This window comes from Ramlibacter sp. AN1133 (assembly GCF_037890035.1).
GTDB lineage: Bacteria > Pseudomonadota > Gammaproteobacteria > Burkholderiales > Burkholderiaceae_C > Ramlibacter.
This window is the reverse complement of record NZ_JBBKTQ010000021.1, coordinates 1-56,622: the sequence shown is the minus strand read 5'-3', so window position 1 is coordinate 56,622 and position 56,622 is coordinate 1. Positions and strand designations below refer to the sequence as shown.

General features: G+C 67.5%; 50 protein-coding genes, 1 tRNA gene and 3 pseudogenes (1 of these 54 only partly in view). 21 read left to right on the top strand and 33 right to left on the bottom strand.

The features are described from left to right. Window positions 1–38, bottom strand: partial view of a group II intron maturase-specific domain-containing protein gene (locus WG923_RS23330; RefSeq protein WP_340353404.1) — the beginning only. Its footprint begins 238 nt before the window's first position; the window shows 38 of its 276 coding nt (coding positions 1–38); it begins with the start codon at window positions 36–38; its stop codon lies beyond the left edge, outside the window. Between WG923_RS23330 and WG923_RS23325 the strand changes: the two genes are divergently transcribed. Then, the gene (locus WG923_RS23325; protein ID WP_340353403.1) at window positions 22–960 is read left to right on the top strand and encodes an MFS transporter; all 939 of its coding nucleotides are present in this window, start codon (window positions 22–24) and stop codon (window positions 958–960) included. The two genes, WG923_RS23330 and WG923_RS23325, sit on opposite strands and share 17 nt — an antisense overlap. Beyond that, on the top strand, window positions 954–1,244 hold the full coding sequence (locus WG923_RS23320) for a hypothetical protein (RefSeq protein WP_340353402.1): 291 nt from the start codon (window positions 954–956) through the stop codon (window positions 1,242–1,244). The genes WG923_RS23325 and WG923_RS23320 overlap by 7 nt, the downstream gene beginning before the upstream one ends. Window positions 1,245–1,316: 72 nt before the next feature. On the opposite strand, the gene WG923_RS23315 is transcribed toward WG923_RS23320, so the two are convergent. The 5 genes from WG923_RS23315 to WG923_RS23290 all read right to left on the bottom strand — a co-directional run bounded on the left by WG923_RS23315 (window position 1,317) and on the right by WG923_RS23290 (window position 6,790). Beyond that, a complete protein-coding gene (locus tag WG923_RS23315) occupies window positions 1,317–1,763 on the bottom strand; it encodes a PACE efflux transporter (protein ID WP_340353401.1) in 447 nt (148 codons plus the stop codon). 528 nt (window positions 1,764–2,291) lie between these two features. Then, window positions 2,292–2,624, bottom strand: a complete 333-nt coding sequence (locus WG923_RS23310) for a hypothetical protein (RefSeq protein ID WP_340353400.1) — start codon at window positions 2,622–2,624, stop codon at window positions 2,292–2,294. Window positions 2,625–3,032: 408 nt separating this feature from the next. Beyond that, the gene (locus WG923_RS23305) at window positions 3,033–3,911 is read right to left on the bottom strand and encodes an NYN domain-containing protein (protein WP_340353399.1); all 879 of its coding nucleotides are present in this window, start codon (window positions 3,909–3,911) and stop codon (window positions 3,033–3,035) included. Between the two features lie 952 nt (window positions 3,912–4,863). Then, window positions 4,864–5,250 (bottom strand): hypothetical protein, encoded by a 387-nt coding sequence (locus tag WG923_RS23295; protein ID WP_340353398.1) that lies wholly within the window; start codon window positions 5,248–5,250, stop codon window positions 4,864–4,866. Between the two features lie 493 nt (window positions 5,251–5,743). Next, window positions 5,744–6,790 carry a hypothetical protein gene (locus WG923_RS23290; protein ID WP_340353397.1) on the bottom strand — a complete coding sequence of 349 codons (1,047 nt, stop codon included), beginning with the start codon at window positions 6,788–6,790 and terminating at the stop codon, window positions 5,744–5,746. Window positions 6,791–7,890: 1,100 nt separating this feature from the next. On the opposite strand from WG923_RS23290, the pseudogene WG923_RS23285 reads away from it, so the two are divergent. Continuing rightward, window positions 7,891–8,166 (top strand): annotated as a pseudogene (locus tag WG923_RS23285) (hypothetical protein); the annotation flags it as partial. 91 nt (window positions 8,167–8,257) lie between these two features. Then, complete coding sequence (locus WG923_RS23280) at window positions 8,258–8,590, top strand: hypothetical protein (RefSeq protein ID WP_340353396.1); 333 nt, start codon at window positions 8,258–8,260, stop codon at window positions 8,588–8,590. Between the two features lie 2 nt (window positions 8,591–8,592). Here the strand turns inward: WG923_RS23280 and WG923_RS23275 are convergent, their stop codons facing one another. Together WG923_RS23275 and WG923_RS23270 are read right to left on the bottom strand one after the other, a co-directional pair. Continuing rightward, window positions 8,593–8,994 (bottom strand): phage holin family protein, encoded by a 402-nt coding sequence (locus tag WG923_RS23275; protein WP_340353395.1) that lies wholly within the window; start codon window positions 8,992–8,994, stop codon window positions 8,593–8,595. 173 nt (window positions 8,995–9,167) lie between these two features. After that, window positions 9,168–10,013 (bottom strand): annotated as a pseudogene (locus tag WG923_RS23270) (IS5 family transposase); the annotation flags it as partial. Window positions 10,014–10,018: 5 nt separating this feature from the next. On the opposite strand from WG923_RS23270, the gene WG923_RS23265 reads away from it, so the two are divergent. After that, complete coding sequence (locus WG923_RS23265) at window positions 10,019–10,399, top strand: DUF2726 domain-containing protein (RefSeq protein WP_340353394.1); 381 nt, start codon at window positions 10,019–10,021, stop codon at window positions 10,397–10,399. Between the two features lie 173 nt (window positions 10,400–10,572). Here WG923_RS23265 and WG923_RS23260 read toward each other — a convergent pair whose 3' ends face one another. Then, window positions 10,573–10,746, bottom strand: a complete 174-nt coding sequence (locus WG923_RS23260) for a hypothetical protein (RefSeq protein WP_340353393.1) — start codon at window positions 10,744–10,746, stop codon at window positions 10,573–10,575. A 317-nt stretch (window positions 10,747–11,063) separates the two neighbouring features. Here WG923_RS23260 and WG923_RS23255 point away from each other — a divergent pair, with 317 nt between their 5' ends. Then, window positions 11,064–11,549: a hypothetical protein gene (locus tag WG923_RS23255; RefSeq protein ID WP_340353392.1), complete on the top strand. Its 486-nt coding sequence runs from the start codon at window positions 11,064–11,066 to the stop codon at window positions 11,547–11,549. Between the two features lie 170 nt (window positions 11,550–11,719). Here WG923_RS23255 and WG923_RS23250 read toward each other — a convergent pair whose 3' ends face one another. From WG923_RS23250 to WG923_RS23235, 4 genes are read right to left on the bottom strand one after another with little or no spacing between them, the layout of a single operon-like run. Beyond that, window positions 11,720–12,064: a hypothetical protein gene (locus tag WG923_RS23250; RefSeq protein ID WP_340353391.1), complete on the bottom strand. Its 345-nt coding sequence runs from the start codon at window positions 12,062–12,064 to the stop codon at window positions 11,720–11,722. Between the two features lie 23 nt (window positions 12,065–12,087). After that, window positions 12,088–12,687, bottom strand: a complete 600-nt coding sequence (locus tag WG923_RS23245; protein ID WP_340353390.1) for a GAF domain-containing protein — start codon at window positions 12,685–12,687, stop codon at window positions 12,088–12,090. Between the two features lie 2 nt (window positions 12,688–12,689). Beyond that, the gene (locus tag WG923_RS23240; protein WP_340353389.1) at window positions 12,690–13,655 is read right to left on the bottom strand and encodes a Bug family tripartite tricarboxylate transporter substrate binding protein; all 966 of its coding nucleotides are present in this window, start codon (window positions 13,653–13,655) and stop codon (window positions 12,690–12,692) included. 41 nt (window positions 13,656–13,696) lie between these two features. Beyond that, window positions 13,697–15,532 (bottom strand): gamma-glutamyltransferase family protein, encoded by a 1,836-nt coding sequence (locus WG923_RS23235; RefSeq protein WP_340353388.1) that lies wholly within the window; start codon window positions 15,530–15,532, stop codon window positions 13,697–13,699. 90 nt (window positions 15,533–15,622) lie between these two features. On the opposite strand from WG923_RS23235, the gene WG923_RS23230 reads away from it, so the two are divergent. Next, entirely contained in the window at window positions 15,623–16,561 is a 939-nt protein-coding gene (locus tag WG923_RS23230) for a LysR family transcriptional regulator (RefSeq protein ID WP_340353387.1), read from the top strand. 405 nt (window positions 16,562–16,966) lie between these two features. On the opposite strand, the gene WG923_RS23225 is transcribed toward WG923_RS23230, so the two are convergent. The 9 genes from WG923_RS23225 to WG923_RS23185 form a co-directional block, all read right to left on the bottom strand. Next, complete coding sequence (locus WG923_RS23225) at window positions 16,967–17,560, bottom strand: hypothetical protein (RefSeq protein ID WP_340353386.1); 594 nt, start codon at window positions 17,558–17,560, stop codon at window positions 16,967–16,969. An 83-nt stretch (window positions 17,561–17,643) separates the two neighbouring features. Next, on the bottom strand, window positions 17,644–18,027 hold the full coding sequence (locus WG923_RS23220) for a hypothetical protein (RefSeq protein ID WP_340353385.1): 384 nt from the start codon (window positions 18,025–18,027) through the stop codon (window positions 17,644–17,646). Window positions 18,028–18,039: 12 nt separating this feature from the next. Further along, window positions 18,040–18,630, bottom strand: coding sequence for a hypothetical protein (locus tag WG923_RS23215; protein ID WP_340353384.1), 591 nt, complete (start codon window positions 18,628–18,630; stop codon window positions 18,040–18,042). Then, window positions 18,627–20,195: a hypothetical protein gene (locus WG923_RS23210; protein WP_340353383.1), complete on the bottom strand. Its 1,569-nt coding sequence runs from the start codon at window positions 20,193–20,195 to the stop codon at window positions 18,627–18,629. The genes WG923_RS23215 and WG923_RS23210 overlap by 4 nt, the downstream gene beginning before the upstream one ends. A 61-nt stretch (window positions 20,196–20,256) precedes the next feature. Then, complete coding sequence (locus WG923_RS23205) at window positions 20,257–21,588, bottom strand: S8 family peptidase (protein WP_340353382.1); 1,332 nt, start codon at window positions 21,586–21,588, stop codon at window positions 20,257–20,259. 11 nt (window positions 21,589–21,599) lie between these two features. Then, window positions 21,600–21,845, bottom strand: a complete 246-nt coding sequence (locus WG923_RS23200) for a hypothetical protein (protein WP_340353381.1) — start codon at window positions 21,843–21,845, stop codon at window positions 21,600–21,602. Between the two features lie 125 nt (window positions 21,846–21,970). Beyond that, the gene (locus WG923_RS23195) at window positions 21,971–22,654 is read right to left on the bottom strand and encodes a hypothetical protein (protein ID WP_340353380.1); all 684 of its coding nucleotides are present in this window, start codon (window positions 22,652–22,654) and stop codon (window positions 21,971–21,973) included. Continuing rightward, window positions 22,651–25,047 (bottom strand): patatin-like phospholipase family protein, encoded by a 2,397-nt coding sequence (locus tag WG923_RS23190; protein ID WP_340353379.1) that lies wholly within the window; start codon window positions 25,045–25,047, stop codon window positions 22,651–22,653. The genes WG923_RS23195 and WG923_RS23190 overlap by 4 nt, the downstream gene beginning before the upstream one ends. A 684-nt stretch (window positions 25,048–25,731) precedes the next feature. Beyond that, a complete protein-coding gene (locus WG923_RS23185; RefSeq protein WP_340353378.1) occupies window positions 25,732–27,234 on the bottom strand; it encodes a phage integrase N-terminal domain-containing protein in 1,503 nt (500 codons plus the stop codon). Between the two features lie 1,153 nt (window positions 27,235–28,387). On the opposite strand from WG923_RS23185, the gene WG923_RS23180 reads away from it, so the two are divergent. The 4 genes and pseudogenes from WG923_RS23180 to WG923_RS30445 form a co-directional block, all read left to right on the top strand. Then, on the top strand, window positions 28,388–29,455 hold the full coding sequence (locus WG923_RS23180; protein ID WP_340353377.1) for a ParM/StbA family protein: 1,068 nt from the start codon (window positions 28,388–28,390) through the stop codon (window positions 29,453–29,455). Window positions 29,456–30,159: 704 nt separating this feature from the next. Next, a complete protein-coding gene (locus WG923_RS23175; protein WP_340353376.1) occupies window positions 30,160–30,402 on the top strand; it encodes a hypothetical protein in 243 nt (80 codons plus the stop codon). 488 nt (window positions 30,403–30,890) lie between these two features. Continuing rightward, entirely contained in the window at window positions 30,891–31,055 is a 165-nt protein-coding gene (locus WG923_RS23170; RefSeq protein ID WP_340353375.1) for an excisionase, read from the top strand. Between the two features lie 6 nt (window positions 31,056–31,061). Then, window positions 31,062–32,090: pseudogene (locus WG923_RS30445) on the top strand (Arm DNA-binding domain-containing protein); the annotation flags it as partial. 188 nt (window positions 32,091–32,278) lie between these two features. Here WG923_RS30445 and WG923_RS23160 read toward each other — a convergent pair. From WG923_RS23160 to WG923_RS23145, 4 genes are all read right to left on the bottom strand, one after another. Beyond that, window positions 32,279–32,355 (bottom strand) — tRNA-Val (locus WG923_RS23160). Next, window positions 32,346–33,569 (bottom strand): amidohydrolase family protein, encoded by a 1,224-nt coding sequence (locus WG923_RS23155; RefSeq protein WP_340353373.1) that lies wholly within the window; start codon window positions 33,567–33,569, stop codon window positions 32,346–32,348. Before WG923_RS23155 ends, WG923_RS23160 begins: the two co-directional genes overlap by 10 nt. A gap of 1 nt (window position 33,570) precedes the next feature. Next, the gene (locus tag WG923_RS23150; protein ID WP_340353372.1) at window positions 33,571–35,766 is read right to left on the bottom strand and encodes a RelA/SpoT family protein; all 2,196 of its coding nucleotides are present in this window, start codon (window positions 35,764–35,766) and stop codon (window positions 33,571–33,573) included. Beyond that, window positions 35,738–36,682 (bottom strand): alpha/beta fold hydrolase, encoded by a 945-nt coding sequence (locus WG923_RS23145; RefSeq protein ID WP_340353371.1) that lies wholly within the window; start codon window positions 36,680–36,682, stop codon window positions 35,738–35,740. The genes WG923_RS23150 and WG923_RS23145 overlap by 29 nt, the downstream gene beginning before the upstream one ends. Window positions 36,683–36,765: 83 nt before the next feature. Between WG923_RS23145 and WG923_RS23140 the strand changes: the two genes are divergently transcribed. Then, window positions 36,766–37,536, top strand: coding sequence for a 3-hydroxybutyrate dehydrogenase (locus WG923_RS23140; RefSeq protein ID WP_340353370.1), 771 nt, complete (start codon window positions 36,766–36,768; stop codon window positions 37,534–37,536). Window positions 37,537–37,672: 136 nt separating this feature from the next. On the opposite strand, the gene WG923_RS23135 is transcribed toward WG923_RS23140, so the two are convergent. The 3 genes from WG923_RS23135 to WG923_RS23125 form a co-directional block, all read right to left on the bottom strand. After that, window positions 37,673–38,488 carry a metallophosphoesterase family protein gene (locus WG923_RS23135; RefSeq protein ID WP_340353369.1) on the bottom strand — a complete coding sequence of 272 codons (816 nt, stop codon included), beginning with the start codon at window positions 38,486–38,488 and terminating at the stop codon, window positions 37,673–37,675. Next, window positions 38,485–39,477: a diacylglycerol/lipid kinase family protein gene (locus WG923_RS23130; RefSeq protein WP_340353368.1), complete on the bottom strand. Its 993-nt coding sequence runs from the start codon at window positions 39,475–39,477 to the stop codon at window positions 38,485–38,487. Before WG923_RS23130 ends, WG923_RS23135 begins: the two co-directional genes overlap by 4 nt. 80 nt (window positions 39,478–39,557) lie before the next feature. After that, complete coding sequence (locus WG923_RS23125; RefSeq protein WP_340353367.1) at window positions 39,558–40,262, bottom strand: SIMPL domain-containing protein; 705 nt, start codon at window positions 40,260–40,262, stop codon at window positions 39,558–39,560. A gap of 209 nt (window positions 40,263–40,471) precedes the next feature. On the opposite strand from WG923_RS23125, the gene ompR reads away from it, so the two are divergent. Both ompR and WG923_RS23115 read left to right on the top strand, forming a co-directional pair. Then, window positions 40,472–41,203 carry an osmolarity response regulator transcription factor OmpR gene (gene ompR, locus WG923_RS23120; RefSeq protein WP_169419489.1) on the top strand — a complete coding sequence of 244 codons (732 nt, stop codon included), beginning with the start codon at window positions 40,472–40,474 and terminating at the stop codon, window positions 41,201–41,203. 151 nt (window positions 41,204–41,354) lie between these two features. Beyond that, complete coding sequence (locus tag WG923_RS23115; RefSeq protein ID WP_340353366.1) at window positions 41,355–42,809, top strand: sensor histidine kinase; 1,455 nt, start codon at window positions 41,355–41,357, stop codon at window positions 42,807–42,809. A gap of 3 nt (window positions 42,810–42,812) precedes the next feature. Here WG923_RS23115 and ispF read toward each other — a convergent pair whose 3' ends face one another. Together ispF and ispD are read right to left on the bottom strand one after the other, a co-directional pair. Next, window positions 42,813–43,289, bottom strand: a complete 477-nt coding sequence (gene ispF / locus WG923_RS23110; protein ID WP_340353365.1) for a 2-C-methyl-D-erythritol 2,4-cyclodiphosphate synthase — start codon at window positions 43,287–43,289, stop codon at window positions 42,813–42,815. Between the two features lies 1 nt (window position 43,290). Continuing rightward, window positions 43,291–43,989, bottom strand: a complete 699-nt coding sequence (ispD, locus tag WG923_RS23105; protein ID WP_340353364.1) for a 2-C-methyl-D-erythritol 4-phosphate cytidylyltransferase — start codon at window positions 43,987–43,989, stop codon at window positions 43,291–43,293. 106 nt (window positions 43,990–44,095) lie between these two features. On the opposite strand from ispD, the gene mfd reads away from it, so the two are divergent. The 5 genes from mfd to serB all read left to right on the top strand — a co-directional run bounded on the left by mfd (window position 44,096) and on the right by serB (window position 51,309). Beyond that, a complete protein-coding gene (gene mfd, locus WG923_RS23100; RefSeq protein WP_340353363.1) occupies window positions 44,096–47,539 on the top strand; it encodes a transcription-repair coupling factor in 3,444 nt (1,147 codons plus the stop codon). Between the two features lie 183 nt (window positions 47,540–47,722). After that, window positions 47,723–49,084, top strand: a complete 1,362-nt coding sequence (locus WG923_RS23095; RefSeq protein ID WP_445322966.1) for an NfeD family protein — start codon at window positions 47,723–47,725, stop codon at window positions 49,082–49,084. A gap of 29 nt (window positions 49,085–49,113) precedes the next feature. Continuing rightward, window positions 49,114–49,881 carry a slipin family protein gene (locus WG923_RS23090; RefSeq protein WP_340353362.1) on the top strand — a complete coding sequence of 256 codons (768 nt, stop codon included), beginning with the start codon at window positions 49,114–49,116 and terminating at the stop codon, window positions 49,879–49,881. Window positions 49,882–49,930: 49 nt separating this feature from the next. Further along, window positions 49,931–50,551 (top strand): hypothetical protein, encoded by a 621-nt coding sequence (locus tag WG923_RS23085; RefSeq protein WP_445322968.1) that lies wholly within the window; start codon window positions 49,931–49,933, stop codon window positions 50,549–50,551. A 35-nt stretch (window positions 50,552–50,586) separates the two neighbouring features. Beyond that, window positions 50,587–51,309, top strand: coding sequence for a phosphoserine phosphatase SerB (gene serB, locus WG923_RS23080; RefSeq protein WP_340353360.1), 723 nt, complete (start codon window positions 50,587–50,589; stop codon window positions 51,307–51,309). Window positions 51,310–51,582: 273 nt separating this feature from the next. Here the strand turns inward: serB and WG923_RS23075 are convergent, their stop codons facing one another. Both WG923_RS23075 and WG923_RS23070 read right to left on the bottom strand, forming a co-directional pair. Beyond that, entirely contained in the window at window positions 51,583–53,145 is a 1,563-nt protein-coding gene (locus WG923_RS23075; protein WP_340353359.1) for an alkaline phosphatase D family protein, read from the bottom strand. Further along, on the bottom strand, window positions 53,145–54,410 hold the full coding sequence (locus WG923_RS23070) for an MFS transporter (protein WP_340353358.1): 1,266 nt from the start codon (window positions 54,408–54,410) through the stop codon (window positions 53,145–53,147). Before WG923_RS23070 ends, WG923_RS23075 begins: the two co-directional genes overlap by 1 nt. 97 nt (window positions 54,411–54,507) lie before the next feature. Here WG923_RS23070 and WG923_RS23065 point away from each other — a divergent pair, with 97 nt between their 5' ends. After that, window positions 54,508–55,638 carry an ABC transporter substrate-binding protein gene (locus WG923_RS23065; RefSeq protein ID WP_340353357.1) on the top strand — a complete coding sequence of 377 codons (1,131 nt, stop codon included), beginning with the start codon at window positions 54,508–54,510 and terminating at the stop codon, window positions 55,636–55,638. A gap of 123 nt (window positions 55,639–55,761) precedes the next feature. After that, window positions 55,762–56,397: a CDP-alcohol phosphatidyltransferase family protein gene (locus WG923_RS23060; RefSeq protein WP_340353356.1), complete on the top strand. Its 636-nt coding sequence runs from the start codon at window positions 55,762–55,764 to the stop codon at window positions 56,395–56,397. Window positions 56,398–56,622 lie beyond the last annotated feature (225 nt).

Sequence of the window (56,622 nt, the reverse complement as noted above, 5' to 3'; positions counted from 1 at the left end):
ACCCGCAACTTCCGCTGGCTGATGGCCGGCAGCGCCATTTCCCTGCTGGGCGACCAGTTCACCCTGCTCGCCCTGCCCTGGCTGGTGCTGCGCCTGACCGGCGACACCGTGGCGCTGGGCACCGTGCTGGCGCTCGTCGGCATCCCGCGCGCCGTCTTCATCCTTGTGGGCGGCGCGGTGGTCGACCGCTTCTCGCCGCAGCGCGTGCTGATGCTCACCAAGTACGTCAACACCGTGCTGCTCGCGGCGCTGGCGCTGGGAGTGTGGCAGGCGGCCCTGACGCTGCCGGTGATCTATGCCTTGTCGCTGGCCCTGGGCATCAGCAGCGCGTTCAGCATCCCCTCGGGCACGTCCATCCTGCCGCACGCCCTGCCGCCGGCTCGGCTGGCTGCCGCCAATGGCGTGATGATGGGCCTGCGGCAACTGAGCATGTTCCTCGGCCCGCTCGCGGCCGGCGTGCTGATCGCCCTGTTCGGCGACGGCTCGGGCGGGGTGCAGGATGCGGGAGGCATCGCGCTGGCCTTCGGGCTCGACGCGTTCAGCTTCGCGCTCTCCGCCTGGACGCTCTCACGCGTCGTGACGCGCCTGCTGCCGGCCAACCCGGTGCAGCATGCGCCCCTCTGGGCCTCGGTGGCCGGGGGCCTGAAGCACGTGGGGGGCGACGCGCAACTGCGCACGCTCTACCTGTACTGGGGCGCCGTCGCCGTGCTGGTGCTCGGGCCCCTGCACATTGCCCTGCCGGTGCTGGCCCAGAGCACGCCGGGGCTGGGCGCTTCGGCGCTCGGCTTGATGCTGGGAGCGCACGGTGCCGGCACGTTGATCGGCATGGTGGCTTCGGGCCTGCGCCCCGGCATGCGCATTGGAACGCTGGGCACCAGCGTGCTGCTGGCGGACATCGCCATCGGCTGCTGTTCGTGCCGCTGGGTGGCATCACCGCCGGCGTGGCAGGCGCCGTGCTGATGGTCCTGGTGGGCACTCTCGGCGGCTTCATGCTGGTGGCGGTGTTCACCTGGGTGCAGAAGCACGTGCCCCCCGCCATGATCGGCCGGGCCATGAGCCTGTTCATGTTCATCTTCATGGGGCTGGTGCCGGTGGCATCGGCGGGCGCGGGGTGGTTGCTGCGGGTGGTGACGTTGCCGCAGCTGTTCGCGGGGTCGGGGTTGCTGCTGGTGGCAGCGGCGCTGCTGGCGTGGGTGGGGACGCCGATTCGGGCTGTCAACGATGCGGTGGCCAAGACGGCGTGAGGAATTCCGCGATACGCCAAGTCCGCTCTCGACCCACGACGGCCGTTCCTAGCAACATGCACGGCCCCCCTGCTAGCGTACGAACGCCTCCGGATCCCGCTTCGCCGCCGACGCAGGCAGTCCGAAGACACGATCGAAGGCCCACGTGGATTCGATCGCGTAAAGGAAGAAGAACACGAGCAGCGCGAGATTGGCCATGAATGCAGCGGCCACCGAGATGTCCAGCCACGAGGACATGACGGGAAGAAGGATTACGACCAGGCCACCTTCGAAGCCGGCGCCGTGTGCAAGCCGCCTCGCGAAGGAGCGCCCGCGCACGGCTTGCCGCGACTCCCAACGCTCGAAAACCCAGTTGAAGGCGTAGTTCCAGGCCAGCGCAATGGTGGATAGCACTACAGCCAGTCCGAAAGTGGATGCCTGCGGCTTGTCGAAGGCAAGACTCAGCAGGGGCCCGACGGCTGCGATGGCGATCACCTCGTACAGGACGGCTTGAAGAACACGGCGGGCGGTGGGTGACACCTTGAATTGTTGTCGCCGACCGAAAATTGAGCCAGTGGCTCAGTTTTCGGTCGGCGACAACACACAGTGCTTTCCTGCGGCCGGTGCAATCGACTGAAAGGCACCAATTGGGGCCGATCCTTCGCCCTGAGCGCGGCCGTCCGGAGATTGGTGGCCGATCGAGCGCGCCTTACCAAAATGCGCAGAGGCTTAGCAGCATGGAGACGCCATCGCGGCCTACGACCTCTAGGCAAATTGCTTCCTCTCTGGCGCCCACTCACATCGGACTAGCTAGTCTCGACTGGGTTGATGCTATGGGTGCGGAATACCGCTGCTTGGCCGACGTCTGCTCCATTTGCTGCTCTCCCCAACGACAGCTGTCAGCGAAACGACCGAGTTTCAGCCGTCTATGTCATCGCGCCTCGACTTCATAGGAACACTACAGTGAGGTAGTCGGCACGAGCGTCTCTTCCGCCGGAGGAACGGGCAGCGACGCTGCCGGGAGCACCGCTAAGCAGTTGCTCCCGCCGCTGCGAAGCGCCAGCTCTCCTACGCGCGCTTACGGGCTGGAACCGGGAGCGGAACTGCCTTCACGGAGGCGACGCGCTTCTTCTTTGCACGGGTCTTTGCTGCCTTCTTGGCCTTGTCCGAGAGCATTTCTTCCTTGGCTTTCGAATCGGGCACCCACGTCTGCCTACCGCCAGCGAGCAAGTGCTTGGCCAATTGAGCCCAGGTATACCGACGGACGTAGTTCTTTCCGTCCTTCGGCATGAAGTCGACACGACCCTTGCTCATGATCATCGTGCCACCGCCCTTAAGATCAATCTCGACGGGCGCAACGCCAAAATCTAACGCCGGTAGCTTTACCCTTGCAGTCGCCACTTGGTGCTTCTCCTCTATGCGGACCCGCAGAAGGTACCACGACAGCAGTTCCGTCTCCAGAATTCAGTGGGCCGGAATGACCAACCCGAACGCGAGATCTTCCAGGCATGAGCGCAATGCCTCCGGTGTCAGCGGGTGCTAGCGATCCGAAATCGCGCCGAAGGGGTTCATGGCGCCCAAGGCCGCTTCTGGCCGATTCTGTGGAAAAACTCGCCTCTCGGCCAGATCGCCACTGCTGCAGGGGTACTCAAACCCCTAGCCACTCTGTGATCGCGCGGTCTACGCGGTTCTAGACGGTACGTTTGTGCAAATGCTTCATCGCAACACGGGCGATCGGAGTTTTTCAACACAATCGGCCGGGAGCAGCCATGGCGTACGCCGACCGGCTCTTGATGGAAATCGCAGATCTCAGCGAAGTTTCACGTGCTCGGTCGTATTCACCCTCCGGATCTCAAGCATCTCCTCAAAAGCCTTCAGCATCGCAGAGAAGGACGCATATCCATGCTCCCCAAGATCAAAAGTGGAATCCAACCTCTGGATCATGGGCCCGATCTCCGCCTTATTAACCCACGGCTCCTTCTTCTTGTCTGCCAGCAGCCGCAACGCGCGTCTCAGAAGATCCCTGGGCGCTTCGGGGGCAGCAATTACCAACGGCCCCCGCGAATCGGCAGTCAACGGCGCCTTTTCTTCGGCTGAAACCGGGTCAGCGGCACTGGCGGCGGCCACGGACTGTTCAGAGGTCGGGGGAGCGACTTCGGCGACTTCGACCAGCGTCTCGTAATAGCGAAATTCATGGCAGCTCTTCGCCCAGTGCCGGTTCGTCGATGGCCGTGTGCCCACTCCAATGAGAACTCTTCCCGCGGCCTTGATCTTCTGCGAGAGCGGCATGAAGTCGCTGTCGCCACCGACGATGATCACTGTGCCAATGTGCGCAAAGCGACTGATGTCTTCTGTGGCGTCCAGGCACAACTTGATGTCAGCTCCATTCTTCGCCGCTCCGCCGGGCGGGAACAGCTGGATCAGTTCCACCGCGTTCTGCAGTAGTTGGTCTCGGTATCGGCCAAAGAACTGCCAATTGCAGTAAGCGCGATTTATGGCGATCGGCCCGAACGACGCGGCCAGGTCGACTACGGCCTGCACGTTTACCAGTGGATCCTGAGGCCGGAACCGAAGGTCTCCGCGGGCATATGCCCCAGGCTCCTTCTGCTCACACAGCCCCGCGTGAATGTTTTCGAAATCCCAGTAAAGGGCCACGGTGTGCCCTTCCGGTCCGAGCTCACTCGACATCGCTTCCTCCCCACATTTGCCTTATGTTATCTGTTGCGGCGGGTGCACAGGTCGCGGCGGCAGCCATGCGGGGTTTGGCGACGGAGTAGACACACGGCCTCGACAGCGCACGGCCTTGGCAAGGTCGACAGAGGGTGAGGTGTACCGTAGGGCAGCTTCCGGCCCAAAAGGTAGACGACACGAGCCGAAGAGATCCTGATGCTTGTAGCGGCACGAGGGACAGTTGGGAGTCCTTTGAGCCCTTTCCGGCCGGTACACGCCACGTTTTCAACCGATGGGGCGTTGACTCAGATGCTCAGGGAGGTCTCCTCGAAATGCGGTCATCACGACTTCAGCCTGAGTGTCGCGAGAACGAGCCGCCCCTTGTTCTTTCGGCCAGCAATGTGGCAAATGCGAAATACCGCGCCGCGGCGTACAGGAACGCGCCGGCCACGATGTCGACAACAATTCAAGAACCCACGCGGACGATGCCGCTAGCGTGACGTGTTCCGGCACGTGGTCGAAGCAGTCTTGCAGCGGTGCATGCTGGAAGGCCTGGTTTGCGGCGAGGCTTTGCGATCGACGGACGCAGAGAAGCTGGCCGAGCGCGAAGGCGGATCGTCTAGTGCGGTGCACTAGTATCTCGAGACACGAGGCCAACAACCCTGGCCCGGTGGAAAGCGACTCGGACGAGCCGCCCAATGGCGATTCAGCCCCGCCGAAGAACATCTCGCCCACCGATCCTGCAGTGCGCTGGACGGCCGCGCCAGGCGGACCGGCCTTCTTCGCGAATTCGACCAACTACTTGATCGACCTGGATGCACGGATCGTCGATGTGGAAGCCAGGCCCGCCCACCGCACCGAAGAAGTCGACGCAACACGGTCGATATTTGAACGCCTGGAGCAGAGGTTTGCTGTACTGCCGAACCGGACCAAGTCCAGTCGCAGAGCGGGTTGCAAGTCGGCGCTTGAGCTACTTCCTCAGCGTTAAAACTCGATCTCTCTTCTCGCGGACCCACGAATCGCTATTCAAGATCTCCCGGTAGCCACCAGAGCCATCTGCATTCAGAACGAAACGAATCTTCTCGCACCCGCCCATGCGCGGAGTTGGCGTGATCGTAATGGTTGACTCAGTACGTTCGACGGTTGCCTTCAGAGCCGACCTATAGCAACTGTCCAAGGCGACCGCCTGCATTCGAAACTCGGCTTCGCCCCCGCGTTCTTCGAGAGAAATCTGCCCCATGCTCCCGGGCCCACTAGCGTCATAGGTCAGATAATTCCATTTTTGGGCGTAAGCATTCCCGGAGGCCAGGATCGTCAGTGAGGCGAGGACCAGTCCCGTTCTGCGATAGTGCTTCATGTGAGCCTTCTTGGTTCCTGGGAAGGATGGTACGGGACGCATGTTGCAAGAGTGAATCCTTGTCGACGACTCGGAAGCACCTCGACGACGTCTCCTTGCGGGTGCTGGATCAAGTGTGGCAGTGGAACGAGGCGATGCCGTGACATAGAACAATGTTGGTCAATGTTGGCCCTCCACCATTTGGACGATATGGGCCGCCGCCGCGCCTCGAACCCACGGGCACGGCCGGTGCTGAATACCAGCATCGCTCATCGTCGCTGCTTCCGCGATGCCCCCGACAGTACATCGAAAGAGCCAAGGGAAGTACCGATGAATTGCCCCAGAAGAATCAGCGCGGGCTGCTTCTGGCCGGGGCAGATGAAAGACTGAATGTCTTTTGGCACGGAGCAGACGCGGACAGCCGAGCGCCTCCTCGAGAGACTGATTCCTACCTCACTGCAGCGTATTCCAGCACAGTTGCGTGCGTCGCCGTAACCGATTCGCACGTGGCTGCTCACGATTTCGCCAGCGCCTTGTATGTCACCGCGCCAACCGGCAACAGCGCGATCACGTTCTTCGCCGCCTCCTCGGTGCGGTTGCCCCACTGATTGCTCATCGCGTAGGTCGCCCCATTCGAATGGAACAGTTCCTCGTCGTCGACGAAGTAGCGGCCACTGTCGCGATCCGGGAATTGGTCCATCAACTGGCCACCTGAAAGCGTTCCAGCGGCCCTAAGGAAGATCGAGTCCCGGCGCCATGGGATCGCTTCTGCGATCTGCTCCGGCGTTCTCCCCTGCTTGACCGCTTCGCGTACCACCTCGAACAGGAAGCGTCGCTTGGGCAGCCCGGTGAACGTCCCGAATGAGCTGGTCACCTCGAACTTGGTGAAGTCCCTCCCGCTCGCTTCGGCCTTCGCCTGCTGATTTGCTTTCTCACGGATCGCGACTTGGTACTCCTGCGCCTCAGGCAGCGGCAGCACCTGCTGGATGTCTAGCAGGATCCTGTCGCTGCTCTTGTGGGGTCGCATCCGCACGCAGGTGATGTCCAACCCTTGGGCGTTCAGCCAGAGAACTGCGGTGGTGATCTCCCGGTCGAAATCACCCGAAGCCAGCACGATGCGCACAGCTGTGCTCAGGGTGACCGGTCCTTCGGGTATATCGAGGAACTGCCTGATTCGGACCTCAGCATCGTCGCTGTGCTGGTTGCGCTTGGCCAGGAACGCCGCGTGTGCGTCCACGGCTTGCTGAAACGTCATGGCTGAAACCATCGCGGCGTACCGCAGCGCCTGCAGTTCCATGTGTCCGCCGTCTTCCGACCGCTTGAGTTCCACCACGACCAGCCGCCGATCCTCGTCGAGGCACAGAAGGTCAATGCGTCGCCTGGAGTCTTCCCAGTGACCGAACTCCTCGGTCAGCACCATCGTGCCGGGCGCGATGGCTTCTATCTTGTCCAGCAGCGCGCGCTGCAGGTGCTTGCGCTCCTGCACGTCCAGGGTGGCAAAGGGAGAAGTGGGAACCGCCTCGAGGGCGGTCTTGTGGAGATCGAGCGAGTAGATGGCCATGGGCGCTCCTGCAAATGCTGCGCCGGATTGTGCCGCTGCTGGCATTGCGTTCCGTCGCAATCTGAGGTCTTGGGTTGCGGCCATCATTTACGCGCGCGAGCCGTGCGCAACCCGGGTGTAGCGCATTCGGGGGGAAGATCCGCGCACCCGACGAAGCAGCGGATAGCTCTCCAGCGGCGAGTGAATACCACAAGACTCATCAGAAAGGACGACTGCTCTTGGCCGAACTCGGCCCTCGCGTTACGGACCCTTCTGCCCCAGCTTCCGGCAGATATCCGTCCGCGCGCTCAGCCCGCGATCACGCCCACCACGCATCACGGCCCCCTTTGTCTTCAGGTACCATGAAGGTCCATTGGCAGCTACGAAAGGAGGTGATATGTCTTCATTCTCTTGGTCCGAGAGGGACCTTCCCTACGTGATGTAGCCAGGTCTCGACCAGACCCGCGGGCGCTCCCACTATTTGTGGGCAGCGCCCGCGTCATTTTGGAGCGCCCTTTCGCCCTCACTGCTGCTTCCGACCCGAACCGGCCGTCGCCGAGGACCTGTGGTTTCCCCTGAGCGGGTCCACAGCCAGCCTCACTTCATTTCTGGCGCAAGTAGCCGGCGGTTAGAAGAGACGCTGCTCGTGCTTCTGACAGGAGCCTCTTGCCGCCTCTACGAACTGATCTCGCCGGTTTTGGTACCGGGTAAGCACGAGGATCTGACCGGTGAATCGGTCGACTAGCATGCGAACGCCGCTCGTGGTGTACCAAGCTATGCGCGCGGAGGTGATCTCCGCGCGCTGCTTATCGACAACTTGCGCGCCAGGATGCACGCTGTATGTGGCATCCGACGTTTGGCCGCCTTTATAGAAAATCTCGCACCGAAGAACAAAGTCGTCATCCGCTGCGTGTGCGCTCGCGCCGCCGAGAATGGCGAGCCCGACTCCGATCCAAAATCGCATACTCTGCTTTCTAGTGCCTGCTCAGCAGTATAGTTTCGCAAAAGTAGACTGAGTCGGGCAAGTTTGTCAAAGCGCGACGATCGCACAGGTTGACGCAGCGGCGGCACGACATCGTGGTGAGCTGGACGCGTAGGGCTTCCTGGTTGCTCCGACTGTTGTGCCGGACAATGCCTGCTTCTGGGCCGACAACGGCCGCCAAGGGCAAGAAGCGGTCCTGCTCGGCGTGGCGACGTCGGTAATCGCCAGCTACCTGTGGGAGATCACGGGTGCAAACCGTGAGCTCACCGAAGGCATCTCCGCCCGGCTGGCCGCCGCCATGCTGCTGTACGTCGGTTTCTGGCTGCACAGGCGCTCGTACGCGCAGGCCTGGCAGGCCTTCATCCGCGAGCATGTGACCGCGGCCCTGGGCAAGCAGACGCTGTGGGCGATGGCCGGCATCTCCTTCCTCGCCGTGTATCACGAACTGTTCGAGATGGTCCTGTTCTACCAGCCCTTGTGGGGACAGGCCGGGCCCGACGGGCACAGTGCCGTGCTGGGGCATCGCCGCCGCGGCGGGCCTGCTGGCGCTACTCGCCTGGGTCATCCTCAAATACAGCGCACGGCTGCCAATCGGCACCTTCTTCACGGCAACCTCGGGCCTGCTGGTGCTGATGGCGGTGGTGTTCGTGCGCAACGGCATCGCCGCATTGCAGGAGGCCGGGCTGCTGCAATCCACGCCGACAGCCTTCGTCTCCCTGCCGATCCTCGGCATCCATCCCAATGCGCAGGGGCTCGGCGCGCAGGCGCTCGTGCTGCTACTCATCGCAGCGGCGGTGTTCGCCGGCCGCCGCGGTGCCCCGCACGCGCGGCCGCAATAAGCTCAGAGCCAGACGGTTCCGCTGGGCATCTGGATCTCGGCGCCCGGGTCGCCAATACTGGCGACCGCGCCGATCACGATGCTCAGCACGCCCACGAAGATGCTGGCGAGGAAGGCGGTGCCGAAGCCCGCGATGGTGAAGCCACGCACCAGGCGCGCGACCAGCAGCAGCATCAGCGCGTTGATCACCAGCAGGAACAGGCCGAAGGTGACGAGCGTGAGAGGGAATGTCAGCACCACCAGGACGGGCCGCACGATCGCATTGGCGAGGCCCAGCAGCAGGGCGGAGATCAACAGGGCGCGGCCGCTGTCGAAGCGCAGTCCCTTGAACAGACGGCTCGCCAGCCAGAGCGACAAGGCGGTGATGCCCCAGTGGACGAGAAAGGGCAGGAGGTGCGAAATCATGCGCGTCGAGCATACCTGCCACTGCGCAGGACTTCCCGTCATCTTGCACGCTAGGGAAGGTCTGAACAACTCGAAATCGCGAGCCGCTGGTACTGGCGCATTCCGCCGAATCGCGTTGATTTCATGATTTCGTGATCGCCCCCCAGGGTGATTTTCGAGGGCTTACCGCCCCCTCATGCTGCTTTCGGACGCACCTCTCCCGTCATTGCCATCAACTGCTTTCGCACCATCCACAGGTTCGACAGCGCGAACAGCGTCACGACGTGCGCGGTGTTCTTGACCAGACCGCGGAAGCGCACCTTGACCAATCCGAACTGGCGCTTGATGACGCGGAAGGGATGCTCCACCTTGGCGCGAATGCTGGCCTTGCCGTGCTCCTGCTTCTGCACCCGCCTCTCCGCTCTGCCCTCGGGCATCTTGGCAACGTCGCTGGGCCGCGCAGCGATGTTCCATTGCAGCTCTTCGCGATCCACGCGGCTGGGCGCTCCTCGATAGCCGGAGTCGGCCCAGACCTGTTCTTCCTTGCCGTGCAGCAGGTCGGCGACCTGTTCGACATCGGATTCGTTGGCCGCGGTGGTCGTGACGGTGTGCACCAGGCCGCTATCAGCGTCCACGCCGATGTGCGCCTTCATTCCGAAGAACCACTGCTCGCCCTTCTTCGTCTGGTGCATGACCGGGTCGCGTTCCCCCTCGGCGTTCTTCGTGGAGCTGGGCGCGGCGATGATGGTCGCGTTCACGATGCTGCCTCGCTTGAGCAGCAGCCCCTTGCGCGCCAGCAGCGCGTTGACCGCCTTGAAGATGTCGTCGGCCAAGTCGTTGGCCTCGAGCAGGTGCCGGAAGTTCAAGATGGTGGATTCGTCCGGAATCGGCTCGTTCAGGCTCAGACGCGCGAAGCTGCGAAGCGAGGCGATCTCGTACAGAGCCTCCTCCATCGCCGGGTCGCTCAGAGCAAACCAGTTCTGCATCAGGTGCACCCGCAGCATCGAATCCCGAATTGGAGTTCCTCTCACGGCTGGAGGGCGCCGTGCCGGAACTGCGCTTTTGTCCGCAGGTCGCTATGGGAGCCCTGATCGATCCGGCGGTTCCGCGCGCCAACGGCAAGACATACTTTCGGCTGCGCGGCATGTTCTCTCAAAAGATCGTCGACTTCGTGGCGCAGCGGCGCTCCGATGGCAAAGTCGTCGCGGTGATCGAGCTTGATGACCGCACGCACCGCGCCGAGAAGGATGCGCGGCGAGACGAGATGCTCACTTCAGCCGGCTACCAAATCGTGCGCTGGAACTCCAGATCCAAGCCGGACGCCGTTGCGATCCGGGCAGCGTTGGTGCCGCCGCCGCAACAGTCGGCCGATGCCTATCACGCGGGTCCGACGGCCCGACCAGCAAACGCTGCGCGGTCGGCTTGAATGGCTTGGCTGCCAAGGCTGCGCGTGCATGGCGCATGAAGGCAAGCACCCCACGCGAGCGCCGTCGAGGACGGCGCCGACTCAGAGTCCTTCAACGGGTGTCGGCCGACAACTGCATGGCCCAGCCGACCAGCGTGGGATTGAGGCGGAAGACGCGGAAGGCCTCGTAGCCTTTACGCGGCATGAAGATCGGCTCGCGGGGCTTGTTCTCCTCCGGCGCCCAACGGTGCCCAACGGTGCCCCAGGTCGTAGTCCACCAGCCAGGTCGCCCACACCACTTCGCCAATGGTGCCGCGCGCGGGCAGGGTCCCAGCGACGCCAGAGATGACATTCAGGGCCGGCTCCACTGCTGTGCGTGTCCACGGCTTGGGCACCGAGTCCCACGCATGGCGGTCGGTGCGCGCAGCAAGCGCGTCACCGCGTCCTGCACCACCTGGTCCAGCCGCACCGGCGCGAGCCAAAACATGTTTGAGCCAACTCCTTGAAGCGACTCTGGCACCCGTACGGGTGCAGCTTCAAGACGATAGTGCAGGTAAAGGCCCGAAAGCATCTGCAAGAACATCGCACTTTTGCACCGGGCACCAAGGTGCCTTGGCGGCCGCGAAACGGCGGCGTAGAAACGCAGGGTTGACAGCAAGACCCACGTCCAAGGAGAAATGCAGACGTGTTCATCATTGACCTCACCCGGGGGTTCCTGCCCGGACAGCTGGGGGCGTCGACCGCTGCTGCGCTCGCGGCGATGGCGCCGTCGCATCGCGTGCTCGCGTGGCTGCGCGCGCAGCGGCTGCAGGCGCGTGCCGCGCGCGAGGTGCTGCGGATGGCGGGCGAGGTATCGCGCACCGCTGCCAGGCTGGAGCACGAACTCGCTTCGGTGCGGGGCGACCCGAGGTCCGCGGCTTACCGGGACCGCTGCGCGCAATTGCGCGCCCGCGCCGACCTGGCCCTGGCGGGTGCCCGCCGCGTGCGGCAACTCCGCCTCGGCCGCCTGCTGCGCGCCATGAGCCGCCTGAGCAGCGACGCTCGAAGGCTGCACCAATGCCGGCAGGACCTGCAAACCGACAGGCTGGCCTGGGAGCTGGCGCGCAGCGCGCGGGGGCGTCAGGCCGACTTCCGGCGGGAGAAGCCGGGTAAGGCACGCGCCTGGGCGTGAGGCGGGCCGCGCGGGCAGAGCGCGCGCCAAGCCGGCGGCGCCTCGCGCGTGAGGCAGTCCGCTTCATGCGCAAACCTGGCACAGTCCCGAGCATTGAGGTCAGGCCCAGGTGAGAACAACGGTGCCTGCGACCGCACTCGTTTGTCTTCGCGCACTGCCCCCGCCTGCCCCTAGGCATCGAAGCGCTTGATGCGCCTGGGACGCCAGAAGACGGTCCGGTATGTGCTGCTCGCGGCCCCTCGAGTTCCACGGTGAAGAGCGAAGCCGGCAGCATTCATTCGCGCCGTGAACTCCAGCAGCTCCAGTGCGCTGAACAGCCAGACTTCGCGGTAGACGTGCCCCTGCTCGTTCGCAATGCCTACAGAGCAGAAGGTGTGCCCCGACTCCGCACGGGGAAGACCAACGATGACGCTTCGAACCGCCCCGTCATACAAGGCGGGGGCGCGGCGCACGATCATCCGCGTGCGGCTGTCTTGGCTGCGCGTCGGCGCAAGGTTGCCGGTTTCTTCACGCAAGGACACCTGCGGCCGCACCCGGATCACCTGTCTCGCACCGATCCCGCGAAGTCCGCGACCTCCAGCGTCGATGCCAGCCGCAGGATGAAATGCCGCGCCACCAGGGCAAGCAGGCGGACTGCGGCAATCTCGTGCGGCTGCCATTGCGCCCTCGTCCCGAGCACGTTGAATGTCGCTCGAGGCCGGCCGCCGTTCATCAGGGGCACGTTGATCACGCCGCGCAGCCCCAGCGAGGCGATCAGCGCCGCATCGTCGAACGCGGCGGCCAATGAGGCCTCGCCCTCGCCGATGAACACCTCGCCGCGCACCAGCAGCTGCTCGGTCCAGGGGGTCCGCAGTTTGCGTTTGCGCCCGCCGACGGGATAGGCCAGCGGGTCCGACGTCCAGGCCCGCAGCAGATGGATCTCTCCCGGCGGGTCCTGCGGCTTCGTCGCATCCACGTTGACGGTGAGCAGGCCCGGCCCCAGCAGTGCGAGACGCGCCGCGTCGATGTGGGCCAGCGCTGCGGCGGGGTCATCACACCGGTGCAGCGCATCGCACAGGCGCTCGCTCGCTTCGAGCAGCACGTCGGGATCGACCGCCTGCCCATGGGCGCTCGCGCGCGCCGCGCTCTCGAGGTCCATTCTCAGTCCAGCTTGATCGACAGGTCCCGGATCACCTTGCCGTAGCGATCGGTGTCCGCCTTGAGCTGCGCGGCGAGCTGCTCCGGGGTGCTGATCACCAGGTCCACGCCGATGGCATCCATGCGCGCGCGCATCTCCGGCAGGGCGAGCGCCTTGTTGATCTCGGCGTTCAGGTGCTGCACCAGATCGTGCGGCATCCCGGCCGGCCCGAACACGGCATACCAGACGCTCATCTCGTAGCCGGGGAGCACCTCGGCGACGGTCGGCACGTCGGGCAGCAGCTTGGAGCGCTTGGGCTCGGTCACCGCCAGCAGGTTCAGCTTGCCGGCCTTCACGTGCGGCAGCGTCTGCGTGCCAGCGGAAAACAGCACCTGCGTCTCGTTGGCCACCGTGGCCAGCACGGCCGGCGAGCCGCCCTTGTAGGGCACATGCAGCATCTGGATGCCGGCGGCCTTTTTGAACATCTCGGCGCTCAGGTGGTTGGTGGAGCCGGCGCCGGCGGTGGCATAGGCGAGCTTGCCGGGGTGGGCCTTGGCATAGGCGATGAACTCCCGCAGGTTCTTCGCCGGCACCGACGGGTTGACGACCATCGTGTTGATCACGTTGGCCACCAGCGCGATCGGCGTGAAATCGTCCGAGCCCCGGAACGGCATGCTGGCCATCAGCGCGGGGTTCATCGCATGCGTGCTCATCGAGCCGATCAGCAGCGTGTAGCCGTCCGGCTTGGCTTTGGCCACCGCGGCCGAACCGATGTTGCCCGATGCGCCGGCACGGTTGTCGACCACGACCGGCTGGCCCATGGACTTGGTGAGCTTCTCGCCGATCGCGCGCGCGAGGATGTCGGTGGAGCCGCCGGGGGCCCACGGCACGATCAGGGTGATGGGCCGCTCCGGGTACGCGGCGACCGCCGCATGGGCCGCGAACGCGAGGGCCAGGCCCAGCAGCGCGCGGCGGACGTTCTTGAACATGGAGGTCTCCTGGAGTTTCGAGTCGGAAAAAAAGGGGGGCCTCAGCGGCCTACCGCATAGCCCTGCATGCCGCGCGGATTGGCGGCGGCGCGCAGCACGGCGCGGCCGCGGCTGTCAGTGCTGCGGCTGGCGGCGCAGATGCGGCCTTCGGACCAGGGCTCGCCGACGTTCACCTGGTGTCCCAGGGCACGCAGGCCATCGATCTCGTGCGCATCGAAGCGGGATTCGAGCTGCAGCGTGTTGAGCACGGTCTGGCGCGGCCAGAACGAACTGGGCGCATGCTTGACATGCCACGCCGGGGCGTCGATGGCCTCCTGCAGGTTCATGCCGTGCACTGCGTGGCGCAGGAAGAACGCCAGCGCCCACTGGTCCTGCTGGTCGCCGCCGGGCGTCCCGAAGGCCAGGTACGGCTCGCCGTCGCGCAGGGCGAGCGTCGGCGAGAGCGTCGTGCAGGGCGCCACCCGCGGCGTGACCGTGTTCGGCAGGCCCTCGTCCATCCACGTCATCTGCAGGCGCGTGCTGATGCCGAAGCCGAGTGCGGGAATCGCCGGGCTCGACGAGAGCCAGCCGCCCGAGGGCGTGGCCGCCACCATGTTGCCGTGGCGGTCGATGACGTCGACATGGCAGGTGTCGCCGACGAAGATCTCGCGCTCGGCCCATTCGGAGGGCGGCGGCAGCGCGGCGAACGTGGGCTCGCCGACACCGAAGCGGATTTCCGCCTTCTCCAGCGTGCGGGCGGCGACCCCGAGGTCCGGCATGGGCGGCACGGCATTCAGCGGCGACCCCGGGCGTAGCGTTTGCGAAGCATGGCGCGGGTCGATCAGCGCCCAGCGCGCCCGCAGGTATTCGTCCGACAGCAAGGCATCTTGCAGGCGCGCCTCGGCGCCGGGGGCCGTGCCATACCAGGCCAGGCGATCCGCCAGCGCCAGCTTCGCTGCCTCGCTCACGAGGTGCACGAAGGCCGCGCTGCCCGGCGCGTGCGCGGCGAGGTCGGCATGCCGCAGCACGCCAAGCTGCTGCAGGAACATCGGGCCCTGGCTCCAGAAGCCGCACTTGGCCACCGTATAGCAGCCGAAGTCGGCAGTCACCGGCGCGTCGACCTCCAGTCGCCATTCGGCCATGTCCTCGTAGCGCAGCAAGCCCGTGTGCCGCTCGCCGCTGGTGTCGTACACGGCTTCGGCGCGGTAGTAGCGATCGATCTCGCGCGCCACGAAGCCCTGCTGCCAGCAACGGATCGCGGCATCGATCACGCCGGTGCGCGTGGTGGCCTCACGCTGCGCGGTCTGCAGGATGCGCTCGTAGGTGTTTGCCAGGGCCGGCAGCGTATGCAGGGACCCCGGCATCGGGACCTTGCCGTCCGGCAGCCAGACGGCGGCCGATGAATGCCAATGCTGCGCGAAGAGCGCGCGCACCGCGAGGATGGCCTGCGACAGGCGCGGCAGCACCGGGAAACCATCGCGTGCGTAGCCGATGGCGGGCGCGAGCACATCGGCAAGGTCCCAGCTGCCGTGGTCGCGCAGCATCGCCAGCCAGGTGCTGAACGCCGCCGGCACCACGGCCGGCAGCAGCCCGATGCCCGGGACCTGCTCGAAGCCGAGTGCACGAAACGCCGCGACGCTGGCTTCCTGCGGTGCGGGTCCCTGCCCCCGCAGCGCCTGCATGCGCTGCTGGCGCTGGTCCCACAACAGGATCGGCACCTCGCCGCCGGGCCCGTTCAGGTGAGGCTCCACCACCTGCAGCACGAACCCTGCAGCGACCGCGGCATCGAACGCGTTGCCGCCGCGTTCCAGCACGCCCATGGCCGTCTGCGACGCCAGCCAGTGGGTGGACGATGCGACGCCGAACGTGCCAATGATTTCTGGACGGGTGGTGAACATCGCCGGCAGTGTAGACGCCTGAAATAGCCCAGCCCACATATCTTCGGATAGGTGCATGCATTGGCTGCTATACACCGCTAGCATCGGCGCATGTCCACGCCGACCCTGCAACGCCTTTCCTCGCGGCTGAAGCTGCGCCATTTCGCGCTGCTCGCCGAACTCGATCGCGAACGCTCCATCAGCCGGACCGCGCAGCGACTGAACCTGGCGCAGCCGACGGTGACCCGGGCGCTGGCCGAGATCGAGGACATCTTCATGACACCGCTGTTCGTCCGCAGCCGAAGAGGCCTGGAAGCGACGCCAGCCGGCGAGCTCGTGCTGGCACGCGCTCGCAACGCCCTGCTCGATGCGTCCGCGCTGGAACAGGACCTCGCATCACTCACCGCGGGTTTCCAGGGCGTGCTGCGCGTCGGTGTCATCCCCTATCTGTCGAACAACACGCATGGCGCCCTGTGGCGCCACCTGCTTGGACTTCGGCCTGCGCTCGGCTTCGTCGTCGAGGAGGCCACGACGGACCGCTTGCTGGAGGCCGTGACAAGCCGGCGGCTCGATTGCGCAATCTGCCGGTTCACCTCCGCCCGCGCCGGCAGCGGACTGGTTCAGCAGCATCTTTATCCGCAGGAGCCCAGGCTGGTGGTGTCCCGCGCGGCGGCCAGGCGGCTGGCGCGGCGCGGCATCGACTGGAACGCCTTCGCCTCGCTGCAGTGGATCCTGCCCCCGCAGAACTCGCCGATCCGCAACATGATCCACTCGATCTTCGCTTCCGCCGGCCAGCAGGTGCCCGCGCCCGTGCTGGAGGCCTACGCGCAGAAGACCGTCGGTTCGGTGCTGCGTCAGCTGCCGGATGCGATCACGATCCTGCCGGACGACATTGCCCTGGAGGTAGCGCAGGCCAGTGGCGCCAGCGTCCTGCCGCAGCGCCTTCAGTGGAACTTACCGCCCGTGGGAATGGTGCGGCGGATCGACCTGAGCAACGCGCAGCTGGTTGACGGCATCGCGCAGGCCCTGCGCGTGCAGCTCACCACGTGAGGTCGCAGTTCAGGTAGGCGCGGAAAGTTTGCCGCCCGCAGGTCCGGCTGCAGGCAGCCGGCAATCCGGGTGTTGAAATCGGTAGAGTCGAGATGGGGCGCGATCACTGTAAGTCTGAGCATCGCTGATGCCGCCGCAATCGCTGGGCGGTGCACGATGAGACAGGCCATGGGTGCCTCTCCACACTCCGCTCATCGAACCGGAAGTGCAGTTCTCCCGTATCCGGAATTCGACGCCAGCGTTGCCCTCGCTATCAGGACGGATTTCACGCACAGCACACACATTGGATGGCGGCACCGGAGCATGCCCGCCGCGCCGGCCATGGCGCTCTCCCAGGATGTTCCCGCCGGGATCTCGCACGGCCTCGGCCAGCAGCGGTGGTTTAGGAAAGAGCTAGGTCAATTCTCAATCGTTAGCCGAGCTACGCGACGTGCGCCGAAGACGCTGGATCCTCACTTCCACGCAACCGTGGTTGTTCTGGTAGTGATTCTCCCAGTCGTTGGCGAAGAACAGCAGTTCGGCCCTGCGCGTCGCCGTGAGGGTTTGCTCCCATCCCGCCACGAAGAAGGTGCTCTCATCGCGGCCCTCCGCTCCGACCAAGCTGTACATCGGGTGCCCCGGCGCACGGGCGCGGAGCTGGAACAGCTTTCCGCTGAGCCTGAAGATTCCTGGCCAGCCATCCTTCAGGTCCGATTCGGGTTGCCAGCTGTCCGCCCAGCCCTCGACCACTTTGGCCGCAGTGATTCGGTAGTGCGCATCCGGCTCGAGAAGCACGCCGGTGCTGTTCCAATGGCAGCGCGCATCGATCATCGCGGTGGCGGTGCCCTCGTTCAACTCCGCCAGCACGCGGGTCGGCATCAGCGGGCACTGCTGCAGAGCATCGCGCGAATGGCAGGCGTTCGGGCCAGCCGCCGGTGTCTGTGAGGCGCATGCGGCAAAGAGCACGCAAGAAAGCAGCGGCGCGATCACGCCTGCCGAAAAGGAAGGCTCGGCTGTCATCAGGCTTCTTGCCCGGGCGACGTAGCGCGTCGGTTCATGGTGGAGCCGCGCGGTCTTTGGCAAAGGGCGAGTTTCGCGCCCCCTCATGCGAGCATCCTGCCGATGAAGGTGGCCAGATCGCTCACCAACCTGACCGCCGCCTGTGAGGCCTTGTTCGCGGCAATCTCATTTCCGAGGTCCGCGGTGAGACGCTTCGTCTCGTTGATCTGCGTCTGCGAGGGAGGCTCCAGCGCCTTGGTCCGGTCGGTGAAGAAAGCCTCCTCCGCACGCTCGACCATCGTCTGCGTCCTGACCACCCGGGCCTTTTCGCGGTTGAGGTCGGCCTTTTGCTGCACGCTGGCGTCCTCGAGTTCGTTGTCGAGGATGATCAGGTCGGCGATGATTCCGGAGCGCGCCTCCGCGAACCACATCTCCGTACGATCCCTCTCGGGCTCGGACATGTCCATTACGGTTTTCTTCTCAGGCATGGTCCTCCCCTTCTATGGATTGGCGGCAGGCGCGGATGCAGCCGCGGCCGGCGGGGCCGCCGAGCCTTCGGCCTGCTGCCGGTTCTTGCTGGCGATGTCCTTGGCGTCCTTGAGGAACTTGGTGACGACTGCCAGCCGTTCGGATGCAGAGAGTTCGGTACCCAGGTCGGCGAGCGTCTTCTGCACGGCGTTGAGCTTTTCCGCCGGAGAGGGAAGATCTTGCACCAGCCCCGGCAGCCTTGCCGCAATCTCGGCGCGTGCCTTCTGCTCCTCGATCAGCAGCCGCAGGTAGGTGTCGCTTGCGTCGCGGATGCGGTCTTGCGCGGCGATCTGGGGATCCTTGCCGGCCTTTGTAGAGAGGTAGGTCTCGTAGTCGTTGTCACGCACCATCCGAACCGTCGCAGCATCCTGCGTCGCGACCGAGCTGAGCCGGCGTCCGGCGGAGAGCTTGGCGTTGCGCGCGTAAAGAGCGAGTTCGTCCTGCAGGTTCTGCGTAAGGCCAACACCGTTGTTCGCCTGGTCGAGTGCGACCTGTGGTGTCGAGCAGGCAGCCAGCGTAGCGGCCGCTGCGCAGGCGGCGAGCAGGCGGAAGGTGCGATTCATTGGTTCACTCCACGGCCGATGTAGAGGAGGCCGAGCAGGTTGAGGATGGGCGCGATGTCGGATGCCTTGATCCCGAGGGCGCCGAATTCGGCGGCTTGGTCCACCGTCGCGCCGATCAAGGAGCTCCACATCCCCGCGTTGATCTCCGACATCGCGATCGCGCGTTCCTTCGCGAGCGCGAAGCGTCGCGTCGCCGCCGCATCCGCCTCCGCCTGCTGGCGGCCAAATGCATCGAGGTACAGGCTGGTGGACTCCAGCAGCGCGATGCGCTGGTCCGGCTGAAGGTCGGACCATGCCGCGGCCACCGTCGCTCCGGCGGGCGCAACTGTGACCACGGCAGGCATGCCTTTCACCGGCTCGCCGAACAGCCTGTTCCTGGCGTTGACATAGGTGTTCGCCTGGACGAGTGTGGCCCCAAGCTCCGCCGACGACAGAGCGATGTCCTGCTGTTCGTTGGCGAGCCGGGCCTTCGCGGCGTTCAGCCTGGCCATGTCGATGTCGCGCTGGATCAGCAAGGGCACGGCAGCACGTCCCTTGCGGGCCTGCCGGATCGCGCGGATATCGTCGGCGATCGTCGGGAAGAAGGAGATCGCGATCTGCGCCTTGGATGCGTCCTCGGTGTCCAGGATGGTGCCCGCCTTGAGGCTGGCGAGCAGGGCCTCGATCTTCTTGATTCTCTCTTCGGAGACGAACTCCTCGGACAGCGCGTTCTGCAGTTGCTCGACGCGCTGCAGCGCCGAAGCTGCCTTCACCGCCGCGGCGCCGGCCTTCTCTACGGTCGACGTGCCCGCCTTGGCGGACTCGACTTCGGCGTTGTACTCCTTCAACGCCGCCTCGTACGCCTTGCGGGCGGTGTCTGCCGCCTGCTCCCGCTGTGCGCGGGCCTGCTGCGCTGCCTGCATGGCGCTCGCGATGGTCTGGATCCGTCCGCCAGTGAGACGAGCCACGGCAGCCCGGGCGGCGACCTCCTGTGCGGCGATGCTGTGACAGTGCCGCGCAACGTCGCGCAGGCGTCCGCCTGCCGCCGCAGCACGCGCCGGCTCTCTCGTCTTCCAGGCATCGACGATGGCTTGGTCGGCATCGAGCAGCTGCGCGCAGCTGAAGCGCGGCGCACCCATTTCCTGCAGGAACGACATGTCCCTGTCCAACTGGCGCTGGAGAGCCTGTTGAGCGTTGTGGGCGTTCCTCGCGGTGCGCAGTGCCTCCTCGAACTGCGCACGGGCTTGAGGCGTGACGGCGTTGGGGTCGTCGAGGACCAGCGGCAACAGCGCCTCGTCGTACACCTTGGGGAGGCTGCGCACCGGGGTGCGCGCGAGCTTGCGTATCTCCAGCTCGCGACGCACAACGGCAAGCTTCTCAGTGCTCGCCAACTCTTGTTCGAGGATCTTCGCTTCATTCGTGCGCTCGGCCGCGAAGAAACCTTTGAGGTCGACGGCGTGCCAGGCGCTAAGCGCGGTCTCCCCCTGCTTTTGCCGCAGGTCGCTGTGCAGCTGCAGGTGTCCGCAGGCCGCGAGCGGCAGGCATGCTGCGGCCAGTGTCCAGACTAAGCAGCGCATCATTGGCATCCTTCCATGGTGAGGCAGTTCATTGTGTGCATCCGGTCGTTCGCGCCACCTCTGCGCCCGATCAGGGCAGGGCCTCGGCCTGCTGCGTGCAAAGTCGCCCCGCGTCGAGGATGCCGGCACCGAAGGGCTCGGGCTCCCACATCGGGGGCACCAGGCAGGTGGCGCGCGCCGCTGCCTTGAAGGCTTCCACGCGAGCGGCGCTGCGGCCGTAGCGCTGCGCGATCTCCGTGCGCCAGCGCAGCAGCCACAGCGCGGCGGTGCCGGTGGTGATGGCCGTTGCATAGGAGGTCCCGTCGCCGCCGCCCGCAAAGGAGGTGCCAAGCTGCGAACGCCGCGCCTCCGGACGGAAGATGTCCTTGGCCGGTGCACTGAAGGCGACTGTCGGCCCGAAGCTGCTGCCGCTCCAGGGCCGCTTCTGCCAGGTGACGCCGCCAACGGCGATGGCGGTGTCGAGCCGGGCGGGCACGACGACGGGATCCACGTAGTTGCCCGCGGCGCAGCAGACGATCACGCCCTGGTCGCGTGCATTGCGCATCACGGCGCGAATGGCGGCCGAGGCGACTGGCGGGAACACCCCGAGGCTTACGTTGACGGCGTCCACGCGCACGACGTTGACGAGGTAGTCGAGGGCCTCGACGAATTCCTGCTGGTGCGTGTTGATCACCACGGAGTCAGTGATGCGGACGATGACGTGCGGAACTCTGGGCGCGATGCCGTAGTACATCTCGCCGTCCTCCATTCGCGCGCAACCGGAAATCGTGGCGCCGATGCGGGTGCCGTGCCCTTTGTTCAGGGCTCCAAAGGCGAGCGGGTCGACTCCGTTGCCCGGCTCAGGCGGCGGCAGCACGGCGTACTCCGCCGGCACGTCCGGGTAGAGGAAGGTGCGGCAGGCGGAGGCGCGGATCCAGCTGGCAGCGTCGCCGGCACCGTCGTGGGCGAATGCGACATGGTGCGTGTATCCGGTGTCGATCTGCCCGACGACGATGTCGTGCCAGTCGATGGTATCGGGGCCACCGACCGCTTGCCACGCCGGCTGCACATTCACGGCATTCAGGTGCCACAGCCTGCCGCCCTCCTGCGCCGGGACCGGTTCGAGCGTCCTTGCGGGAACGTCCTCTTCGACGCGGTGGCGGCACAGCGTGTACGCATCGTCCTCGGTGATCAGTTCGACGCGCGTGGCACCGGCCTGCCTAAGCACCTGGTCGACGGGCAATCCGCTGCGCGCCTGCAGGTGCAGCAGCAGGTGTGGACGCAGCACCGCTTCGTGCACGCCGACCTGCAGCACTCCTACATCCACCTGTGGATGCGCGATCTGCGCGAGCGCCTGGCGGTACGCCTCGAAATCTGGCGATGGGCCCGCGATCACGACCTTGGCATAGTTCCTGGGGGACATCGTTCAGCCATTCACTGGGAGTTGAACTTGGGGACCACGATCACGCCGCCGCCGCCCAGCTTCTTGCTGGGGTGGGGCGAAGCCGAGACATGCCCGCCGTCTGCAGGCGTGGCGACCACTGGAGGAGCGCCCGCCTTCAGGCGCTGATAGAGCATGAAGGCGAGTCCATCCACGGACGGCTTGTCGCCGCCGACGATCCCACTCGGAAAGCGCGCTTCAAGGGCGGTATGGCATTTGGCGCGTTCGAAGTCGCTCATGGGGCCGGCCGGCGATTCCGCATAGGCGGCGCGCCGCAGGTGCCCATAGCATGGATCCGTGAGAGTCTCTGCCCCAAGGGGCAGTGCGCAGGCCGAGAAGGCCAGCAGGACTGCGATTCGGCACATCATCGGTTCTCCGGTTTTGCCACGGCGGCTTCAAACTCTTCCTTCGTCATGCACTTTCCCACCGACTTAAAAGCACACGCCTTAGCCGGGTCGGGCACGGCTCCGCCCTGCGTGTCAATCCAGAACGGCGGCAGGTCGATCTGCGACTTGTCCTTCACCCCCGTTACGATGAGCCAGCTGGCCAGCAGGAAGCAAAGCAAGCCCGGCGCCGTTCCCGACAGCACGACGCGCGCCTTGTCGCTGCTGTCGGCCGTCACCTGGAAAGCACCATCCGCGCCGATCACAAACAGCGCGAAGCCCATTGCCGCTAAGGCGAATGCGCCGCCGAAGCACACGATGACGAGCCCCTGCTTGTTGGAGACGAGCTTCGTGAGCGCCACGATGTGCATCGCACGGGCGGCCAGGTCGTGCCGCGCGCTCGACTCCAATTGCGCCGCCTCCTTGCCGGCCGCCTTCTCGATGGACGCCATGAACGGCGCCATGTCCGTATCCGCGAGCTTCAGCGACTGGAGGGCGCCATTCGACATGTACCATGCGACGCCGAGGTTGGCCCCCGCGATGAGTCCAGCGATCGCGATCACCCAGAGCTTGGCCGCGTTGGAGAGGCCCTGGTAAATGGAGGGAGGGGGATTGGGCGGGTTGGGCGGGTTGGGCGGGTTGGGCGGGTTGGGCGGGTCGATCATGCGTCTCTCCCTGTGCAGGCCTGCACGGCCCAGGTCTCGATCAGGTTCAGGTTCGCTTCAGTCAGGGGAGCGCCGAGCATGAGGCCCAGCTGGTGGTAGGCCTCCCACTGCATTTCGTCGAAGAACTGGTCACCCGTCGACTGCTGCGGAAACTCCTTGTTTCGCGCCGCATAGCTCGAAAGGTCCAGGGTCATGCCGGGGACCGGGCGCGGCTTGACCACCAGCAGCGTGGCGCCGCTGCCGTCGGCGTAGGTGACGCATCCGAGCAGGAGCCAGGCATTGCCCTCCTCCCGCTGGATCGCTGATGGCGAACCGATGCTCGCGTGCAGGCTCTTCTCCGCGTCGGTCGCGGACAGCCCGAGCTCCGGCGGCAGCACGAAGCGAATCACAGTCCCGTAGTCAATCTTCGCTTTGCGAACGAGGTTTTCGACGTCTTCCCACCGGTAGTCCGGATCCGCGCCGCAGTCAGCGACGACGATCAGGCGCGCCTTGCGCTTCAGGAGCGCATAAACGCCCGTATTCTCGAAATGGCCGCCGTCGGACAAGTACCACTGTGGGCTGCGCAAGCCGGGGAAGCGGGCCATCCCCTCTGCATGAATCAGCTCCGGCCTTGTGAGCGCGCGCCAAGTGCCACCATCGGGCCGGAGCAGGGACGCGTGCCAGAAACCCAGTCGCAGCCCCGACAGGAAAAGGAGGGCAGCCAGGCCCGGCGAGGTCTGGGAACCCATGCCGCTGCTCGCTGCGGCGCCAGAGATGGCTGCCCACGTCGACAGCTTGCCCGGCACCGCGGCCGCGTCGGCGGGCGGCAACTCCCCACCGGTTTCGGCTCCGAAGCTGCTGACCGTGAGCGCCACGCCTTTGCGATCGGCGTTGTAGTTCTGCGTACGGTCGTCCAGGGTCTGGTTGATGCAGCAGTTGACCAGGTGGATCGGACCGCCTGCGGCATGCGGCTGGTACTGTGCCAACTCGATGTCATCGCCGTGCATGGCTTCGATGACGCTGCGAGCGAGGCTGGTGGAAGGCCGGTCGGCGCCTGCCAGAACGCTCTGGCCGAAACGCTCCGCATTGCCGCAGGAGACGTAGGCCCGCTCGATGCGGGCTCGGTAGAAGTTGTGCAACGAGGAGAGGTTCAACATCTCCAGATCGCGCATCCTGGCAAGAATGTAGATCAGCGGCAGGCCGACCAGAACCAGCCATTTCGCCACCCCTACCGCCGCAGCCTGTCCGGGGGCGCCCACGGCTACATGCAACCACTGCCACTGCAGGTGAACAATGAGGAACTGACACATCGTGGCCCAGGCCAGGGCGAGAAGCATCAGCAGCGACAGGCCGGCGATGTGCAGCAAGCGTTCGGTCTTCACCGGCCGAGTTTTCGCCTGCTCCATCCATTTGCGGATACGAGGCAGGGCCAGGCGCGCTCCCGCGACCAGCGGCACCGGCAAGGCGGAGACGAGGCTGACTTTCAGCGGCGCGTTCGCCTCGGCCAGCCACCGTGCGAGGAACCAGGATGCCCAGTCGAGGATGCCTGCCACGGCCATGAGCAACAACGCCCAGAGAGACAGCGCCAGCCCCTTGGTATGCCCCAGCCGAGCCGCCGGCACGCTCGCCTGCCCATGCAGCAGCCGCCAGATGATGGCGGTAGCCGGAGTGAACAGCAGCAGGCATGCCAGCGCCGCCAGGACGTGACGCGGCGCCGACGGCGGAACTGCCAGCGCATTCAACGCGTCGCTGCCCCAGTTCCAACCAAGGTACGCGCAGGCAGCGGCGACGAGGAGGTCTGTCGCCGTCGATCGCGAAGTGCGAGTCCCCCGCACGAACCAGTAAGCGAAGATGTTATGGGAGGCGAAGGCGATAGGAATTGAGAGCGCCAGGAACCAGAAGGAGCCGGCGTTCTCGTGGAAGTGCGTTAGCCAAGCAGCCCACGCGTCGCTGTTGACCGCCTGCAGCAGGACGTATGGCAGCAGCAGCAGACCCGTCATGACGATCAGGAGCATGCCGACCTCGAACTGCGTCGCCATGATGCCGCGGAAGACGGACGCGAAGGCCTGGCCGAGGTCGCGAGCACCCGCTGGAGTGAGATAGCGCCCGTTGCTACGCAGCCACCACAGCAGCAAGGTATCGTCGCGCGCAATGCCAGCCTCCACTTCAGCTGCCGTGCGCTTTCCGTCGTACAGCCGCCCGAGCGCGGCGCCAATATAGCCGCCACCGGAGACAGTGGAGAGATGGTCGAATCGCCGGAAAACCCCGTTGCGCGCGAATGCCCGGATCAGCCCGAAACAGAAGGTCGCGCTGCGGATGCCGCCGCCGGACAGGGCCAGGGCCCAGTGCGGCCGCGCGAGCTCGGCGTCGGGGTAGCCCGCCGCGGCTCTCCGGGCGGTGACCGCGCTTTGCATGGACGCGAACGCTAGGTCCTCCGAGGCGACTCGCGCCTGCAAGTGCGGATCGGGCGCGCTGTCTTGCTCCAGAATGATTCTCCCTGCGCGATGAATTGTTGTCGCACAGTCTTGTGGCAACTCGTTACGCGCGCATCCTCATTACGGAGGATGGCAATGAACGCACGGACTTGCGGCACATGAAGGGGCACTGACCGATCTGCGATCGCTCGCTCGCGCCGCTTCAGGTTCACGTACTCCACTCGCTCCGCGATGTTGGTGCAGGGGGCAACCCGTTGCGGACACACGCCTCCCAGCTTCCGGCCGCACGCGAAGGTGGAAGTACCCTTCCGGCGCCGCAGTTCTCCGGCTGCACCGCTGAAACGGCCGCGGAAGGCAAGACCCGTTGAACTGCAGCCGCTAGGTGAGCTTCCGGTAAAGGCGCGAGCCGATCGCCGACGCGATGCCGCGTCTGTGCGTTTGCCTGCCGCCAGGCGCGGACGGCACCCGGCGCCTCGTGTGCTCTGAACCACCTCGGACGTGGCACGCGCAATCTCCGACGCAATTCGGCCCGAAACCCTCCAACAGACGCAGCGGTCGGCACGCAGTTGGCGATGTCGTCCTCTCTGTTGGTGCCGCTTGCGACTCGTCCTGTGGCGCGCGAGATCGCGCCTACCTTGCCCGCTGGCCAAGGTCTCGTCTTGTCTAATCCGGATTCCGCAGGCACCCTTTGCCGAACACGATTTCGGTCGAATCATCCGGCGGCATCGAGTCGACCCAAGGGAGCACCCTGATGTTCAGCGCCGTCACGCTCTCCAGGGTTCGTTGCAGCGTCTGTAGCCAGGCTGCTGCTGCCTTGAAGCTCTGCACGCCATCTTCGAGCCGAACCGCGATGTGCATTGCTCTTCCCTCTGGCGGCAGACCGCCGCGGCCGCAGGCGCCCACCATCCATGCGTCCGTGACGCCCGCGTCCAGGAGTGCGCCATAGCCGGGCTCCAGCTTGCGGAGCGACTCCCTAATGCGCGAAAGCTGTGTCTTGCCCAGCTTCGTGGTTGAGCCCACGTAGGCGGCCGATATCGTCTTGCGTTCATGTCCCAGCTGCTTACTGACTTCCGTGAGCGCCAATGCCACGAGTTCGGAATGCTTGGTGTACACCGCCGCAGGAAGCAGTCCGAGCACCGGGGCGGAGAGGCCGCACACGTCCTGGAACAGGTCACAGGCGAACTGGTGCCGTAAACCGTGGGGCGTGATCCCAATCCCGGTCTTGTGGATCCCGTACTTGCGCATCACCCAGTGGAAGTGGTTCTTCATCCGCTTGAGAGTCATGCCTGGAACGGAGAGCTCCCCTCTCGGGTGGAGCGCCGCGAGGGCCTTGGCGCGCTCCAGCACCTCTTTCTGGTAACGCGCGAACTCCTGGTTCGCCTTGAAGTAGTACACCGTCCGGTGCTTGCCTCCCTTGGTGCCCCGCGTGACGCCGAGGCCGGCGCCGTTCGTCTCCCTATCGGACTCCGCCGGCCTGATGTGGAAGGCTTCGTTGTCGCGCAGCCCCCATGCATAGAGCATCTCCATCTGGCAAGCAACGACCGCGTGGCCGTCGTTGCAAATCCGTTCGATGAGCCCCAGAGGATCGTGCCCTAGGTCGCGCCAGCCCTTCTGCAGCTCGGGGATGTACTGCCGGCCCTCGAGCGCAAGGCCCTTGACGAGCAGCATCGTGCGCAGCTTCTCGCCTTCCGGAATCACGTGCTCTTTCCCTGCCAGACAGAAGAAGCGACGCAGGATGGAAAGATAGTTCTGAATGCACCCGGGGCTCAGGCCCCTGTCCTGCCAGGCCCGAACCAGGGCGACGACGTGCGCGCTGCCCAGCTCGCCGATGTTCTGGATCGGGCAGCGCAGCGACGGCAGCATCCTCACGAACTGGACCAGGTGCTTCGGCAGGTCTGCAAAGCGCTTGTCGCCCAGAAACCTGGGCCGCCCCTTGGCCGCCGGGATGGTGCGAACCGAGAAGAGATAGCCGATCTGCCTGATCGGGTCACCGGCATGCAGCTCGCGCGCAGTTGCGATCGGCTTGCGGAACATGCCGTCTCCGCGCTTGGCGATCCTCTCCTGCTCTTTCTCCTTTTGCCGCTGGCGACGCAGTTCCGCATTCACCTTGCGCGGATCGGGCAGGTGCAGTTCGTCGTCGGTGGATCGTGCCTGGTGCATTTCCATTGGCGATTTCCTCCTGGTATGAGAGCTCAACGCGTGGCGCCGGTCCAGATCGTCACGAGCACAGGAATGGACAACCGGCAGCGCAAGGCCGGATCAAAACGGAAGTCGACACAGCCCGGCACTTGAGCAAAGTCTCCTGCCAGCGGGGGGCTAGTTCCCGCGTGACATCCCTGTTGGCATAGGGACACCCTGGCGCAATCAATGGCGCCAGGGGAGTTCACCGCCAGCACAGCTGACGGGGCCAGGTGGGCGGCCGACCCGATGTGCGCTATTCGCGCACCGTAGTTGCGTTTCCTTTTCAGCTCCGGCAGATCCGCCGGACTGCCCATGGAACCAGTTGCGCACAGACATGTAGGCCTACCAGGCCGCCCGGCATCTGCCAGGAGTCAGTGCGAAGGTGGTATCGCAAGGAACGGAAACGAAAATGCCAATCGCACTCGCGCGGGAGCTCCACTTTCGGGGAAGCGCCCTGCTGGCGGGCCTGATTTCCAGGCCGAAGGTGACTTTGCTTTTGGGCGCTCCAGACGGAGTCACCACTTCCAGCCTCAATGGCCGGCAGCACGGGGCATCTGGGCCCCAGGTTCAGGCTCTCTGCCTGGAATGAGGCGTACCCGCCTCGACCGATTCGGCATTCGCCGATGCAATCTCCTCGCGGAGGAAGCGCTGGGAAGAATACATACCGTCTGACTGGCTGTCACGCGCAAAGGGCCCGCTGTGGGCAGCCTGTACACCGCAGGCCGGTTCACCACCGCCCTCAGTTTTCGTCCGAGGCCCGGCACACAAGTGGACAGGGCGCCGGCGGGCGCTTCAGGCCCTTTGATCGGCAGCACTCAGGTTCATTTGAGGCACGGGACTTTCTCTGTTCCCTGAGGTGTGGAAAAGCGGGCGCGGTCCATCGCAGCCGGTGGACTTGGCTGCATGGCGGCCGGCGATGCGAGCCGGCCCTTGCAATGGGGCGCGTCCGGAAGCGGCGGCACACGCAAGACGCGCTATGTGTCATCGATGGCGCGGAGCAGACTCACCGGCCATTTCCACGGAGCACTGGCACGTACAAGCCGCATGGGGTGCCGCCCTGGCCCTGGCCGTTTGCCAGCGACTCTTCTGACTTTCAAACTGCCTGCCCTTGCACGTGTGCTTCAAGGATGGGGAACGAATGGAAAGATCGACGACAGTCTCCGTTGGAGTGCGCGCCATCGACGTGGGCTACTTCAATGTGAAGTACACGAAGGGCCGAAAAGCTGCCGGTGACTCCAGCACCATCGACGTTGGGATCTACCCGTCTCTGGCACCACAGGCGCTAGCGAGCGACCTGAACCTGGCCAATGGCCCTGGCAGGGCTGACGCGTGCACTGTCAATGTGCGTGGCGTGAATTACGTCGTCGGGCCAGGCGCGATCTACTACACCAGCGGCACCGAGCCCCGACCGGTCGATCCGGAGTACTGCCAGACGGACAAGTACTACGCGCTGATGCTCGGCGCGATGCATTACATGGCGAAGGACGCTGGAGCGAGACAGGATTTTGCAATCGACACACTTGTCCTGGGACTGCCGCTGAACACCTTCCACCGTCACGCGGCGAGACTTGAGGAGCGAATGCGCGGCGAGCACTTCATTGGAACCAGCGACTCGAAGGGCCTGCGCCGCATCACCATCGGGACGTCGATCGTCCGCGTGCAGCCGTTCGGAGGGCTGGTCAACTTCGGTATGACACGACGTGCGCAACTGGATGGCTGGACCTTGGTCCTGGATCCGGGCGGTGGAACGCTCGACTGGTTCATGTCGCATGGGCAGGTACCGAACTGGAGGCGATCGGGTGCGTACCACAAGGCGATGCTCCAATGCGCCTATGCCGTCGCCGATCGAATCAACCCCAGTTGGAAAACCCAGTTCGAAGTCGTCCAGGCTATCGACGACGCACTGCGCACGAACGCAGCGAGCTTCACGGTAGGGGCGCGGCAATTCGAGCTTTCCGCCTACCGGTCGGCCATCGATGCGGTCCTGCACGAGTCAGTTCAGGCGATGCTGGACTGCACAGGGCCGCTGGATGCCGTGAAACGCGTTCTGCTCACCGGCGGCGGAGCGACAGTGTTTCACGAGTACTTGGCCCGCACCATCCCGACTCTGGCTCCGCTGATGGAAATTGACACCGACCCCATCTTCTCGAACGTGCGTGGCTTTCAGATCCTCGGCGAAGTGCTCCATCGAGGCTCTGCGCGTTGAGGAGAACGGATTGAACGAGGAGAAGCCGCCCGGACGACGATCCCGTCGGCTTCAGATTCGTGTCTCCGTAGACGAGCACATGCACGAGCTGTTCACACGGTTGCAGGGAGTACCCTCCGCGCTGCGCGGGCGCGAACTGGTGGCCCTGGCGCGCGTGGCATGTGGCCTGAATGCGGTGAGTTCGCCCCTCACAGCGCTGCTGCCTTCCCCAGGAAGTCCCGGCGTCTCTCTTTCAGCTGGCGTGGCCGGGGTGCCTGTCCTCGCAGCTGTCCCGGAGACGACGCCGGCACCGTCTCCTGAGAGCCTTTCGGTGCAGGCGGCCAGGCGCGCCGCGGCGACTTTCGACGCAGACTTTCTCATGGCCATTCCGTCACCAGAGTAGGAGGAAGAGCATGCTGCGCCCATTGAAGTGGAACCGCTTGCGGGTCCGCCTTTGACCCGCGCCGCGCGAGACTTTGAACATTCGCAAAGAAGTCCTCGGACCCCGGGCAGTTCGCGAAATACTGGCGGCCTCGTCGCCGCCGCCGCCCGAAACCAGCGGGAATCTTCCTGCGAGGCCCTTGACATGCGTTCAGTACGTGAGAGGCTGGGGAATCGGCAAGCGAAGGAAAGGCCCACCCATGCCCCAAGAAGCGAAGCTGCATCTGAGAGCGAGGGACTTTCGGCAGCACCCAGCAATGGACAGTTGCGAGCCGCACTGGTTGATGAGCACCGTCTATGGACGGCACCTCGTCAAGACAAAGCTGCGACAGATGCGCCCGGACCTGCGCGTAAGTTTGATGGGAAACCAACCGGAATACGAGCCGCTGCTGGAATCGGCAATCGACGTACTGGACCTGCGGGATTGGGCGCAGCCGAACACGCTATCCCAGCGGCTGAATGCGCTGTACAAAGTCCTTGGAATGACGCTCCGGTTGGCCGACGCTTCGGCGCGGTCAGTGCTTTGAGGTGATGAGTAGCTCGCGCTCGGGAAATTCGCCAAAAACGGGGCTGCCCACCGGATGGAACCTTCACGACAGTTCCCTGCCGTGGAAATAGCATCAATGCCTCCCCCTTACGCCAAGCGCTCTGTGGGGCGCCGTGCCGCCCCATGTCGCACATTCTCCAGGCGGGCCATCGGCCAACCGCCAGACACACTTGCGCGTCGGCGGCACGCGCGTGGGGCTGTTGTCCCACCTCGGGCCCTGAGCGGTTGCCAGCAGGCCGACTGCCTCGGAAACTACCCTCCTGCAGACCTGTTGGGTCTACCCCAGACGCCCCTCCACGCACTCTGAGTGCTTCTCAGCGGCAGCGGGGCAGGACAACAAGAAAGGAGCAGGCGCGAATATGAGGGAACGAGCAAATATGCTCCAGAAGTCCCCTCGATCTCGCAAGTTCGGCAAGATTGGGAGAAGTGACGATGGTTCCACATCTTCGGGTCAAGAAGTTCTGCGAAATGACCGGCTGGACGGAGAAGGCCGTCAGCCGAAAGCGCGAGGAAGGCGTATGGCGCGAGGGGTTTGAGTACCACAAGGCGCCTGACGGCTCCATCGTGATGGATGTCGAGGGCTACAACCGCTGGGCCGAAAAGCAGCCTCGGACCGCCCAACCGGCACAATGACCAACGATGGCCAGAACAGCGACCAGCGGCCGCGTGGAGATTCGGAACAACAGCATCCGGATCAAGTTCACCTATGCCGGTGAACGCTGCGCAGAAACGGTGCGCATCGAAGGCAAGGCGTTATTGCCGACGCCAGCAAACGTGAAGTTCGCCAGACGCCTCGCGAGCGACGTGCAGAAGGCGATAAACGCTGGCACGTTCGACTATGCGGAGCACTTTCCGGACTCTCCGCGCGCACCCAAGCGAGCGCCGCAGCGCGAACACGTCTTCGGCGAACTTGCGAAGCTTTGGCTGCAGTCGAAGGGCAGGCTCACCGCAGCGACGAAGGACCAGTACGGCACCGCAGTCAGGTTCTGGACTCGCATGTTCGGCGCCAACACCCCCGTCGGCCAGATCGACCACAAGGTGGCCGAAGCGAAGATCGGCAGCTTCCACTGGAAGAGCGCCAAGCAGCACAACAACTACATGATTGCCTTGCGGGGCATCTTCGGCATGGAATACCGCGGCACCCGCGCCGCCCTGGCACCGGTCGCGGAAATCGAGAACATGCCCGTCGTCAAGAAGAAGCCGGACCCACTGACCCGGGGCGAGCGGGATCGCGTGCTGGCCCAGATGAAGGCGCGCTTTGACGAACGCGTTTACGCCTATTTCCTCTTCGCGTTCTACTGCGGGATGCGACCGGAGGAGATCATTGCACTTCGCTGGGGTGACATCGACTTCGCTGCGGCGACGGCGCGCGTACAGCGCGTCAGGACCTTCCGGGGCGCTGAGCGAGACGGCAGCAAGACGAACTGCGAGCGCGATGTTGACCTGGTGCCACAAGCGCTCGAGGCTCTTGACATCATGCGCGCGCATACGTGCGAAAGGTCCGCTGAGGTCTTCCAGAACCCTGTCACTGGCGAACCCTGGCACGACGAGCGCAGCCAGCGTGATCACTACTGGAAACCGACGCTGAAAGCTCTAGGGATTCGCGCGCGGCGCGCGTACTGCACTCGGCACACCTACTGCACCGTAGCGCTCATGGCCGGCGTTCCGCCCGCCTACATCGCTGCGCAGGCGGGTCACAGCGTGAAGATGCTGTTGGAGGTCTACGCCCGCTGGATTCCGTCTGCGGACGGCGGCGCGGCCAGGCGAATGCTGGTCGCGGCCATGGGCGATTTGTCCCTGGATTGTCCCCAGACGGATCCCCAAAACGCTAAGTCGTTGATCCGAAAGGGAGAAATTGGTAGGCGCGATTGGACTCGAACCAACGACCCCCACCATGTCAAGGTGGTGCTCTAACCAGCTGAGCTACGCGCCTGTCGTTGAGCCCGCTATTGTAGCAGAGGAAATCAGCGACCCTTGCCGGGCGACGATGCGGCCGCGCGAAACGACCAGCCTGCGCTCGGGGTGCGCGACCACGGCTTCCTGGATGTTCCGCGCCTGCACGAGCACCAGGTCCGCGCGGCAGCCCGGCGCCAAGCCGTGATCGGCGAAGCCGCAGACCTCGGCTCCCGCGGAGGTGACGGTCTCCAGCGCGAGCGCGAGTTCGTCGTCGCGGCGCAGGTTGTTGCGCAGGCCGAGCAGCATCGCGCGTTCGAGCATGTCGGGGCGGCCGTAAGGCGTCCATGTGTCGCGGATGCCGTCGTTGCCCGCCGCGACGCGCACCCCCGCGGCGCGGCAGGCGAGCAGCGGCGGAACGGGCCGCGACGCGGTGCCGGTGGTGACGATCGCCACCTCCAGCCGCGCCATGCGTTCGAGCAGGCGCCCGCGACCGGCCTCGTCCACGTCCCCGAGGCAGAAGCAATGGCTGATCACGACGCGGCGCTGCATCCCCCAGGACTGCACGCGATCGAGGATGCCGGCCAGCGTCGCCGCGCCCTCCTCCCCGGTTTCGTGCAGGTGGATGTCCAGCGGCTTGCCGTGGCGCCCCGCGATGGCGAACAGCAGGTCGAGCGACGCGTCGCGCTCGCCATCGATCGCCTGCGGATCCAGCCCGCCCAGCACGTCTGCGCCCAGGCGCAACGCCTCCTCCAGCAAGGCGGCCGTCCCGGGACGCACGATCAATCCGGATTGCGGAAAGGCGACCATCTGCAGCTCCATCGCATCGCCCAGCGTCTCGCGCGTGCGCAGCACGCCCTCGAGATGGCGCAGGCCGGCATCGGTGTCGATGTCCACATGCGTGCGCAGCCGCGTCGTGCCCTGCGCCAGGAAGGCGCGCGCCAGCGCGAGCGACTGTGCAGCGGCATCGTGGCCACTCCCGGCGCGAAAGCGCCGCTCGTTGTCGATGCGGTCGGCAAGGCGCGGCCCGACGACCGCGTTCACGTACCAGGGCAGCCCCCACAAGGTCTTGTCCAGGTGGGTGTGCGATTCGACCAGGCCGGGCAGCAGCAGCGCGCCCGCGCCCGGCTCCTCCAGCACTCCGGCAACGCGCGGCAACCCCGAACCCATCGCCGCGATCACCCCGTCGCGCACCAGCACATCGACGCTAGCCCCGCCCAGGGGCCGCACGTCGCGCAGCAGCAGGTCGCCCATCTCAGCGCCGCCGCGCCGACTGCACGCCCGAGACGTCGCGCACGATGGCGAGCACCTTGCCCAGGCGCTGCGAATCGGCGACTTCCACGGTGAACGTCATCCAGGCCGTGCCGCGCACCGACTGCGTCTGCACGCCCACGACGTTCATCTTCTCCTTGGCGAACACTTCCGAGATGTCGCGCAGCAGGCCCTGGCGATCGCTGGCTTCGATGGCCACGTCGACCGGGTAGACCTGGGCCTCGCCCTTGGGCCGGCCCCATTCCACCTCGATCACGCGCTCCGGGCTGCGGCCCGCGATCTCGCGGAAGTTGGCGCAGTCGCGGCGGTGAATGCTCACGCCCTTGCCGCGCGTGACGAAGCCGCTGATCGCGTCCGGCGGCGCCGGCTTGCAGCACTTGGCCAGCTGCGTCATCAGCGAATCCACGCCCACCACCAGCACGCCGCCCTTGGGCGACTTCGCCCCGACCGGCTTGGACTTCTTCGCCAGCAGGACTTCGTCCTCGCTCGGCGCGGGCTCCGGCGGGTTCAGCAGCGTCTCGATGGTGCGCAGCGAGAATTCGTCCTTGCCGACGACGGCGAACAGGTCCTCGGCGGACTTGAACCCCAGCTTGGCGGCCAGGTCCTCCAGCTTGAACGCGGTCCGGCCTTCGCGCTGCAGCAGGCGCTCGACGAGTTCGCGCCCGCGCGCCACCGTCTCGTGCCGCAGCTGCTCGTTGAACCACGCCCGCACCTTGCTGCGCGCGCGGTTGCTGGCCAGGAAGCCCAGTTCCGGGTTGAGCCAGTCGCGCGAGGGCCCGCCTTCCTTGGCCGTGACGATCTCCACCGTCTGGCCGTTGGCCAGCGGCTTGTTCAGGGGAACCATCGCGCCGTCCACGCGCGCGCCGCGGCAGCGGTGGCCCAGGCTGGTGTGCACCGTGTACGCGAAGTCCACCGCGGTGGACCCCTTGGGCAGTTCCACGATCGAGGCCTGCGGCGTCAGCACGTAGATGCTGTCCTCGAACAGGCCCTTGTCGGAGCCCGAGAGGTCGCGCTCCCAGGCGAGCAGCTGCCGCAGCACGGCGATCTTGGTGTCGTACTCGCTGGAGGCGCTGACGCCGGCGTAGCCCTTGTGCCCCGCCTCCTTGTACGCCCAGTGCGCGGCCACGCCGTGCTCCGCGTGTTCGTGCATCGCGTGGGTGCGGATCTGGATCTCGATCGGCCGCCCCGCGGCGTCGCGCACGATGGTGTGCAGCGACTGGTAGCCGTTCGGCTTCGGCTTGGCGATGTAGTCGTCGAACTCCTCGAGGATGGGAGTGAAGCGCGAATGCACCCAGTCGAGCGCCCCGTAGCAGTCCTTCACGTCCGGCACGATCACGCGCAGCGCCCGCACGTCGAGCACCTGCCCGAAGTCGAGCGACTTGCCGCGCATCTTCTTGACGATGCTGTAGATGTGCTTGGGCCGGCCGTGCACCTGCGCGTGGATGCCCTGGGCGCGCAGCTCCGTTTCGAGCTGGCGCCGCAGCTGGTCGACGTAGTCCTCGCGCTCGACGCGCTTCTCGTCCAGCCAGCGCGCGACCTGCTTGTACGTCTCGGGCTCGAGGAAGCGGAAGGCCAGGTCCTCCATCTCCCACTTGACCTGCCAGATGCCCAGGCGGTTGGCCAGCGGGGCGAACACCTGCAGCGCCTCGCGCGCCACGGCGGGCGGCATGGGCTGCTTGGTCGCGGCGTAGTAGCGCAGCGTCTGCAGGCGGGAGGCCAGGCGCAGCATCACCACCCGCAGGTCGCGCGAGAACGCCAGCAGCATCTTGCGCACGTTCTCGGTCTGCACCCGCGGGTCTTCGAGGAAGTGCTCGGCGCCGCGCGCCTGCTGCTGCACGCGCACCAGCTTGGTCGTCTCCACCGCCAGCGCCGCATAGCTTTCGCCGAAGGCCTTGGCGATCACGTCCTGCGGCTTGTTCAGGTGCGGCACGGCGTACACGAGGTAGCTCGCCGCCTGCATGGCCTCCGAGCCGCCCATGGACTTGAGGATGGAGGCGACCGCGTCGGCGTGCGCGAGCGTGTTCTCGCCGGTCTCCAGCGTCTCGCCGGCGATCAGCGGCTCGGCGAAGGCGCGCGAGCGCTGCAGCGCGTTGGCCTGCTGCGGCAGGGCCTGTTCGGCCGCGGCCACCAGGTCCGGCACGGCGCGGCTCTCACCCTGTTCCGCTGTATGGCTTTTCATCGGTGGCGGATTCCGTGTCCAGGAGGAAGGCCGCGACGGCCTCCACCTGCGTGTCGGCAACGAGCGTCGGCGCATGGCCCACGCCCTCGAATTCGACCAGGCGCGGCTGCGGGCCGCGGCGCGTCATCTCCAGCGCGGTCTCGCGCGAGAGCAGGTCGGAGTCGGCACCGCGCAGCAGCAGCGTGCGGGCGCGCACGGCGTCATAGAGCTGCCACAGGGCGGCCTGGCCCGCCTGCGCATCGGCCTCGGTGATCGAGCGGAACGGCACCGCGATGGCGGGGTCGTAGTGCAGCGTGAAGCCGCCCTCCGGCAGCGCCTTGACCATGGCCTGCGACAGCGCCAGCCACTGCTCGGGGGTGTGGGGCCCGAAGCTGCGCGAGATCTGCCACATGGCGTCGGCGGCCTGCTGCACCGACTCGAAGCGGCCGGTGTTGCCCAGGTAGGTGGCTATGCGCTGCAGCGCGGACCACTGGATCACCGGGCCCACGTCGTTCAGGACCAGGCGGCGCACCGGGACGGGCAGCGGCAGCTTGGGCGCGCCGCACAGCGTCAGGCCGATCAGCCCGCCCATGCTGGTGCCCACCCAGTCGAGGGTCCCGATCGGCGCGGCGGCATGGAGCTGGTGCAGGAGCTGCAGCATGTCGCCGGCGTACTGGGGGATGCCGTAGCCCTGGGGCTGCGCCAGCCAGTCGCTGCGGCCGCGGCCCACCACGTCCGGGCACGCCACGCGCAGCGGATGCGGGCTGCGTTCGAGCAGGCCGCGCGCCAGCACGTCGAAGTCGCGGCCCTGGCGCGACAGCCCGTGGACGCAGACGACCACGTGCCGCGCATCGGGCTCGCCCCACAGCCAGTACGCCATCCGGTGCGTGCCGGAAGCGTCGGGGCAGGATACGTAGTTCAGCGTAGGGACGGTCATGGAGGGCGCGCGGCCGGGAAGCGATTAAGCTCGCTGGCTCGGCTGCTTGAAGCCCAGATTATCCCGGACAGGAGAGAACCCCCATGCTGAAAGGCAAGACCGCCCTCGTCACAGGCTCCACCAGCGGCATCGGCCTGGGCATCGCCAAGGCCCTGGCCCGCCAGGGTGCCAATATCGTGCTCAATGGTTTCGGCGACGTCGAAGGCCCCAAGGCCGAGGTCGCGGCGCTGGGCGTGAAGGTGGGCTACCACGGTGCGGACATGAGCAAGCCGGCCGAGATCGAGGCCATGATGCGCTACGTGGCCGAGACCTTCGGCCGCACCGACATCCTGGTCAACAACGCCGGCATCCAGCATGTGGCGCCGATCGAGGACTTCCCGCCCGAGCGCTGGGACGCGGTGATCGCGATCAACCTGACGAGCGCCTTCCACACCACGCGGCTGGCGCTGCCCGCCATGAAGGCGGCGAACTGGGGCCGCATCGTCAACATCGCCTCGGTGCACGGGCTGGTCGCCTCGGTGCAGAAGTCGGCCTACGTGGCCGCCAAGCACGGCATCGTCGGCCTGACCAAGGTGACGGCGCTGGAGACCGCCACCACCGGCATCACCTGCAACGCGATCTGCCCCGGATGGGTGCTGACGCCGCTGGTGCAGAAGCAGGTCGATGCGCGGGCGGCGTCGGCGGGCGTGAACAACGAGGAAGCGAAGAAGCAGCTGCTGGCCGAAAAGGAGCCCTCGCTGCAATTCACCACCCCCGAGGAACTGGGCGAACTGGCCGTCTTCTTCTGCTCCGACGCCGGCAAGAACGTGCGCGGCGTGGCGTGGAACATGGATGGGGGCTGGGCGGCGCAGTAGGCCGCCAGGGGTTCAACAGCCGGACGCAGAGGACGCAAAGGGTACGCAGAGGACGCAAAAAAGACATTTTCAAAGTGGATGTTCTTTTGCGTCCTCTGCGTACCCTTTGCGTCCTCTGCGTCCGGAAGTCCGCCTTTCACTCCCCGAGCTTCAACTCGTACGGGTGCGTCATCTCGAAGCGGTTGTCCGCCAGGTCGTAGTCCCAGCGCTCCACCTTGCAGGAGCGCGGCTCGCCGGGTGATGGCGTCGACCAGCGGATCAGGTTGACCGAGTTCGGCGTGTTGTGGCGCACCCGGTGCGAGAACGCCGTTCCCGCCTGCACGCAATACATCGTGCGCGGGGCGCCCTTCGCCCGCGCACACACGTCGCTCACGTAGGGCAGGTGGATGTGGCCGCCCAGCACCAGGTCCGCGCCCGCGCGGGACCAGGCCTGCACCGCCTCCTCGCCGCCGTGCAGCCGGTCCTTCTCGTCCTGCGGACGCGTCACGCACGCCGGCTGGTGCGTGACCACGATGCGCAACTGCTCGCGCCGGGCGGAGCGCAGGCGGTCCGACACGCGCTTGATCTGCCGCGGCGACACCTCCCCGTCCTTGTGCCGCTCGGGCCGCGTCGTGTTGACGCCGATCACCAGCACGTCCGCGAACTCCAGCTCCGGCTCCAGGTCGTGCCCGAACACGCGCGAATAGCCGCGGTAGGGCGCGAACAGGCGCGCCGCGACGTTGTAGAGCGGGATGTCGTGGTTGCCCGGCAGCGTGAGCACATGGTCCACGGCCAGCGAATCGCGGAACGCCCCCGCGGCGGCGAATTGCGCGCGGCGCGCGCGCTGCGTGATGTCGCCGCTCCAGATCACCGCGGTCGGCCTCTCCTGCCGCACCAGCGCCTGTACGGCCGCCACGACCGGTCCCTCCTCGGTCCCGAAATGGGTGTCGGACAGGTGCAGGATGACGGTCATTGGACGGGCAGTCGTTGTTCGGGGGGCGGCAGCATCAGCAGCAGCGGGCGCGGGGCGACGGTGAAGCGCAGCGGCAGCTGCATCCAGCTCACCTCGCCGTCGGTGGCGACCTTCAGCCGCTTCGCGTGGCGCGCGCCCACGGTGAGCGTGCGCAGGGAGAAGGATTCGATCTCGGGCTCGGCGGCGAGTCTGCCGAGCGCGGCGGCCGCGAGCATGCGCAGCTTCGGCCAGGCGCTGCTGCCCCGCACCAGCAGGCCGGCCAGCCGGCCCTGCCCCAGCTGCGCGACGACGGCCTCCTCGACGCCCAGGCGCTGCAGCTGCAGCGGGTTGTTGCAGACGAAGACACTGGCCGTGCGCAGTTGCGTGAGCCGCCCATCGAGCTCGGCGTCCAGCACCAGCCGCACGCGCCATTCCATCAGGCTCTTGAGCGCCGACAGCATCGCGATCCAGCGCCGCCGGCCCAGCTTCTTCTTGGCGATTTCGCGGTCGGCCAGCAGCTTCGGGTACAGGCCCACGGACGCGTTCACCAGGAAGGCCCGCTGGTTCACCCAGCCCACCTGCACCGGCTCGGGCTGCGCGTTCAGCAGGGCGCGCGCGGCCTCGGCGGCCTCGAGCGGCAGGCCGTGCTGGCGGGCGAACAGGTTGAAGGTGCCTTGCGCGATCACGCCCAGCGGACAGTCCTGCGCCAGGGCCGCCTGGGCGGCGCAGTTGATCGTGCCGTCGCCGCCGGCGGCCACCAGGATGCCGCCGTGCTCTTTCGCCAGGCGTGCGGCCTCCCGGCAGGCCTGCACGATCCCGCCCGCGGCCACCGGCAGGAAGCGATGCGCGCGGCCGGCGCCCTCCAGCTCGGCGGCGATGGCCGCGCGCACCTCGTCCTTCTCGTTCTTGCCGGAGCCGCGGTTCATCACGATGAACAGCTCTGCGTCCGGCCGCACGCCGGCGCTGCGCTCCAAGTCGGGGTCGTCGTGGGGGGAAAGGACGGCGGCCATCCACTGCAGCTTAGCCGCGCCGGCACCGCCGGCCTGTCGGACTGGGCCCAGCGCCGCATGCGGCGCGAGCCCGCGACGGATCAGCGCAGTTGGACGGAGCCGGACACCGTCACCGTCACCGCGCTGCGCCCCGGCTCGACCGGCACCGACGCATCGGCGGCCGCGACCCGCCCCTCCTGGGCGGCCATCCGCATGCGCGGCATGAAGCCCGGCTCGTTGGCGTTCACCGCCACTTCGCGCAGCGTGTAGCCCGAAAAGCCGAAGCCGCGGGCGAGCTCGGTGGCCCGCGCCTTGAAGCGCTCGATGGCCTGCGCCTGCGCATCGCCCTCCACCTTGGCGCGCTGCTCGCGGCTCAGGCCGAAGCTCACGCCGCCCAGCGTCATGGTGTTGATGCGGCCGGCGGTCTGGGTGATGCGGGCGAAGTCGCGGCCCTCCAGCACCAGTTCGGCGCTGCCCGTCCAGCCGGCGATCTTGCCGTCGCGGTTGTGCCGGGGGTAGAGGGCGAAGTTGCCGGTGCGCACGTCCAGCTGCCCGGGCTGCGCGTTGCGCTTGGCCTCGGCCAGCGCGGCGTCGAGCGCCGCCTTGAGCTGGGCCTGCACCGCGGCCGGATCGCTGCCATCGCGCGACGTGGTCAGCGACATCATCAGCAGGTCCTGCTGGACTTCGACGGTGCCGCTGGCCTGCAGCTGCAGGACGTTCTGGGGCGGCGGGACGGTCTGGGCGGAAGCGCCGGCGGCGGCGAGCGCCAGGGCGCCGGCCGCGAGCAGGCGGGAAAGTCGTGTCATCGTTGCTCCGGTTGAGGGGTGGCGCACATTCGCCAGCACCCCGTGATCATGTAGAACGCCCCGGCGCCGCCGGGGGCCATATACGCCTTGTCAATCGCGAGAGTCCAGGGCAACATCTGTAACACTGTGAAAGGCAGGGAAGAAAAGCGCGAAATGCGGTCCGGCTGACCTCAAAATCGGCGCTGTTACAAATTGGCCCCTGGAGAACCATGACGCAAGCTGCAGCACGGACCGACAAGATCCTCGTCGTCGACGATGACGCGCGTATCCGCGACCTGCTTCGCCGCTATCTCACGCAAGAAGGCTTCGAAGTGATCCTCGCCGAGGACGGCAAAGCCCTCAACCGCCTGATGCTGCGCGAGACGGCGGACCTGATCGTGCTCGACCTGATGATGCCCGGCGAAGACGGCCTGTCGATCTGCCGGCGCCTGCGCGCCGCCAACGACCGCACGCCCATCATCATGCTCACCGCGAAGGGCGAAGACGTCGACCGCATCGTCGGCCTGGAAGTCGGCGCCGACGACTACCTGGGCAAGCCGTTCAACCCTCGCGAGCTGCTGGCGCGCGTGCACGCCGTGCTGCGCCGCCGCCCCGCGCAGGAAGCGCCCGGCGCGCCCTCTTCCGACAACGAGGTGGTGAGCTTCGGCCCCTTCGCGTTCGACCTCGGCGCCCGCACCCTGCGCAAGAACGGCGAGGAACTGCCCCTGACCACCGGCGAATTCGCGATGCTCAAGGCGCTCGTGCGCCACCCGCGCCAGCCGCTGTCGCGCGAGAAGCTCGCGCAGCTGGCCCGCGGCCGCGAGTTCGAGCCGTTCGACCGCAGCCTCGACGTGCAGGTCTCGCGCCTGCGCAAGCTGATCGAGGCCGATCCCGCCTCGCCGCGCTACATCCAGACGGTCTGGGGCGTCGGCTACGTGTTCGTGCCGGACGGCGCGGGCTGATCGCGGCGGCGCGCGGCGCGCGCGCATGACAAATGACACGGCCGTGCCGGTATCCCCGAATGACAAAGATGCCGGCGCACCCCACAATGCCTGCTGAGCAGACGCGTCGTCTGTCGTTCGTCACCTGTCCTTGCCGATGATCCGCGCCGTCATGACCCACACCGAGCAAACCAGCCCTGCGCCGCTGGAAACCGCGCCGGCTCCGCTGGAGATGCGGCCGCGCCTGGGCCTGTCGCTGTTCTGGCGCACCTTCTTCCTGCTGTCGCTGCTGCTCATAGGCTCCATCGTGGCCTGGCTGCAGACCTTCCGGGCGCTGGAGTTCGAGCCGCGCGCGGTGCAGACGGCGCAGCAGATCGCCTCGCTGGTGAACCTCAGCCGCGCGGCGCTGGTGCACGCCGACCCGATCGCGCGCGTCTCGCTGATCAAGACCCTGGCCGACCAGGAAGGCGTGCGCATCGTGCCGCGCGAGCCCAAGGACAAGTTCGCGCCGCTGTCGGCCAGTGCGATGGACCGGCGCATCCTGGACGAGCTGGCCGGGCGGCTGGGCAACGGCGCCATCATGGCCAGCAGCGTCAACGGCGAGGAAGGCCTGTGGATCGGCTTTCGCATCGACCGCGACGGCTACTGGATGCTGCTGGACCGCAACAAGTTCTCGCAGGTGGGCGGCAAGACCTGGCTGGTCTGGCTGATCACGGCGGCGGCCTTGTCGCTGGCGGGCGCGGCGGTGATCGCGCGCCTGATCAACCGGCCGCTCAAGCAGCTCTCGTTTGCCGCCAGCCGCGTGCGCGACGGCGACTTCGATGCCAGCCGGCTGGACGAAAAGGCGGTGACCAGCGAGATCCGCGAGGTGAACATCGGCTTCAACCGCATGGCGCAGCAGCTCGCCAAGATCGAGCAGGACCGCGCGGTGATGCTCGCCGGCATCTCGCACGACCTGCGCACGCCGCTGGCCCGCCTGCGGCTGGAAACCGAGATGAGCGTGGTGGACCCCGATGCGCGCGAGCACATGGCCGCCGACATCGACCAGCTCGACGCGATCATCGACAAGTTCCTGGACTACGCCCGCCCGGACCACGCGGAGCTCAAGCCGGTGGTGCTGAACGACGTGATCGAGGCCTGCATGTACGCCATCGAGGACCACGGCGACATCCGCGTGAACCTCGACATGCCCAAGAACCTGCAGGTGCTGGCCGACGAAGTGGAGCTTGCCCGCGTCGTCTCCAACCTGCTGGAAAACGCGCGCCGCTACGGCAAGACGCCGGAGACCGGCATCGCGGTGGTGGACATCGCGGCCAAGGCGCGCAACGAGTGGGTGCTGCTGAAGGTGCGCGACCACGGCATGGGCGTGTCGCCGGAGGCGCTGCCGAACCTCGTGAAGCCCTTCTTCCGCGGCGATGCGGCCCGCACGGCGGCCACCGGCGCCGGCCTGGGCCTGGCGATCGTCGACAAGACGGTGCAGCGCATGGGTGGGATCTTCGCGCTGTCGAACACCAGCTCCGGCGGGCTGGCCGCGCACATCAAGCTGCAGCGGCCGAAGATGATGCCGCCGATGCCGGGCGGCGGCAACGGCGAGTCGGAACGGAACTGGGCGAAGGAAGCGGCCTGAGGGCTACTTCGCCAGCAGCACCACCGCCCGCGCCTCGATGCCCTGCCCCATCCCCACGGGGCCCAGCCGTTCGGCCGTCTTGGCCTTCACGTTGACCTGAGCCGGCGCGACGGCCAGCGCCTGCGCGATGCGCACGCGCATGGCCTCGATGTGCGGCGCCAGCTTCGGCGCCTGTGCCACCACGGTGCTGTCGACGTTGACGAGGTTCCACCCGCCTTCGCGCACCCGCCGCATCGCTTCCTGCAACAGCGCCACGGAATCGGCGCCGCGAAAGCGTTCGTCGGTGTCCGGAAAATGGCGGCCGATGTCGCCCAGCCCCGCTGCGCCGAGCAGCGCATCGGTGATCGCGTGCAGCAGCACGTCGGCATCCGAGTGCCCCAGCAGCCCGCGTTCGTGCGGGATCTCCACGCCGCCGATCACCAGGCGGCGCCCCGGCACCAGGGCGTGCGTGTCCCAGCCTTCGCCGATGCGCAGTTCCACGCTAGCGGACGCGACCGCGCAGCACGGCCTCGGCCATCGCGAAGTCCTCGGGGTAGGTGACCTTGAAGTTCTGCGCGCCGGCTTCCACCAGCAGCGGCTTCAGGCCCATCTTCTCGATCGCGCTGGACTCGTCGGTGACGTCGCCGCCCGCCCCCTCCAGCGCCTGCCGCAGCATGCCCAGGCGGAACATCTGCGGCGTCTGCGCCTGCCACTTGTCCGTGCGCGTCACGGTCGCCGCGACGCGGCCGTTCTCGCCGATCTTCAGCGTGTCGGGCAGCGGATGGGCCAGCAGGCCGCCCACCTCGTCGTTGCTGCACTGGTCGATCAGGCGGTCGATCAGCTGCGGCGTGATGAGGCAGCGCGCGGCGTCGTGCACCAGCACCCAGTCGCTGTCGACGGCGCCGGCGCGGCGCAGTTCGCGCAGGCCGTTGGCCACGCTCTGCGCGCGCGTGGCTCCGCCGCAGGGCACGACCAGGGCCGAGGTGGTGGGGTTGCGTTCGAAGAAGCCGTCGGTCGGCGCCACCACCACCAGCGTGCGCGCGATGCGCTTGACGCCGGCGAAGGCGGACAGGGTGTGCCAGATCATCGGCTGGCCGGCCACACGTTCGTATTGCTTCGGGCCGGCCGTGCCGGCGCGGCTGCCGTTGCCGGCGCAGGGGACCAGGGCGAAGTAGCGGGAGCTGGATGCGGTTGCGTTCATATCCGTCCCTTTCATTCTAAGGAGAGCGTCGTTCCCCCTACAATGGTCGCACACCCCGCCCTCTCCAGGCGCGGGGTGTTTTGCATTTTTGCCGTCGCTCCCCCGTATGGACCTGCCCAAGCTTTCCCCTGGACGAAGGATGACCGTGCCGCGGCCGGTCGGCTCGGCCGACGCGCTGCTGCTGGCGCGGCTGGCCCAGCGCGAACTGCTGGACGGCAAGCTCACCGCCATCGTCACGGCCGACGCCAACGACGCCCAGCGCCTGCTGGACGAGATCGCCTTCTTCGCGCCCGACTTGCGGTGCGCCCTCTTCCCGGACTGGGAAACGCTGCCCTACGACCAGTTCTCGCCCCACCAGGACCTGATCAGCGAGCGGCTCGCCACGCTCTGGCGCATCCTGCAACGCGAGGCCGACGTGGTGCTGGTGCCCGCGAGCACGGCCCTGTACCGCGTCGCGCCGCCGGCCTTCCTGGCCGGCTACACCTTCCACTTCCGCGTGCAGCAGAAGCTGGACGAGGCGCGGCTGAAGGCGCAGCTCACGCTGGCCGGCTACAACCACGTGACGCAGGTGGTGAGCCCCGGCGAATACGCCGTGCGCGGCGGCCTCATCGACCTGTTCCCCATGGGCTCTCCGGTGCCGTACCGCGTGGACCTGTTCGACGACGAGGTCGACTCGATCCGCACCTTCGACCCGGACACGCAGCGCAGCCTGTACCCGGTGCCCGAGGTGCGGCTGCTGCCCGGGCGCGAATTCCCGATGGACGACGACGCGCGCTCGCGTTTCCGCAGCCGCTGGCGCGAGCTGCTCGAAGGCGACCCGACCAAGAGCCGCATCTACAAGGACATGGGCAACGGCGTCGCCACCGCCGGCATCGAGTACTACCTGCCGCTGTTCTTCGAGGACACGGCCACGGTGTTCGACTACTTCGGCGAGCAGTCGACGCTGGTGCTGCACGGCGAACTGGAGCCTGCGTTCCAGCGCTTCTGGCAGGACACGCGGGACCGCTATCGCCTGGTGCAAGGGGACCCCGAGCGCCCCGTGCTGCCGCCGGAGGCGCTGTTCCTCTCCAGCGAGCAGTTCTACACGCGCGCCAACGAACAGGCGCAGCTCGCGCTCAAGTCGGTGCCGCAGGAGGAAGGCTACGCGGAGTTCCGCCGGCTGCCGGACCTCGCCGTGGTGCGCGGCGCCGAGGAGCCGCTGAAGAACTTCAAATACCACGCGCAGCATTCGACGCATCGCGTGCTGGTGCTGGCCGAAAGCGCGGGCCGGCGCGAGAGCCTGCTCGATTTCCTGCGCGCCAGCCACCTCACGCTGCCGGCCTTCGAGACGCTCGCGGAGTTCCAGGCCAGCGAGGAAAAGCTGGGGATCGCGACCGCGGCGCTGGCGAGCGGCTTCGCCTGGGCCGAGGAGCGCATCGACTTCGTCACCGAGACGGAGCTGTTCGCCAGCGCGCCCACCGCGCGGCGGCGCAAGAAGCAGGAGCAGGTCAGCGACGTCGAGGCGCTGATCAAGGATCTCTCGGAGCTCAATATCGGCGACCCCGTCGTGCATGCGCAGCACGGCATCGGCCGCTACCGCGGCCTCATGAGCATGGACGTGGGCCAGGGCAGCACGGAGTTCCTGCACCTGGAATACGCCGACAAGGCGACCCTCTACGTGCCGGTCAGCCAGCTGCACCAGATCAGCCGCTACACCGGCGTGGGCGCCGACGAGGCACCCCTGCACAAGCTGGGTTCCGGCCAGTGGGAGAAGGCCAGGCGCAGGGCGGCCGAACAGGTGCGCGACACCGCGGCCGAACTGCTGAACCTGTATGCGCGCCGCGCCGCGCGCCAGGGCCACGCCTTCCGTTTCTCGGCCCAGGACTACGAGGCCTTCGCCGACGACTTCGGCTTCGAGGAGACGCCGGACCAGAAGGCGGCGATCCACGCGGTGATCCAGGACATGGTGTCGCCGCAGCCGATGGACCGCCTGGTCTGCGGCGACGTCGGCTTCGGCAAGACCGAGGTGGCGCTGCGTGCCGCCTTCGTCGCGATCACGGGCGGCAAGCAGGTCGCCTTCCTCGCGCCGACCACGCTGCTGGCGGAGCAGCATTACCAGACGCTGGTCGACCGCTTCAGCAAGTGGCCGGTGAAGGTGGCGGAAATGAGCCGCTTCCGCTCCGGCAAGGAGATCACGGCGGCGGCCAAGGGCCTGGAGGACGGCAGCATCGACATCGTCGTGGGCACGCACAAGCTGCTCTCCACCTCGATCAAGTTCAAGAACCTGGGCCTGCTGATCATCGACGAGGAGCACCGCTTCGGCGTGCGCCACAAGGAGGCGATCAAGGCCATGCGGGCCGAAGTGGACGTGCTCACGCTCACGGCCACTCCGATCCCGCGCACGCTGGGCATGGCGCTGGAGGGGCTGCGCGACCTGTCGGTGATCGCCACCGCGCCTCAGCGGCGGCTGGCCATCAAGACCTTCGTCCGCAACGAGGGCAACGGCGTGATCCGCGAGGCGGTGCTGCGCGAATTGAAGCGCGGCGGCCAGGTGTACTTCCTGCACAACGAGGTGGAGACGATCCAGAACCGGCGCGAAGCGCTGGAGCGCCTGCTCCCGGAGGCGCGCATCGCCGTCGCCCACGGCCAGATGGCCGAGCGCGAGCTGGAGCGCGTGATGCGCGAGTTCATCCAGCAGCGCCACAACGTGCTGCTGTGCTCCACCATCATCGAGACCGGCATCGACGTGCCGACGGCCAACACCATCGTGATCGCGCGCGCGGACAAGTTCGGCCTGGCGCAATTGCACCAGCTGCGCGGGCGCGTCGGCCGCAGCCACCACCAGGCCTATGCCTACCTGATGGTGCCGGACATCGAGAGCCTCACCAAGCAGGCGGCGCAGCGGCTGGAGGCGATCCAGCAGATGGAGGAGCTGGGCTCGGGCTTCTATCTGGCGATGCACGACCTGGAGATCCGCGGCGCCGGCGAGGTGCTGGGCGAGAACCAGAGCGGCAACATGCTGGAGGTCGGCTTCCAGCTGTACAACGAGATGCTGTCGGAGGCGGTGAGGTCGCTCAAGGCCGGCAAGGAGCCGGACCTGCTGGCGCCGCTGTCCGTCACCACCGAAATCAACCTGCACGCGCCGGCGCTGCTGCCGGACGACTACTGCGGCGACGTGCACCTGCGCCTGTCCTTCTACAAGAAGCTGGCCACGGCGAAGAACGTCGACCAGATCGACCGCCTGCTGGAGGAGATCGTCGACCGCTTCGGCAAGCTGCCGCCGCAGGGCCAGACGCTGATCGACGTGCACCGCCTGCGCGTGCTGGCGCGGCCCTACGGCGTGGTGAAGGTCGATGCGGCGCCGACGATGATCAACATCACCTTCCGCCCGAACCCGCCGGTGGAGCCGCTGGCGATCATCCAGCTGGTGCAGAAGAACAAGCACATCAAGCTGGCCGGCAACGACAAGCTGCGCATCGAGAAGTCGCTGGTGGACGCGAAGGACCGGGCGCAGATGGTGCGGGATGTGCTGCGGTCGCTGGGGCAGCCGAAGGTGGCGGAGCCGGCGTAGCAGGCTGCACCGCCCGCGCAGGCCGGAACCCGTAGGCTGGCGGTGAACCGCGCGCAGCGCGCGTGAACCCCAGCGCTTCGCGCAGCGCTGGGGTTCCGCTCCCGCTGCACCGCCAGCCTACGCAATCCGCCCGGACCGCGCGGCGACCGTTGACTCCTGCCACCCCCGGCCTAGACTCGCCCCATGAGCCGTGCCCTCCGCCGCCTGCTCTGCCTCCTGGCCCTGCTGCCCGCCATGCTCGGGGCCTTGGCGGAGGATGTTGCCCGGGCGCCGGTGGTCGTGCTGCAGGTCGACGGCGCGATCGGCCCGGCCACCGCGGATTACCTGCACCGCGGGCTCGCGCTGGCGCAGCGCCAGCGCGCGCAACTGCTGGTGCTGCAGATCGACACGCCCGGCGGGCTGGACGCCGCGATGCGCAGCATGATCAAGGACATCCTCTCCTCGAGCGTGCCGGTCGCGACCTTCGTCGCGCCGGGCGGCGCGCGCGCGGCCAGCGCCGGGACGTATCTCCTCTACGCCAGCCACGTCGCCGCGATGACGCCGGCCAGCAACCTCGGTGCGGCCACGCCGGTGGCCATCGGCATGCCGGGCGGCGGCCAGCCGGCCAACCCGCTGCCGGCCCGGCCGGCCTCGGGCGCCAGTGCCGCAGCGGCCCCCGAAGCCGGCGACGCGATGGCGGCCAAGCGCATCCACGACGCTTCGGCCTACATCCGCAGCCTGGCGCAATTGCGCGGCCGCAATGCCGAGTGGGCGGAGCGGGCGGTGCGCGAAGCGGTGAGCCTGGCGGCGGCGGAGGCGCTGCAACTGAAGGTGGTGGACCTGGTCGCCACCGACGTTCCCGACCTGCTGCGCCAGCTGGACGGCCGCGAGCTGCGCGTGAACAACGGCATGCAGCGCCTGCAGACGCTGGGCGCCCCGGTGCAGCCCTTCGAGGAGGACTGGCGCAGCCGCCTCCTCTCCACCATCACCAATCCCAGCCTCGCGCTGCTGTTGATGATGGTCGGCCTGTACGGGCTGGCCTTCGAGTTCGGCAACCCGGGCATGGTGGCGCCGGGCGTCATCGGCGCCATCTGCCTGCTGCTGGCCCTGTTCGCGCTGCAGATGCTGCCGGTGAACTACGCGGGCCTGGCGCTGATCCTGCTGGGCATCGGCTTCCTCGCCGCGGAGGCCTTCGTTCCGAGCTATGGCGCGCTGGGGCTGGGGGGCATCGTGGCCTTCGGCTTCGGCTGCGTGATCCTGATCGACAGCGACTCGCCCGGCTGGGGCATTCCGCTGCCGCTGATCGGTGGCTTGGCGCTGCTGTCCGCTGGTTTCATCGCGGTCGTGGCCGGCATGGCGGCGCGGGCACGCCGGCGGCCGGTGGTGACGGGCGCGCAGACGCTGGTGGGCGCCAGCGGCAAGCTGGTGGAATATTCCGGCGGCCAGGGCTGGGCGCTGGTGCGGGGCGAGCACTGGAAGGTGCACGGCCCGGAACAGCTGCAGCCTGGCGACACGGTGCGGATCACCGGCCTGCGCGGCGGCCTGCTCGAAGTGGCGCCGACCTGAGCGACGGGTCGGACAAGAAGGAGAACGACATGCTTGTCGGCGGCGGCCTCGGCCTGGTGGTGCTCCTGCTGGCGGTGCTGGCGGCATCGGCGCTGCGCGTGCTGCGCGAGTACGAGCGCGGCGTGGTGTTCCAGCTCGGGCGCTTCTGGAAGGTCAAGGGTCCGGGCCTGGTCATCCTGATCCCGGGCATCCAGCAGATGGTGCGCGTGGACCTGCGCGTCGTGGTGATGGACATCCCGAGCCAGGACGTGATCACCCGCGACAACGTGTCGGTGAAGGTGAGCGCGGTGCTGTACTTCCGGGTGGTGGACCCCGAGCGGGCCATCATCCAGGTCGAGCGCTTCCTGGAGGCGACCAGCCAGCTGGCGCAGACGACGCTGCGCGCCGTCCTGGGCAAGCACGAGCTCGACGACCTGCTGGCCGAACGGGAGCGCCTGAACCTCGACGTGCAGAAGATCCTGGACGCGCAGACCGACACCTGGGGCATCAAGGTGACCAACGTCGAGATCAAGCACGTGGACCTGAACGACACCATGGTGCGCGCCATCGCGCGCCAGGCCGAGGCCGAGCGCGAGCGCCGTGCCAAGGTGATCCACGCGGAAGGCGAGTTGCAGGCCTCGCACAAGCTGGCCGAGGCAGCCGAGGTGCTGGCGCACCAGCCGCAGGCCCTGCAACTGCGCTACCTGGAGACGCTGACCGTCATCGCCGCGGACAAGAACTCCACGATCGTGTTCCCCCTGCCGCTGGACATCGTCGGTCCCCTGATGCGCCGGTTCATCAAGCCCGACGAGGGGTGAGCCGGGGCCCCACCGCTGCCACGGTCACTACACTGTGGTCGTGGAGTCCGTGATGTTCGATGTGCTGCTCGCCGGCCTGGCGCTGGCGCTGGCCCTGTGGCTGCGGCCGTGGCGCCTGCTGGCGGGCCGCGCGGCGCTGGTCACGCCGCTGCTGGCCACGCTGGTGATCCTGCCCTGGCTGTGGGCGCTGCCCGCGCTGCTGCAGGTCTCCGTCCAGCTGCAGTGGTCCGGCGCCGTGCTGGTGCTGCTGATGCTCGGGTGGCCCATCGCCGTGCCGGTGCTGCTGCTGGTCGCCGCGCTGGCCTGGCTGATCTCGCCGATGTCTGCCCAGGCCGCCCTGGCCGTCGGCGTGTGGCAGGGCATCGTGCCCGCGACGCTGGCGCTCGCGGCCGGCGCGGCGGTGCGGCGCTGGCTGCCGCCCCATCCCTTCGTCTACATCCTCGGCCGCGGGTTCCTGAGCGCCGTGGTGTGCCTGTTCGCGGCGCGCCTGCTCGCGCAGCAGTTCGGCACGCCGTGGGCGGCGCCCGCGAGCGGCATGGGACTGGTGGTCGCGCAGTGGCTGATGGCGTGGGGCGACGCCTTCGTCACCGGCATGCTCACGGCCATCTTCGTGGCGTTCAAGCCCCAGTGGCTGCTGACCTGGTCGGACGCGCGCTACCTGCGGCGCTGAGGCAGGGTCCCGGCCGCGATGCGAAAATCCCTGCCATGCCCGTCCAGGAATTCCCCCCCGGCCTCGAGATCCGGGGCTTCACGCCGCCGCTGCGCCTTGCCGATTTCAAGCTGATCGCCTTCGACATGGACTCCACGCTGATCAACATCGAGTGCGTGGACGAGATCGCCGATGCCGTGGGCATGAAGGCCGAAGTGGCCGCCATCACCGAGGCCGCGATGCGCGGCGAGATCGCCGACTACAAGGAAAGCCTGCGCCAGCGCGTCGCGCTCCTCAAGGGCGTGACGGTCGCCGACCTGGAAGAGATCTACGTGCAGCGCCTGCAGCTCAATCCCGGCGCGGAAAGGCTGGTGCAGGCCTGCAAGGCCGCGGGCCTGAAGACGCTGCTGGTCTCGGGCGGCTTCACCTTCTTCACCGACCGCATCCGCGACCGCCTCGGGATCGACTTCACGCGCTCCAACGTGCTGGAGATCCGCTCCGGCCCGAACTGCGGCGAGCTGACCGGCCGCATGGTGGACCAGCCCTGGGGCGACATCTGCGACGGCGCGGAGAAACGCAGGATGCTGCTGGAAACCTGCCGGCAGCTCGGGATCCCGCCGCAGCAGGCCATCGCGATGGGCGACGGGGCCAACGACCTTCCCATGATGGGAGAGGCGGGGCTGTCGGTGGCGTACCACGCCAAGCCGAAGGTGCGGGAGCAGGCGATGGTGGCGATCAACGATGGGGGACTCGACCGGCTGCTGGAGGTGTTCGCGTAGGGGCTGGGGTGGACTCGTAGGCTGGTGGTGAGCGCGCGCAGCGCCGAACCCCAGCGCTTCGCGCACCGCTGGGGTTTCGCTTCGCTCCACCGCCAGCCTACGGCCCACCGGCCCACCGGCCCACCCGGCCCACCCGGCCCACCGGCCCACCGGCCCACCCGGCCCACCGGCCCACCGGCCCACCCGGCCCACCCGGCCCACCCGGCCCACCCGGCCCACCCGGCCCACCGGCCCACCGGCCCACCGGCCCACCGGCCTACCCGGCCACGCCGTTCAAACCCGCTGCACCACCGGCCGACCCGATTCGACTTCGAAGCGCGCGAGCGTGCCGACGCCGCTCTCCCGCCGCGTCACGTCGTCCACGCCGCGCAGCGTCACCTGCAGCCGCTGCGGCGTGAACTCCGCCAGCCCATACCCCCGGTGGTCCGCCTCGGCGTAGACGAAATGCGGGTTCTCCGCCAGCCGCACGCCGATCGTCTCGGGCCGGGTCGTGCGCGAGGTGATGCTGGTGCCGCAGAACTCCACGCCGACACTCGCGCTCTCGGGCCGCTCGTAATCCGCCTTCACGTGCCCCACCCAGTTCTCGTGCACGTCGCCTCCGAGCAGCACCGGATTGGACGCGCGCGATTCCTGCAGCGCCTCCACCAGGCGTCCGCGCGCCGCCGCGTAGCCGTCCCAGCCGTCGTTCCACAGCAGCCGGCCCGGGCCCGGTGCGAAGTCGCGCTGGCCGAACAGCGTGGACTGCCCGATCACCGTCCAGGCGGCGCCGGCGCGCGCGAGCTGCGCGGCCAGCCACGCTTCCTGCTCCATGCCCAGCATGGTCCGCGAGGCATCGTTCCAGATCGGACATTGCAGCGGGTTGACGACGCTGGAGCCGGTCAGCCCGCCCGCGGTGCAGGCCTGCGGACTGCGGTACTGGCGCGTGTCCAGCAGGAGCAGCGAGGCGAGCCGCCCGAAGCGCTGCTGGCCGTAGATGCGCAGCCCCCGGCCGCTCGCCAGCCCCTCGAGCGCGCGCGTCAGCACGCTCGCGCGCACCGGCGTGTGCTCGTACCACGCCTGGTACGCGAGCGCGCGCCGGCGCGGGAAGTCCGCCACCGCGGGGCCCGCACTGCCCGCCTGCTCGCCCGCGTAGTCGTTCTGCACCTCGTGGTCGTCCCAGGTGTACAGCCACGGGCACGCGTGGTGCATCGCCTGCAGGTCGGCGTCGGTGCGGTACAGGGCGTAGCGCGCGCGGTAGTCGTCCAGCGAGAGCACCCAGCTGCCGCCCGGCGAGCGCACCGCGTTCACCGCGGTCGGGTACTCGTAGATGTAGTCGCCCAGGAACACCACCGCATCGGGCGCGTCCGCGCGCATCTGCCGGTAGGCGCTGAACCAGCCATGCTCCCAGCGCTGGCAGGAGGCGTAGGCCAGGCGCAGGCGCTGCACCGGCGCGTCGTCGGCGGGAAAGGTGCGCGTGCGCCCGACCGGGCTGGCCCAGGGGCCCGCCATGAAGCGATAGAAGTACCAGCGGTCGGGCGCCAGCCCCTGCGCCTCGACGTGCGCCGAATGCGCCAGCTCCGCCAGCGCCTGCGCCTGCCCCGACTGCGCGATGCGCGTGAAGGCTTCGTCTTCCGCGATCTCCCAGCGCAGCGTGACCGCATCGCGCGGCAGTCCGCTGCCGGCCAGGCGCGTCCACAGCACGACGGATGTGGCCGTCGGCGAGCCGCTCGCCACGCCGAGCGTGAACGGGTTGTCCGCGATGCGCGGTTGGCTCCACGCATGGCGCGGCAGCCACAGGGTGCTGGCCGCGGCGGCTGCGAGCTGCAGCAGCCGGCGCCGATCGCAGGAGTGCGCCATCACGCGGCGGCGCGGGGCGCGCCGGCCGGCCACCCGCGGATCAGTCCGAGCGCGCTCGCCCGCCACAGCAGGAAGCCCACGATCGACAGGTTCAGCAGGTTCCACGCGATCCCGTTCAGGAACGCCGCGCGGTAGGAGCCCGTGAGGTCGAACACCGCGCCCGACATCCAGCCGCCCAGCGCCATCCCCATCAGCGTCGCCATCAGCACCGTGCCCACCCGCGAGCCGACCTCGTCCGGCGCGAAGTACTCCCGCACGATCATCGGATAGCAGGGCACGATGCCGCCCTGGAACAGCCCGAACAGGGCCGACACGACATACAGCGAAACGAGCCCCTCGGACGGCAGGAACAGCAGCAGCGCCACGCCCTGCAGCAGCGAGCCGAGCAGCAGCGTGCGCAGCCCGCCGATGCGGTCGGAGATCCAGCCCGAGACGAGCCGGCTCACCACGCCCATCGCCAGCATCAGCGACAGCATCTCGGCGCCGCGCGCGGCGCCGAAGCCGAGGTCCCCGCAGTACGCCACGATGTGGACCTGCGGCATCGACATCGCGACACAGCACGCCACGCCCGCGGTGGACAGCAGCGCGAGCAGCAGGCCCGGCGCCATGCCGAGCGGACGCGCCGATGCGGCCGGCCCGCCCGAAACGGCCACCGGCGTGGCGACGGGCTGCGCGGGCGGGCGCCGCCGCAGGAACAGCGCCAGCGGCAGCATGCTCGCCAGGCAGAACACGCCCATGCCGATGTAGGTCTGGCGCCAGCCGACGGTGTCGATGAAGTGCTGCATCACCGGCGGCCACACCGTGCCGGCGGTGTAGTTGCCGCTCATGCAGATCGCCAGCGCGATGCCGCGGCGGCGGTCGAACCAGCGCGTCGTGTCCGCCACCAGCGGCGCGAAGCTCGCCGAGGTCCCGAGCAGGCCGATGAGCACGCCCTGCGCGGCGCCGAACAGCAGCACGTTGGGCGCGAGGCCCGCGGCAATGTAGCCCAGGCCCAGGCCGACGCCTCCCAGCATCACGACGACCATCACCCCGAAGCGGTCGGCCAACCGCCCCATGAGGATTCCGCCTAGGCCAAATCCCACCATCGTCAAGGTGTAGGGAATCGACGCATCGCCCCGTGCAATTCCGAAGTCCTGCTGCATCCGGGGCAACACCACCGTGATCGAATACATGCCGGATCCGCCGATCGTCATGAGAACGAGTGACATCACGAGGCGCCCCCAGGCGTAGGGCGATTCGATCCATTCGCGGCCGCTGGTCTGCATGGTTCCGGATTGGATACCATCCGGGCCTCGACGCAACGGGACCGCAGTCAGGGCTTTCCACATTGCCCTCCCCGTGCGTTGCCAAGGAGGAGATTCGATGCAGTACAGGCAATGGGCGGCGCAGGCAGTTCTCGCGCTGGCCGGTGTCGCGGGCGGACACGCCGCGCAGGCGGCGCAGCTGGTGGTGGGGCAGGTCGCCCCCCTGACGGGTCTGGAGGCGGCGCAGGGCCGCGCCTACTCGCTCGGAATGCAGCTCTATTTCAACCAGGTGAACAAGGCGGGCGGCATCAACGGCCACACCTTCAACCTCGTCAAGCGCGACGACAACGGGCGCCCCGAGGACACCCTCAGCGCCACGAAGGCCATGCTCGCCGAGGACCGGCCGCTGGTGCTGGCCGGCTTCTTCGGCAGCCGCAACATCGCCGAACTGCTGGCCGCCGGCGTGCTGGAGAAGGAACGCATCGCGCTGGTGGGCTACCGCACGACCGAGCTGCGCCCGCAGAACCCGCAGCTGTACAACGTGCGCGCGACGCTGCGCGACGAACTGCACAAGCTGACCGAGCACCTGGCCACCATCGGCATCACGCACCTGGGCCTGTTCTACGAAGACGGCGCCGGCGCCCCGGCGCTGCTCGAAGCCGCCGCCGAGGCCGCGGCAAAGGCGCACGCGACGATCGAGACCAAGGGCTCGTACCCCGCCGGCACGGCCCGCGCCACGCAGGCCGTCAACCTGTTCGTCAAGACCCCCCCGCAGGCGATCCTGATGGTGGCGAGCGGCGCGGCCGCCGCGGCCTTCATCGAGCAGTACCGCGCGGCCGGCGGTGCCGCGCAGCTGTTCGCGCATTCGGGCGCCGACATCGAGCAGCTCTCCAAGCGCCTGTCCGAGGAGCAGATGCAGGGCGTGGCGATCGCGCAGGTCACGCCCAACCCGTACCGGATCTCCACCCGCATCGGCAAGGAGTTCAACGACATCATCGCGAAGTCGCCGGCGCTGGAGGTGCCCGTGAGCTACTCGATGATCGAGGGCTTCATCGCCGCCAAGGTGATCGCCGAGGCCGTGCGGCGCCAGGGACCCAGGCCCACGCGCGAGGGCACGCAGCGGGCGCTGGATGCCATGGACAGCTACGACGCGGGCGGCTACCTGGTGGGCTTCAGGCCCGACCAGCACAACGGCTCGCGCTTCGTGGAGCTGTCGATCGTCAGCGGCGCCGGCCGCATCCGCCAGTAGGCGGCGCGTCCGGGCGGCGCCCGGACCGCGAAACGTCGGCTCCTGACTACACCGGCCCCTGCCCGGGGCCGACGGCGCGCCGGCTAGCTGGTGCTTATCGTGGACGGGCTTCGAGGAGCCACCATGCAGACCACCGCGCCCCGTCCGCGCCATTTCTCCATGGTCAGGGAATTCCACCTGGCCGACTTCTTCACCCTGGGCAACGCGGCCTGCGGGGTGGGCGCGATCCTGCTGGCCATGATGTTCATGGCCAGCGGCGACCGCGCGCATTTCCTGTTCGCGGCGGCGCTCGCGCCGGCGGCCTTCATCTTCGACGTGCTCGACGGCCGCATCGCGCGGGCCCGCCACCAGCACTCGGCGCTGGGCCGCGAGCTCGACTCGCTGTCCGACGTGATCTCCTTCGGCATGGCGCCGGCGGCACTTGCCTTCGCGGCCGGCCTGCAGGGCGGCTGGGACGCCGCGGCGCTGATCTACTTCGTGTGCTGCGGCGTCAGCCGCCTGGCGCGCTACAACGTGACGGCGGAGCAGCTCGCCGAGGACGATTCCGGCAAGGTGAAGTACTTCGAGGGCACGCCGATTCCCACCAGCGTGGTGCTCACCGGCGTCCTGGCGTGGGCGGCATGGCAGGGGCAACTGGGCGACCGCATCTGGGGCGGCGTGGTGGACCTGGGCCCGTGGGACTTCCACCCCATCGCCCTGCTCTTCGTGCTCTCCGGCAGCCTCATGATCAGCAAGACGCTGCGCATCCCGAAGTTCTAGGAGCAGGCGCCTAGTGTCCTGTCCCGTAAATATCTAGGCCCTCGCTGCCCCGTATCGGGCCGCAGGCAAGGCGCGGGCGCGGGTCAAGCCTGGACGGTTTGACCCGTGCACGCAACGCGGCATGCGGCCCGATACGGGGCAGCCCGGAGGGTTCGGCGCAGGCGGGGCCCTCGGCGGTCGTGCCGCGGGGGGGGGGCCCCCCCCCGGGGGCCCCCCCGGGGCCCC

Bases quoted from the DNA above. Each gene is read 5' to 3' on its own strand.
- WG923_RS23205 (WP_340353382.1), bottom strand. From the start codon at position 21,588: ATGTCCCCCAGGAACTATGCCAAGGTCGTGATCGCGGGCCCATCGCCA.
- WG923_RS23175 (WP_340353376.1), top strand. From the start codon at position 30,160: ATGAGCACCGTCTATGGACGGCACCTCGTCAAGACAAAGCTGCGACAG.
- ispD (WP_340353364.1), bottom strand. From the start codon at position 43,989: ATGAACGCAACCGCATCCAGCTCCCGCTACTTCGCCCTGGTCCCCTGC.
- WG923_RS23090 (WP_340353362.1), top strand. From the start codon at position 49,114: ATGCTTGTCGGCGGCGGCCTCGGCCTGGTGGTGCTCCTGCTGGCGGTG.
- WG923_RS23095 (WP_445322966.1), top strand. From the start codon at position 47,723: ATGAGCCGTGCCCTCCGCCGCCTGCTCTGCCTCCTGGCCCTGCTGCCC.
- WG923_RS23220 (WP_340353385.1), bottom strand. From the start codon at position 18,027: ATGCCTGAGAAGAAAACCGTAATGGACATGTCCGAGCCCGAGAGGGAT.
- WG923_RS23215 (WP_340353384.1), bottom strand. From the start codon at position 18,630: ATGAATCGCACCTTCCGCCTGCTCGCCGCCTGCGCAGCGGCCGCTACG.
- WG923_RS23155 (WP_340353373.1), bottom strand. From the start codon at position 33,569: ATGGGCGACCTGCTGCTGCGCGACGTGCGGCCCCTGGGCGGGGCTAGC.
- WG923_RS23305 (WP_340353399.1), bottom strand. From the start codon at position 3,911: ATGTCGAGTGAGCTCGGACCGGAAGGGCACACCGTGGCCCTTTACTGG.
- WG923_RS23230 (WP_340353387.1), top strand. From the start codon at position 15,623: ATGTCCACGCCGACCCTGCAACGCCTTTCCTCGCGGCTGAAGCTGCGC.
- WG923_RS23240 (WP_340353389.1), bottom strand. From the start codon at position 13,655: ATGTTCAAGAACGTCCGCCGCGCGCTGCTGGGCCTGGCCCTCGCGTTC.
- WG923_RS23145 (WP_340353371.1), bottom strand. From the start codon at position 36,682: ATGACCGTCCCTACGCTGAACTACGTATCCTGCCCCGACGCTTCCGGC.
- WG923_RS23210 (WP_340353383.1), bottom strand. From the start codon at position 20,195: ATGCCAATGATGCGCTGCTTAGTCTGGACACTGGCCGCAGCATGCCTG.
- mfd (WP_340353363.1), top strand. From the start codon at position 44,096: ATGGACCTGCCCAAGCTTTCCCCTGGACGAAGGATGACCGTGCCGCGG.
- WG923_RS23180 (WP_340353377.1), top strand. From the start codon at position 28,388: ATGGAAAGATCGACGACAGTCTCCGTTGGAGTGCGCGCCATCGACGTG.
- serB (WP_340353360.1), top strand. From the start codon at position 50,587: ATGCCCGTCCAGGAATTCCCCCCCGGCCTCGAGATCCGGGGCTTCACG.
- WG923_RS23225 (WP_340353386.1), bottom strand. From the start codon at position 17,560: ATGACAGCCGAGCCTTCCTTTTCGGCAGGCGTGATCGCGCCGCTGCTT.
- WG923_RS23185 (WP_340353378.1), bottom strand. From the start codon at position 27,234: ATGGAAATGCACCAGGCACGATCCACCGACGACGAACTGCACCTGCCC.
- WG923_RS23235 (WP_340353388.1), bottom strand. From the start codon at position 15,532: ATGTTCACCACCCGTCCAGAAATCATTGGCACGTTCGGCGTCGCATCG.
- WG923_RS23170 (WP_340353375.1), top strand. From the start codon at position 30,891: ATGACCGGCTGGACGGAGAAGGCCGTCAGCCGAAAGCGCGAGGAAGGC.
- WG923_RS23135 (WP_340353369.1), bottom strand. From the start codon at position 38,488: ATGACCGTCATCCTGCACCTGTCCGACACCCATTTCGGGACCGAGGAG.
- WG923_RS23115 (WP_340353366.1), top strand. From the start codon at position 41,355: ATGACCCACACCGAGCAAACCAGCCCTGCGCCGCTGGAAACCGCGCCG.
- WG923_RS23070 (WP_340353358.1), bottom strand. From the start codon at position 54,410: ATGCAGACCAGCGGCCGCGAATGGATCGAATCGCCCTACGCCTGGGGG.
- WG923_RS23130 (WP_340353368.1), bottom strand. From the start codon at position 39,477: ATGGCCGCCGTCCTTTCCCCCCACGACGACCCCGACTTGGAGCGCAGC.
- WG923_RS23150 (WP_340353372.1), bottom strand. From the start codon at position 35,766: ATGAAAAGCCATACAGCGGAACAGGGTGAGAGCCGCGCCGTGCCGGAC.
- WG923_RS23195 (WP_340353380.1), bottom strand. From the start codon at position 22,654: ATGATCGACCCGCCCAACCCGCCCAACCCGCCCAACCCGCCCAACCCG.
- WG923_RS23065 (WP_340353357.1), top strand. From the start codon at position 54,508: ATGCAGTACAGGCAATGGGCGGCGCAGGCAGTTCTCGCGCTGGCCGGT.
- WG923_RS23075 (WP_340353359.1), bottom strand. From the start codon at position 53,145: ATGGCGCACTCCTGCGATCGGCGCCGGCTGCTGCAGCTCGCAGCCGCC.
- WG923_RS23200 (WP_340353381.1), bottom strand. From the start codon at position 21,845: ATGAGCGACTTCGAACGCGCCAAATGCCATACCGCCCTTGAAGCGCGC.
- WG923_RS23060 (WP_340353356.1), top strand. From the start codon at position 55,762: ATGCAGACCACCGCGCCCCGTCCGCGCCATTTCTCCATGGTCAGGGAA.
- WG923_RS23140 (WP_340353370.1), top strand. From the start codon at position 36,766: ATGCTGAAAGGCAAGACCGCCCTCGTCACAGGCTCCACCAGCGGCATC.
- WG923_RS23275 (WP_340353395.1), bottom strand. From the start codon at position 8,994: ATGATTTCGCACCTCCTGCCCTTTCTCGTCCACTGGGGCATCACCGCC.
- WG923_RS23190 (WP_340353379.1), bottom strand. From the start codon at position 25,047: ATGCAAAGCGCGGTCACCGCCCGGAGAGCCGCGGCGGGCTACCCCGAC.
- WG923_RS23325 (WP_340353403.1), top strand. From the start codon at position 22: ATGGCCGGCAGCGCCATTTCCCTGCTGGGCGACCAGTTCACCCTGCTC.
- WG923_RS23245 (WP_340353390.1), bottom strand. From the start codon at position 12,687: ATGGACCTCGAGAGCGCGGCGCGCGCGAGCGCCCATGGGCAGGCGGTC.
- ompR (WP_169419489.1), top strand. From the start codon at position 40,472: ATGACGCAAGCTGCAGCACGGACCGACAAGATCCTCGTCGTCGACGAT.
- WG923_RS23290 (WP_340353397.1), bottom strand. From the start codon at position 6,790: ATGGCCATCTACTCGCTCGATCTCCACAAGACCGCCCTCGAGGCGGTT.
- WG923_RS23295 (WP_340353398.1), bottom strand. From the start codon at position 5,250: ATGAAGCACTATCGCAGAACGGGACTGGTCCTCGCCTCACTGACGATC.
- WG923_RS23125 (WP_340353367.1), bottom strand. From the start codon at position 40,262: ATGACACGACTTTCCCGCCTGCTCGCGGCCGGCGCCCTGGCGCTCGCC.